This is a genomic window from Planctomycetia bacterium (assembly GCA_034440135.1).
Lineage (GTDB): Bacteria > Planctomycetota > Planctomycetia > Pirellulales > JALHLM01 > JALHLM01.
In genome coordinates, this window is record JAWXBP010000358.1 from 1 (window position 1) to 48,948 (window position 48,948).

The 48,948-nt window shown below is 61.8% G+C and carries 37 protein-coding genes; 14 read left to right on the forward strand and 23 right to left on the reverse strand.

Features of this window, described 5'->3' with window-relative positions:
• The 3 genes from SGJ19_21315 to SGJ19_21325 form a co-directional block, all read left to right on the forward strand.
• A partial coding sequence (locus SGJ19_21315; protein ID MDZ4782795.1) for a hypothetical protein occupies window positions 1-493 on the forward strand: 493 nt, incomplete at its 5' end.
• A 432-nt stretch (window positions 494-925) separates the two neighbouring features.
• Window positions 926-1,891 (forward strand): SgcJ/EcaC family oxidoreductase, encoded by a 966-nt coding sequence (locus tag SGJ19_21320; GenBank protein ID MDZ4782796.1) that lies wholly within the window; start codon window positions 926-928, stop codon window positions 1,889-1,891.
• A 39-nt stretch (window positions 1,892-1,930) separates the two neighbouring features.
• Window positions 1,931-3,631 carry a hypothetical protein gene (locus SGJ19_21325; GenBank protein ID MDZ4782797.1) on the forward strand — a complete coding sequence of 567 codons (1,701 nt, stop codon included), beginning with the start codon at window positions 1,931-1,933 and terminating at the stop codon, window positions 3,629-3,631.
• A 188-nt stretch (window positions 3,632-3,819) separates the two neighbouring features.
• On the opposite strand, the gene SGJ19_21330 is transcribed toward SGJ19_21325, so the two are convergent.
• The 3 genes from SGJ19_21330 to SGJ19_21340 form a co-directional block, all read right to left on the reverse strand.
• Window positions 3,820-4,434 carry a TlpA disulfide reductase family protein gene (locus tag SGJ19_21330; GenBank protein ID MDZ4782798.1) on the reverse strand — a complete coding sequence of 205 codons (615 nt, stop codon included), beginning with the start codon at window positions 4,432-4,434 and terminating at the stop codon, window positions 3,820-3,822.
• Window positions 4,435-4,523: 89 nt separating this feature from the next.
• Window positions 4,524-5,141, reverse strand: coding sequence for a thioredoxin family protein (locus SGJ19_21335; GenBank protein ID MDZ4782799.1), 618 nt, complete (start codon window positions 5,139-5,141; stop codon window positions 4,524-4,526).
• Window positions 5,142-5,606: 465 nt separating this feature from the next.
• A complete protein-coding gene (locus SGJ19_21340; GenBank protein MDZ4782800.1) occupies window positions 5,607-6,023 on the reverse strand; it encodes a helix-hairpin-helix domain-containing protein in 417 nt (138 codons plus the stop codon).
• Between the two features lie 55 nt (window positions 6,024-6,078).
• Here SGJ19_21340 and nadC point away from each other — a divergent pair, with 55 nt between their 5' ends.
• A complete protein-coding gene (nadC, locus tag SGJ19_21345) occupies window positions 6,079-7,047 on the forward strand; it encodes a carboxylating nicotinate-nucleotide diphosphorylase (protein ID MDZ4782801.1) in 969 nt (322 codons plus the stop codon).
• Window positions 7,048-7,057: 10 nt separating this feature from the next.
• Here nadC and SGJ19_21350 read toward each other — a convergent pair whose 3' ends face one another.
• Window positions 7,058-8,431 carry an aspartate aminotransferase family protein gene (locus tag SGJ19_21350; protein ID MDZ4782802.1) on the reverse strand — a complete coding sequence of 458 codons (1,374 nt, stop codon included), beginning with the start codon at window positions 8,429-8,431 and terminating at the stop codon, window positions 7,058-7,060.
• A gap of 166 nt (window positions 8,432-8,597) precedes the next feature.
• Here SGJ19_21350 and SGJ19_21355 point away from each other — a divergent pair, with 166 nt between their 5' ends.
• Window positions 8,598-9,374: a CAAX prenyl protease-related protein gene (locus tag SGJ19_21355; GenBank protein MDZ4782803.1), complete on the forward strand. Its 777-nt coding sequence runs from the start codon at window positions 8,598-8,600 to the stop codon at window positions 9,372-9,374.
• Between the two features lie 80 nt (window positions 9,375-9,454).
• Here SGJ19_21355 and SGJ19_21360 read toward each other — a convergent pair whose 3' ends face one another.
• Together SGJ19_21360 and SGJ19_21365 are read right to left on the reverse strand one after the other, a co-directional pair.
• Window positions 9,455-10,516, reverse strand: a complete 1,062-nt coding sequence (locus SGJ19_21360; protein MDZ4782804.1) for a sugar phosphate isomerase/epimerase family protein — start codon at window positions 10,514-10,516, stop codon at window positions 9,455-9,457.
• Window positions 10,513-11,910, reverse strand: coding sequence for a Gfo/Idh/MocA family oxidoreductase (locus SGJ19_21365; GenBank protein MDZ4782805.1), 1,398 nt, complete (start codon window positions 11,908-11,910; stop codon window positions 10,513-10,515). The genes SGJ19_21360 and SGJ19_21365 overlap by 4 nt, the downstream gene beginning before the upstream one ends.
• A 249-nt stretch (window positions 11,911-12,159) precedes the next feature.
• On the opposite strand from SGJ19_21365, the gene SGJ19_21370 reads away from it, so the two are divergent.
• Window positions 12,160-12,576, forward strand: a complete 417-nt coding sequence (locus tag SGJ19_21370) for a hypothetical protein (protein MDZ4782806.1) — start codon at window positions 12,160-12,162, stop codon at window positions 12,574-12,576.
• A gap of 241 nt (window positions 12,577-12,817) precedes the next feature.
• On the opposite strand, the gene SGJ19_21375 is transcribed toward SGJ19_21370, so the two are convergent.
• From SGJ19_21375 to SGJ19_21385, 3 genes are all read right to left on the reverse strand, one after another.
• Window positions 12,818-13,663 carry a purine-nucleoside phosphorylase gene (locus SGJ19_21375; GenBank protein MDZ4782807.1) on the reverse strand — a complete coding sequence of 282 codons (846 nt, stop codon included), beginning with the start codon at window positions 13,661-13,663 and terminating at the stop codon, window positions 12,818-12,820.
• Window positions 13,664-13,706: 43 nt separating this feature from the next.
• A complete protein-coding gene (locus tag SGJ19_21380; GenBank protein ID MDZ4782808.1) occupies window positions 13,707-14,504 on the reverse strand; it encodes a glucose 1-dehydrogenase in 798 nt (265 codons plus the stop codon).
• Window positions 14,505-14,583: 79 nt separating this feature from the next.
• Entirely contained in the window at window positions 14,584-15,009 is a 426-nt protein-coding gene (locus tag SGJ19_21385) for a biopolymer transporter ExbD (protein ID MDZ4782809.1), read from the reverse strand.
• Between the two features lie 343 nt (window positions 15,010-15,352).
• Between SGJ19_21385 and SGJ19_21390 the strand changes: the two genes are divergently transcribed.
• Window positions 15,353-16,990, forward strand: coding sequence for a serine/threonine-protein kinase (locus tag SGJ19_21390; protein ID MDZ4782810.1), 1,638 nt, complete (start codon window positions 15,353-15,355; stop codon window positions 16,988-16,990).
• Window positions 16,991-17,062: 72 nt separating this feature from the next.
• The gene (locus SGJ19_21395) at window positions 17,063-17,467 is read left to right on the forward strand and encodes a hypothetical protein (protein ID MDZ4782811.1); all 405 of its coding nucleotides are present in this window, start codon (window positions 17,063-17,065) and stop codon (window positions 17,465-17,467) included.
• 66 nt (window positions 17,468-17,533) lie between these two features.
• Here SGJ19_21395 and SGJ19_21400 read toward each other — a convergent pair whose 3' ends face one another.
• The 6 genes from SGJ19_21400 to SGJ19_21425 all read right to left on the reverse strand — a co-directional run bounded on the left by SGJ19_21400 (window position 17,534) and on the right by SGJ19_21425 (window position 23,853).
• Window positions 17,534-18,376 carry an RluA family pseudouridine synthase gene (locus tag SGJ19_21400; protein ID MDZ4782812.1) on the reverse strand — a complete coding sequence of 281 codons (843 nt, stop codon included), beginning with the start codon at window positions 18,374-18,376 and terminating at the stop codon, window positions 17,534-17,536.
• A 65-nt stretch (window positions 18,377-18,441) separates the two neighbouring features.
• Window positions 18,442-18,669, reverse strand: a complete 228-nt coding sequence (locus SGJ19_21405) for a hypothetical protein (protein ID MDZ4782813.1) — start codon at window positions 18,667-18,669, stop codon at window positions 18,442-18,444.
• Window positions 18,670-18,690: 21 nt separating this feature from the next.
• The gene (locus SGJ19_21410) at window positions 18,691-19,350 is read right to left on the reverse strand and encodes a hypothetical protein (protein ID MDZ4782814.1); all 660 of its coding nucleotides are present in this window, start codon (window positions 19,348-19,350) and stop codon (window positions 18,691-18,693) included.
• A 449-nt stretch (window positions 19,351-19,799) separates the two neighbouring features.
• Complete coding sequence (gene hemQ / locus SGJ19_21415; GenBank protein ID MDZ4782815.1) at window positions 19,800-20,627, reverse strand: hydrogen peroxide-dependent heme synthase; 828 nt, start codon at window positions 20,625-20,627, stop codon at window positions 19,800-19,802.
• Between the two features lie 27 nt (window positions 20,628-20,654).
• Window positions 20,655-22,226 carry a bifunctional phosphoribosylaminoimidazolecarboxamide formyltransferase/IMP cyclohydrolase gene (gene purH / locus SGJ19_21420; GenBank protein MDZ4782816.1) on the reverse strand — a complete coding sequence of 524 codons (1,572 nt, stop codon included), beginning with the start codon at window positions 22,224-22,226 and terminating at the stop codon, window positions 20,655-20,657.
• A gap of 163 nt (window positions 22,227-22,389) precedes the next feature.
• Window positions 22,390-23,853: a hypothetical protein gene (locus tag SGJ19_21425; GenBank protein MDZ4782817.1), complete on the reverse strand. Its 1,464-nt coding sequence runs from the start codon at window positions 23,851-23,853 to the stop codon at window positions 22,390-22,392.
• Between the two features lie 236 nt (window positions 23,854-24,089).
• Here SGJ19_21425 and SGJ19_21430 point away from each other — a divergent pair, with 236 nt between their 5' ends.
• Both SGJ19_21430 and SGJ19_21435 read left to right on the forward strand, forming a co-directional pair.
• Window positions 24,090-24,857: a tetratricopeptide repeat protein gene (locus SGJ19_21430; protein MDZ4782818.1), complete on the forward strand. Its 768-nt coding sequence runs from the start codon at window positions 24,090-24,092 to the stop codon at window positions 24,855-24,857.
• A 119-nt stretch (window positions 24,858-24,976) separates the two neighbouring features.
• Window positions 24,977-26,146: a tetratricopeptide repeat protein gene (locus tag SGJ19_21435; GenBank protein ID MDZ4782819.1), complete on the forward strand. Its 1,170-nt coding sequence runs from the start codon at window positions 24,977-24,979 to the stop codon at window positions 26,144-26,146.
• Window positions 26,147-26,167: 21 nt separating this feature from the next.
• Here the strand turns inward: SGJ19_21435 and SGJ19_21440 are convergent, their stop codons facing one another.
• The 4 genes from SGJ19_21440 to SGJ19_21455 all read right to left on the reverse strand — a co-directional run bounded on the left by SGJ19_21440 (window position 26,168) and on the right by SGJ19_21455 (window position 33,086).
• The gene (locus tag SGJ19_21440; GenBank protein ID MDZ4782820.1) at window positions 26,168-29,326 is read right to left on the reverse strand and encodes a choice-of-anchor Q domain-containing protein; all 3,159 of its coding nucleotides are present in this window, start codon (window positions 29,324-29,326) and stop codon (window positions 26,168-26,170) included.
• A gap of 176 nt (window positions 29,327-29,502) precedes the next feature.
• Window positions 29,503-31,251, reverse strand: a complete 1,749-nt coding sequence (locus tag SGJ19_21445) for a hypothetical protein (protein MDZ4782821.1) — start codon at window positions 31,249-31,251, stop codon at window positions 29,503-29,505.
• A 141-nt stretch (window positions 31,252-31,392) separates the two neighbouring features.
• A complete protein-coding gene (locus SGJ19_21450; protein MDZ4782822.1) occupies window positions 31,393-32,163 on the reverse strand; it encodes an ABC transporter ATP-binding protein in 771 nt (256 codons plus the stop codon).
• The gene (locus SGJ19_21455) at window positions 32,160-33,086 is read right to left on the reverse strand and encodes a hypothetical protein (protein MDZ4782823.1); all 927 of its coding nucleotides are present in this window, start codon (window positions 33,084-33,086) and stop codon (window positions 32,160-32,162) included. The genes SGJ19_21450 and SGJ19_21455 overlap by 4 nt, the downstream gene beginning before the upstream one ends.
• 406 nt (window positions 33,087-33,492) lie before the next feature.
• On the opposite strand from SGJ19_21455, the gene SGJ19_21460 reads away from it, so the two are divergent.
• The 3 genes from SGJ19_21460 to SGJ19_21470 all read left to right on the forward strand — a co-directional run bounded on the left by SGJ19_21460 (window position 33,493) and on the right by SGJ19_21470 (window position 42,494).
• A complete protein-coding gene (locus tag SGJ19_21460) occupies window positions 33,493-36,084 on the forward strand; it encodes a sodium-translocating pyrophosphatase (GenBank protein ID MDZ4782824.1) in 2,592 nt (863 codons plus the stop codon).
• 253 nt (window positions 36,085-36,337) lie between these two features.
• Window positions 36,338-40,687, forward strand: a complete 4,350-nt coding sequence (locus SGJ19_21465) for a hypothetical protein (GenBank protein ID MDZ4782825.1) — start codon at window positions 36,338-36,340, stop codon at window positions 40,685-40,687.
• A gap of 160 nt (window positions 40,688-40,847) precedes the next feature.
• Window positions 40,848-42,494, forward strand: a complete 1,647-nt coding sequence (locus SGJ19_21470) for a hypothetical protein (GenBank protein MDZ4782826.1) — start codon at window positions 40,848-40,850, stop codon at window positions 42,492-42,494.
• Between the two features lie 214 nt (window positions 42,495-42,708).
• Here SGJ19_21470 and SGJ19_21475 read toward each other — a convergent pair whose 3' ends face one another.
• The 4 genes from SGJ19_21475 to SGJ19_21490 form a co-directional block, all read right to left on the reverse strand.
• A complete protein-coding gene (locus SGJ19_21475; protein ID MDZ4782827.1) occupies window positions 42,709-43,482 on the reverse strand; it encodes an NIPSNAP family protein in 774 nt (257 codons plus the stop codon).
• A gap of 96 nt (window positions 43,483-43,578) precedes the next feature.
• A complete protein-coding gene (locus SGJ19_21480) occupies window positions 43,579-45,060 on the reverse strand; it encodes a methyltransferase regulatory domain-containing protein (protein MDZ4782828.1) in 1,482 nt (493 codons plus the stop codon).
• A 47-nt stretch (window positions 45,061-45,107) separates the two neighbouring features.
• Entirely contained in the window at window positions 45,108-46,694 is a 1,587-nt protein-coding gene (locus SGJ19_21485) for a hypothetical protein (GenBank protein ID MDZ4782829.1), read from the reverse strand.
• 293 nt (window positions 46,695-46,987) lie between these two features.
• A complete protein-coding gene (locus SGJ19_21490; GenBank protein ID MDZ4782830.1) occupies window positions 46,988-48,322 on the reverse strand; it encodes an MFS transporter in 1,335 nt (444 codons plus the stop codon).
• 125 nt (window positions 48,323-48,447) lie between these two features.
• On the opposite strand from SGJ19_21490, the gene SGJ19_21495 reads away from it, so the two are divergent.
• Window positions 48,448-48,948: acyl-CoA dehydrogenase family protein (locus SGJ19_21495; protein ID MDZ4782831.1), on the forward strand; the 501-nt coding region annotated here is incomplete at its 3' end.

Genomic DNA, 48,948 nt, shown 5'->3' on the forward strand with positions numbered 1-48,948 from the left:
CCAAGGCCTCCGCCCCGGCATCCTCACCGGCCTCCACCTCGAAGGAGACCAACTCCTCGTCGCCACCGCCTACGGCACCGTCCTCCAAGTCGATTCGGAAGAGGCGGCATTGCGGTTCCCCAATGTGTCGACGGAGATTGACAACCTGGCTTCGCCGCGCAAGGACGTCGAAAGTGCGCTCGTTGGGGATCTCATGGATGCAATCTTCGCAGCGCCTGAAGTACCCGATTTCGGGGCTGAGAGAGGTCCATTGCCATCGCATGCCGTTGACGGTGCGCTGGCAAGCGCCCGCGTTGAACAGGCGGAGATCGGAAGCAAGGCGGATGAGCTTTCAATGCGACCGAGCGAGGGGCTTTTCGACCTCGCGCCGGTCGATCTTCGACGAAGCTCATCCGACGCTGTCGACGCCGTCTTCCAGACTTTGACGCAGGAACTCCGGAGCACCCAAGACCTATGGCAACCGGAGCGCCGCGGACGGTTTGTCGCACGATAGATGGGCGATAATCAGGGCGCCCTTGGGCAAGCGCGCGCCAGGCAGGGCTGCGTGTCGCATTGGGTATGAGTCAATTCCCCGTAAGCTGTTATGCAAGCGTATTGAGTTCGCTGCACAGCGACTCACCGTTTCAAGGCTCGTTGACCAAGTCAGTCAGCGAGCCTTTTCTTTTAGCGGGCGCCGCCGACGTCGGAAGAGCCAGAGTATTGATGCGGCCGCTGAAATGTCCCTTGCCAGCGCCTGCGAGGCAGCCATCGCAAGGCCATCGCTGCCGCTGAAAACCGCGGCTTTTACGGCCTGTACGATGACCATACCCCCCAGTCCGGGCCTGCCATATCCGCCGTAACCGTGGAAAGCAAGGTGTTTCGACCGCCCGCAACCTATGCTTAAATGACGTGACCGCGCCGTTCCCCACTCCCGGAGTATTCCACTATGCGCCCCAACACGCTGTTGCCGTTGCTCGCGATCCTGTGCGGCTGGATGACCGCGCCCCCATTAATTCACGCTGCGGAAGGCGACGAGGCCGCCGTTCGCGCGGCGATCGATTCGTATGTCGAAGCCTACAACCGCGGCGATGTCGAGGCCGTGCTCGCACACTGGGCCGATGACGCCGAGTATTTGCTCTCCGGCGGCGAGCGCGTGCAGGGGCGCGACGCGCTGCGGGAGGTGTTCGCCGAATCTTTGGCCGAGGAAAACCGTGCGTCCATCACGGTAGCGAATCCGCACGTGCGCATCCTGTCCGATACGGTCGCCACCGAAGAGGGCGCCGCCACGATGACGCGGACGGGCGAAACGCCGGAAGAAACGTCCTATTTAGCGATCTACGTCAAACAAGGCGACGCGTGGAAACTGACCACGGTACGAGAAACGGAAGTTCAGCCTGTCAGCATTTCGCCCGCCGCGGAGCAATTGGAACAGCTCGCCTGGCTCGTCGGCGAATGGAAAGATGAGAGCGAGGACGCGAAGGTCTCGATTTCGATTCGCTGGTCGGGCAACAACGCATTTCTCGTTTACACGTTCAAAGCTGAAGCGCCGGGAACGGAGCCGCTGGAAGGAACGCAGATCATCGGTTGGGATCCAGTGCAGGAGGTGATTCGTTCCTGGATGTTTGACTCCGACGGCGGCTTTGGTGAAGGCGTCTGGACCAAAGATAACGATCGCTGGGTCGTCACTTTCGAGCAAACGCTGCCCGACGGCGGCCATGCCGCGGCCACCAACATCTACACGCTGGCGGCTGATAATTCCTTCACCTGGCACGCGTTTCAACGCACTTTGAACGGCGAGACGTTGCCAAACCTGCACGATATCTCCATCGTCCGTGTGCAGTCCGAACCGCCTGCCGACACGACTTCCGCCACGCCGCCAGCGCCGGCCGACGATCCGGCTGTCAGCAAGTAATCGCCATACTTGAAACACTTGACCACAAGGACCCACACCATGTTTTCTAGAAACGTTGCCGCCGTGTTGGCGATCGCCGTCTTGTTGTTCACCGCTGATTTGGCCGACGCGCGCGGCGGGCGCGGCGGCGGTGGTGGAGGAGGTGGAGGCCGAGGAGGAGGCGGTGGAGGGGGTGCGTCACGCGGTGGTGGAGGCGCCTCGCGCGGCGGTGGCGGTGGCGGTGGAGGTATGTCACGTTCGCCGTCGATGAGCCGAGCGTCGGCGCCTTCGCGGCCGCAATCCAGTCGCCCGGCGCCTTCCCGTCCGTCGACGGCGAATCGGGCTGGCGGCGGAAACGCTGCGCGCCCGGGAGCAGGCAACTTTTCGCAGTCCGGGGCCGGAAACCGGTCGCGCCCGGGCGGCGCCAATGTGGCGCGGCCTGGCGGTGGACAAGCCGCCGGCGGTCGCAGCGCGTTTCAAAACAACAGCAACTTCAATCGTCCCAGCCAGGGCCAGGTCAACGATTTCCTGAACTTGCCGCAGCAATCAGGCCGCGCCGGGACTTTCTCGGGCGCCCAGCAATCGAATCGAGCTGGGAATGCGACGAGCCGCCAACAATCCGTTGGCGATGGGAGCAACTCCAAATCCTTCACCACGGACCGCGGTACGACCATCACCGTGGGCGGCGGCGCCGGTTCAGGACAAACAGCCGGCGGAGCGACGATTGGCGCAGGCGGCGTCGGGGTCAAAGTCGAAGGCGCCGGCGGCAACACGTTCGTGAAAGGCACAGGCGCGATTGGCGCCACCAACGGGACGAACTCGGCGATCGCCGCGGGTAGCGCGACGGGGGTTCGCGGCGCCAATGGCGCTGGGGCGGCGAATGTCCGCGGAGGCTATGCGGATACGGCCGGAAATCGCGCGATCGGCGGCGCGACCGCCGCGCAAAATCGCGCCGGCTACACAGCCGCGAATGTGCGCGGCGCGCGCTCCAACGGCAACTTCGCACAGGTGGGCAGCGCCTCGGCGATTCGTGGCCCGGCCGGGAATACGATTTCCGGCGGACGCGGCGGTTCGTTCGTGAACGGTCAATTCGTGGGCGGCCAAAACTGGGGTGCAGTGAACGGCAACTTCACGCACTGGAACGCCTTTGGCCCCGGTTGGAACAATGGTTACCCAGGCGCTTGGTGGCCGGGCAAATGGGCGCTTGCCACGACGGCGTGGGCCACCGCGGCCTGGGCCGTGGCCGGCGGCTACTGCGATTGCTACGGCGAGCCTGTGTATTACGACTACGGCGAGTCGGTCTACAGCGACGGCGAGAACATCTACTACGATGATCAGCCGGTCGCCACGAACGACGAGTACTACCAGCAAGCCGAACAAATCGCCGACGCCGGCGCCACGCCGACCGACGAGAACTGGCTGCCGCTGGGCGTGTTCGGCCTGGTCTCCGACGGACAAACGCAGGCGGACAAGCTGCTGCAATTAGCTGTCAACAAAGAAGGCGCGATCCGCGGCAACTACCAGGATCTGGCGACCAACCAGGTCACGCCCGTCAGCGGATCCGTCGACAAGGAAAGCCAGCGCGTGGCGATCAAGCTGGAAGGTAACGACAATTTCCTGTTGGAAACCGGGCTTTACAACCTGACGAACGATGAAGCCCCGGCACTGTTGTACCTCGGCAAAGATGCGCCGCAGACGCGCACGCTGATCCGCTTGCAACAGCCAGCGGATGAAACGGCGGCCGCCGCGCCGCAGTCGTAGGCGACGAGCGAAGTGGCGCCGCCAATTGTTCATCCCAATGGGACGACACAATTCCAGCGTCGTCCCGTTGGGACTCAATGTTCGTCGTGCGCAACTTTTCCAGGCGTTGGCACACCTGGCTATTATCTGCCGCCCCTCCGGGGCTGAGGCAGTCGTCTCTGCGTATTCCTCTCAACGTACCAACTCCTTTACTCCTCTACTCCTCCAGCCACCGCCTCCGCTACCGCGGCGTCGATGTCTTCGCGCGAGATCGGATTCTGCGGATCGCTGAACGTGAATTCCTTCACCAGTTTTCCTGCGCGATCGTAAAGCTGAAAATACGGTAATACCGTACCTTCGCTCATGTTGAAGCCCGCCTGGGCTTCTTCAGTCGTGCCGTCGGCCTCGTACAGCAGGTTTTCGAAGGTCGCGTTCTGCTTGGTGAGGAAATCGAGCGCCGCCGCCTGCGTCGCTTCATCGGTGGGATCGAGCTCCATCGCGACCGAGATCACCGCGAGCCCCGCGTCACGATGCTTGTTCGCCAATTCGACGGTGTGCGGGAATTCTTCCATGCAGTTGCCGCACCAAGTGCCCCAATAGTCGACGAACACGACTTTGCCGCGCTTGCTTTCGAGCAAGTCGCGAAAGTTGTTGTGCGTGGCCTCATGCAGCGCCACGGTTGCGATCGGCGCTTGTGAAACGGCCGCGGCAGCTGCCGGCGCGGGTGCATCCGTCGCCGACGATGTCGTCGTGACCGTGGGTTGCGGACCGCATCCACTCAAGGCGATGGCGGAGGCGAAAATCGAAACCGCGAACTTGTACATGGAACTTGGTCCTGAAATGAACGCCCGAAATAAAAGCGGCCCGGGGCGAACTTCGCCCCGGGCCTGAAATGCTTCACGTACGGCGGCGGTTACTTCTTTTCGTAACGGATACCGCAACCGGCCGGCTTGGTCGACGCGGTCTCCGGCTGGCTGCCGGCGAGCACGGCGTCGATGGCGTCGCGCAGGTAAGTCTTTTTGACTTCGGCGGCGTCTTGGGGATTGTCGTCGATCGCGCCCACGTAGGCGAGCTTGCGCTCGCTGTCGAGTAAGAACACGTGCGGCGTCACTTTCGCGCCGTAGGCCTTGCCGCTCTCCTGGCTGACGTCGAACAGGTACGGGAAATTGAAGCCCTTCTGCTCGGCGCGTTGCTTCATGGCGGGCAAATTGTCGGCTTCGCCGTCTTGGACGTTAATGGCCACGACCTGGACGCCCTTTTCCTCGTAATCCTTCTGCAGCTCGACGAGCCGGTCCTCATACATCACTGCGACCGGGCAGTGATTGCAGGTGAAGACCATCACGACGGCCTTCTTCTCTTCCAAGTCCTTCAGGCTGTGGTCCTTGTCGTCGGTGCCCGGGATGCTGCCCCAGTCCGGCGCCTGGGCGCCAATCTCCAATCCTTTGTTTTCCTTGTCCGCGGCATTGACCGCGGCCAGGGAGAGACCAAAACTGCAGGCCACGGCGACCAGACAAAACAGGCGACGCTTCATGGGAATCCTCGTTCGGGGGTACAGAAATCAGGGGCAAGAATCGGATATTTCGCCGACATCGCGGCGAAAGTGAGTCACAAAAAAACAGCCGTAGGCCAGTTGTTGAACCCCGTCGGCGACCAGAAGTCACGGGGAAAAGTTCCACCATCCTTGGCAAAAGCCTGGGCTGCATCGTTGGATGCGGCTCGAATGCGGAAGTTTCGCTCCGTCGCCCGCGTCCGTCAACAGCGAATCGCGTACCAGCAGGAAAGACGACCCCGGCAAACGCAAACGGCCGTCGAGACGTGGCGTCGTTTTGTACGGAGTGATTCCAGCACGCACGCCACATCCCGCCGGCCGTCCACATTACGGAGGGGGACACATCCGCCAATAGATACGCGGCCCGCAGTCAAAGCGTTCAAAGATTTTCGTCGCCGGCAGCAAGGCGGCGCGTAACTGCTTGACATGGCAGGAATTGCGGCTGGACTACGGTGATGCTCGTTCTTTCTCGGCGGCCGCAAAAGGCTGGAGGGCCGGCAGCATCCGCTCCAGCGTTCGCGGACCGATGCCCGGGACATTTGATAGCTCCGCCGGGCTCCGAAACGGCCCGTGCTGCGTCCGGTATTCCACGATTCGCTGGGCCAGCGTTTCGCCAATCTCGGGAACTTGGGAAAGTTCGGTCCAAGGAGCCGTGTTGACGTCGACCTGGAAGGTGGCCGACCGCGATGGCAGCCGTTCAACGTCGATCATGCGGCCTTGCCAGCCCCCTTGCCGCCACCAGTAAAGCGCCATCAATGCTAGCGCCGCGACGACCAACGCGGCCGTCGTGGCTTGTTCCGCGCGCTTAAGCCAAATTCGCGACGCTATGCCCTCGGAATTTTCCTGGCCATGGTTCTCGCGCACTGATCGCTCCCCGAAGACTGCGACGGCGTTACAATCCCTGCGTAAGACGTCCAGTATGAACGACAACCGGAACGAGGGCGAGCAGCGGCGGCCGATGAAAGATTTTGCTGTGATCACCTGGGACGAGCGGCTCGCGGCGGATTGCCGGGACCTGGTGCGGCTCGCGATTCGAGAAGACCTCGATCGCGCCTACGACTGGACGACCGTGGCGTTGGTGCCCGAAGGCGCGACCGCCACGGCACGGATCGTCGCCCGGCAAAGCGGCGTGATTGCGGGACTGCCCGCGGCGCGCCTCGCGCTGGTGGAATACGATGAAGCCGCCACGTTCGCGCAACATCTGGACGACGGCGCACGCGTCGAGCGCGGCGATTGCGTGGCGACCGTCAGCGGCTCGGCCAGGACGCTGTTGACCGCCGAGCGCGTACTGCTCAACTTCCTGGGACGCTTGTCCGGCGTCGCGTCGCTGACCCGGCGATATTGCGATGCCGCGGCCGGCGCCAAGGCGCGGATTTATGACACACGCAAGACCACGCCAGGCTGGCGCCGGCTGGAAAAATACGCCGTCCACATCGGCGGCGGGCACAATCATCGCGCCGGGCTCTACGACGCGGTACTGATCAAAGACAATCATCTCGCGTTCGGCGCGGACGGTGACGTTGGCGCACGCTATTCACCGGCCGAAGCCGTGCAGCGAGTGCGCGATTTCCTCCGCGAATCGTCGCTGGGCGTGCAATGGGCGTCGTTGATCATCGAGGTGGAAGTCGACTCGCTGGAGCAACTTGCCGCGGTGTTGCCGGTTTGTCCGGACATCATATTGCTGGATAATATGTCGCCCGCCACGCTCGCCACGGCCGTCGCGCAGCGAGATGCAATGGCGCCGAGCGTGGAACTGGAAGCGTCCGGCGGCGTTACGCTTGAAACTGTCGCGGCCATCGCGCAGACCGGCGTGGACCGCATCAGTTCCGGGGCGTTGACGCACTCGGCGGTAAATTTCGACGTGGCGCTCGATTGGGGATTGGCGTAGGGAGATTTCTCTACCGGCCGCGAGCACCGAGCACTATGTCAATCGACTCGCCGAGAATTTCCACCATCCGGCCGATTTGTGCTTCGGTCGTGACGAAACTCGGGGCGAGGTTGTAGACGTCGCCGCGCAAGCGCGTGAAGAGTCCCCTGGATTGCGTCGCATCATGCACGCGTGGCCCGACTTTTTCTGCCGCCGGAAATTCCGCTTTGGTGGCGCGATCGGCGACAAACTCTACCGCCGCCATCAGACCCAGGCCGCGCACGTCGCCGACGTTTGGATGCGTGCCGAGCGTTTTTAGCTGCCGTAGCAGCCGCACGCCCAATTCCGCAGCGCGCTGGAGGAGCCCTTCGCGTTCCAGAATTGCCAAGTTGGCGAGTGCCACGGCGCAGCCCACGGGATGCGCTGAGTAAGTGAAAGCGTGCATCCAGGCGCGTTCGCCAACACCGGCGTCGATGGCCGCTGCGATTCGATCACTGACGCCCACTCCGCCGAACGGAAAATAGCCGCTGGTGATGCCCTTGGCGAAGGTCACCAGGTCCGGCTCGATGCCGTATCGCGAGAGGGCGAACCATTCGCCCGTGCGACCGAACCCCGTAATCACTTCATCCGCGATCAAGAGCACGTTGTGGCGATCGCAGATATTCCGGATCCGTGGCCAGTAATCGTCCGGCGGCACAATCACGCCGCCGGCGCCTTGAATCGGTTCCCCGATGAATGCCGCCACGGTGTCGGCGCCTTCACGGACGATTGCTGCTTCCAATAAGTCGGCGGCCATTTCGCCCGGCGTACGACGATCATCCGGCCCGCGACGGTGTTTTTCCGCATCGAAACGATAAGGATAAGGACTTTCGATATGCAGGAACCCCGGCACGCGTGGCTCGAACATCGGCCAGTAGCTGGAAATGCCGGTCGCGGACATGGCGGCCAGCGTGGTGCCGTGGTAGCCCCACTGTCGTCCGATGACCTTGAATTTGCCCTCGTGGCCCGCGGCGCGCCAGAAATACCGCGCGGTCTTGAAGGCGGTCTCGTTGCTTTCCGCGCCGCCGCTGGTGAAGAAAAACCGGTTGACGTTCGGGTAACAGATTTCGGCCAGTTTCTCGGCGAGTTGAATTGCCGGCCGATTGCTGCCGCCGGCGTACGCGCTGGCATAAGCGAGTCGCTTCATTTGGTCCGCCGCGGCGTCGGCCAGCTCTTCCCGGCCGTGACCGACGACGACGTTCCAGAGCCCGGCCAGGCCGTCGAGGAATTCTCGCCCCGTCTGGTCGATCAGCACCGAGCCCCGCCCCGCGACCCAGATATGCGGATGTTCCTGGGCTTTGGGATTGTGCAACGAATGCAGCAGATGCAAGCGGTCCTGTCCTTCGTCGTCGAACGTGTCGGTCATGTTTCCAGCTGCCTGGGCGCGAGTTCCGTTTCCGCATAATTCTAACAGGCATGAGAGCGAACTCGGAGGGCACGGGTTCGCTGACGCCCTCATTGTTTTCACTGGAGGAGTTCAGCAGAATCGCCGCACAAGGTATGCTGGCAAGCCGAAACCACACTCCAATTCTATGGCGGACATGATGGCGGAATCTTCGAGCGCAACCGGCGGACTGGCGAATTCGCCACGCACCAACCCTTGGTTAGTATTCCTGCTGCCGATGGTCGTGTATTCGGTCGCCAACATGTTCGAGCCGGCGCCGCCGGGGGCGGAGGTCGCCGAGGCGGCCGTCAACATGTATCGCCACTACCCGGCGATCTACGCCGTGAAGATTGCGCTCACCATCATGGCGATTTCATTCGTTTGGCCCGGCTACAAGCAGCTGATGCCGGTTCGCGCCAGTTGGCTCGCCGTCGTGGTTGGCGTTGTCGGTGTGGTGCTCTGGGTCGGCCTTTGGCGTCTGGATTTGGAATCCCACCTCGGCATCCGCAGGCTGATCGGCGGCATGGGCCAGCGCAGCGCTTTTAATCCATTCGACAACCTGGACTCCCCCGCCAAGGCCTGGGCGTTCATGGCCGTTCGACTGTTCGGCTTGACGCTCGTGGTCCCGCTGATCGAAGAAATGTTCCTGCGCGGCTTCGTGACCCGCTTCGCCATCGAACAGAAGTGGATGGACGTACCGTTCGGCAAACTCACGCCGATCGCGGTCGCCGCGGCCATCGCCGTCCCCGTCTTGATGCATCCAGCGGAGCTATTCGCCGCGACCGCCTGGTTCGGGTTGATGGTCGGAATGTACGCCAAGACGAAAAACATCTGGGATTGCGTCGTCGCGCACATCACGACCAACGGCCTGCTGGGGCTGTATGTGCTGACCTCCGCGAACCCGGCCGCTTGGCAGTTGCTCTAAGTGGTGACTTTTGCAGCGACGTCGCGCGCAATAAGCCCAGCCCCGTACTTAAGGATAGTCGGGCTACTACGAAATATGAATCACTTCAAGGATGAGTCCGCGAATTGCAAACTCGCGCGGACATTGCCATCCTCGAAGCGCAGCCGTTCGTCGATACTCTTTCCGGCAATCGTCGGCAGTGCTTCGTTCGACGCATGTTCTCGAACGCGGCGCATCGTCGCGGCTAAGTCGCTGGCCGGAAGTTTGTCGAACGTGGCCCAATATTTCTCCGTCAAGCACGGCACGCGCAGCGGGTCGCGAGTAATCATTTCCAGGTTCAAGCGAATCTCCGGTTGCTTGGCGCGGAGCGATTGCACGATCCGCTTCAAATCGAGGAAACCTTGCCCGAGCGGAACTTCGGACAGCAAAAAGCCGTCGGCATACTCTTGCAACACCATGTCTTTGAAGTGCGATGTAAAAGCGACCGGGGCATAGGCGTCGACAACTTCATGCGGTTCTTCCAATAGGGCGACGCTGTTCCCGGTGTCAACGCAAACGCCGATCAGCGGGCAATCGATGCGGCGCAAGATGTCGAGTAGTTCGTCGGTGCGCCAGTCCTTGTGGTTTTCCACTGCGAGTCGTACGCCGGTTTGCTCTACCGCCGGCTTCGCCCATTCAAGTCTTTGGAAACTCTCCCGTGCAAAGGCCTGGAAACTCGCCAAATCCGCAAAGGTCTCGTAGCGGCGTCCGGAGAGCATAACGGTCCGAACCACTTGCGCGCCGCAAGCAGCGGACGTGCGCAGCACTTCGGTGAATCGCGCGACATCCCCTTCATCCTCGGGCAGCGAGACGATGCCCTCCACATACATCTTCGCTTCTGTCGCCGCGGCGCTCATTTTTTCCGCCGCCAAGGCGTCGAGCTTGCCGAGACTGGTTTGAACACCAGCGGCGCCGAGCTGCCGGCAATATTCGAGGAACACCAGTGGATCGGAAAAGCCCTCCGCACCAGGTTGCCCGGCGCGGATACCGTACGAGTGTATCACGATGCCGAGCCCCAACTCATGCAAGGGCATGTTGACGCTTTCGGCCCAAGCGCGTCCGGCTCCAAGACAGGCGGCCGCTTGCGCCGCAATGACGGAGAATGTGCGTCGTGACAGTTTCATGGCGCAGGTTGCACCCCCAGAGCGGCGAGATCGTTGTCCCACGGCGCGCGATACGGCCGGATCAACATGCCTTGCGCTTGTTCGTCACCGATGATCTGCTCATTGACGCCGTCCCATTGCAACTTGCGACCCAGTCGGAGCGAGATATTCGCCAGGTGACAGGCGGTGGCAACCTGATGGGCGCTGCGAAGGTCGGAGTTTGACGTCGCCCGTGAACGCACGCAGTCCAAAAAGTTGCGGACGTGCAGCTTAAACTGTTCGCGATCATTGCCGGTTCGGTCTTGGAGAGGTGTCGTCCAATACGTATTGCCGCTATCCTCCACGCGGACCGGCCCGCCGACCGGATGCGCGCCGGTGAATTGCGGGATCGCATTGCCAGGCGGCAATTGCTTGTCCGGCGTGATCGTGAAACCGTTGCGCGTGATCGCCATGCTGCCATACGTGCCGAAGAGCTCCACGGTCGGGCGGCGTTCCGCGCCGGCCGAGGCTTCGCGATGCGACCAGGAGATCGTGCATTCCGGAAACTCGAATAGCGCGTCCTGAGTGTCGGGCGTCTCGCCGTTGTCTTCGAGCGCGAACCGCCCGCCGCAACTGGTGACAGCCGTGGGGAATCCAAGTCCCAACATCCAGTGCGCGGCGTCGAGACCATGCGCCGCGAGGTTCGTCATCTGCCCGCCGGAGTAATCCCAAAACCAGCGGAAGTGGTAAATCGCGCGATTTGGGTTGTAGGCGCGCTCGGGCGCGGGACCAAGCCAGGCGTTCCAATCCAGTTCGGCGGGCGGGGGGCAATCGTCCGGGCGGCCGAAGCCGGGCATGATGTTGCGATACGCCCTCATGCGCACTGAATGGACTTTGCCAAGTCGCCCGGACTGCACCAGTTCCTTGGCCCGCAGGTAGTGCGGGCCGGAGCGCTGCTGCGTGCCAACTTGCACGATGCGCTGGTAGCGCTCGGCGACGTCGATCATCCAACGGCCTTCGCGCTGAAACAGCGTCAACGGCTTTTCGGTGTAAACATCCTTGCCGGCGGCGCAGGCCAGCATGGTCGCCAAAGCGTGCCAATGATCAGGCGTCGAGACGACGACGGCGTCGACGCGCGGATCGTCGAGCAACGCGCGAAAGTCCTGGTAGCCTTTCGCATTTTCTCCGGCCAGCGCGCGGCCTTCCTCTCGGCGGCCGGCATGGACGTCGGACACGGCGACCAGCGCCGCATCAGGTTGTTCGGCGAAGTCGAGGACGTGGCGCTTGCCGATCAGCCCGAAGCCGATAAAGCCAACGCCGATGCGCTCATTGGCGCCAGGCACGCGCCGCCAGGCGGCGGCAGTCAGCGCGGCCGCACCGCCGCTGAGCGCGGCGCGGCGACTAACAGCAAACGACTTGGCGTGGGCACGCCGCATGTCCGCCTCCGGAAAGTGGGCGATGAGAAGCCGGAGCAGGCGTCATTCTGGACGATCGCCCCAGGGGATTCAACTAACGCGACGCAGTTTGCCCAGGGAAGCAACGTTCCAGGCAATTCGTCAGGCAGGGGAATTTGCGTAACAGATTCGCCGCCCTCTCGCTTAGTAACTCAGACGCGACAGGGCCAAACCTGGCCCGGCGAACTGAAAAAAAGCCTTGAAAACACACTTTTGTGAAGGAATGGAACCATGAACTGCTTCAAGAAAACGTTGATCGCCGCCACGATGATCCTTGGCACGCTTGCGGTAATCGGCACGACCAGCACAGCCTCGGCCGGCCATAAGGGCGGACACAATGGTGGGCATGGTGGTGGACACGGTGGAAACGGTGGAAACGGTGGGCATCACGGTGGACACGATGGTGGACACAATGGTGGACACAATGGACACCACGGCGGACACGGGGGCGGCTATGGCGGTGGCTACGGCGGCGGTTACGGGGGCGGTTACGGGGGCGGCTATAGCTACAACCGCTGCTACACGCCGAGCTACAACTACTACCCGACCTACAACTACTGCCCGCCGGTGACGCCTTGCTATCCCACGTACAACTACGTGGCGCCCTGCTACCCGACGTATACCTGCCCGCCCGTCTACGGTTGGTAGATTGCGAACGGTGGATCCAATATCTAATAACGCCACACGCCCGGCGAGCAATCGCCGGGCGTGTGGCATTGATGGGGCGAAAGTCTTGCTATCCGCGAAGGCGCGGAGCGAGCATGACGAATTTCGAAATCCGAATGACGAATGACGAATGTCGATTGGTCTATTGCCTGGCTGCCTATCGCTAACAATCTAGAAGTTCATCGACATTTCTAGTTCAGCCGACTCCGTGGTGAAAACCGGGTCACGCTCCGCGCGCCAAGCGCTTCGCTTCCGCAGCCAGGACGCCGGTGATGATTGCCCGCAGTTTCGGTTCCGCGGCGTTGGCCGTGGCGATGATCTCCGCCACGTCGACGGGTTTCAATGCGTCGGGGAAACAGACATCGGTGATGGTCGAGACGCCCAGCACGCGCATTCCCGCATGGACGGCCACGATGACTTCCGGCACAGTCGACATGCCGACGGCGTCGGCGCCGATCGCGCGGAGGAAGCGGTATTCCGCTCGAGTTTCCAGATTCGGTCCCGTCACGGCGACAAAGACTCCCCGATGGGCGGCGAAGTTCTCGTGCCGCGCGATTTCCATGGCCCGCTGGATGAGCGTTGCATCATACGGCTGAGACATGTCCGGAAAGCGCGTACCGAGGCGATCGTCGTTGACGCCGATCAGCGGATTCAGGCCCATCAGGTTAATGTGATCGTCGATGAGCATGATGTCGCCGGTCGCATAGACGGGATTCATGCCGCCGGCGGCGTTCGTGACAATCAATAGCTCCGCGCCGAGGGCCTTCATCACACGGACGGGCAGTGTAATCTGATCGAGCGGATAGCCTTCGTAAGCGTGGAATCGGCCTTCCATCGCCACGACGGGCACGCCGGACAAGCGGCCGCAAATCAACTGGCCGCGGTGGCTCGCGACCGTGGAACACGGAAAGTGCGGGATCTCGTTGTATTCGATCGTGGCCGCGGCCTCGATCTGCCGCGCCAGGGCGCCAAGCCCCGTGCCAAGAATGATGCCGGCGTGAGGGCGCTCCGGCCAACGACGTTGGATTTCCGCGACAGCGGCCTGCACTTGATCGAAGAGATGCAACACTCTCGCACTTTCAAGAAAGGAGATTGAAGTCGACGACGCGTCGCTATTCGCCTCGGCCAAGCATGGCGCGGTTGAGCGGATCGGCGATCGTCATGCCGCCGTCGACGACGAGAGTCTGGCCGGTGATGAGTTGCGAACCTGCGATCAAACTTAGGATCGCCGCCGAGACATCCTCCGGCGTGCAAACGGCGCGGAGCGGGTTGGTGTTTTCGCAACGCTGCTTAATCGCCTCATAGGCCCGGCCCAGCCCTTGCTCCAACCAGCGTCCGGCAATGAAGCCCGGCGCCACGGCGTTGATGCGAATCTTGGGCGCGAGCGCACGCGCGAGCGAAATCGTCATGTTGATGAGCGCCGCTTTGGACGCGGCATATGGTACGGAACTACCGGTTCCAGCGATACCGGCGATGCTGGCCACGTTCACGACGCAGCCGTTCGGCGAGCTTTGCAGCCAAGGCTGCGCCGCGCGAATGCATTGGAACGGGCCCTTGAGATTGACCGAGAGGATGCGATCCCAATCGGCGTCGGTGACGCGTTCGAGATCGGCGTGCGTGACGAACGTCGTCGTGCCGGCGCTGTTGACCAGGATGTCGAGACGTCCGAACGTCTCCGCGGCGACGGCGATCATCGCGCGGCACGCGGCGTCATCGGCCACGTCGGCGGCGAAAGCGATTGCTCGGACGCCATGCGATTGGGCCGCAGCGACGACTTCCTCGGCTGCCTCGCGCGAGCGCTGATAGTTCACCAACACGTCGCAGCCGCGTCGCGCCAGATCCAACGCCGTCGCGGCGCCGACGCCACTGCTGGCGCCGGTGACGACGGCGGCCTGTCCTCTCAAATCCATGCTGTCTCCCTCGTAAGTCCAAGCGAGAGGCCATCGTAGAAGCGGATTTTTTCCCGTACAAGTGCCGTGGACGCGGACGCTACTCCGGCTCGCGCACGACAGCGAACGTCAGTCGCCAAATCCCGAGCGCGGCGCACGACTTGAGGATCGGCTCGACGTGTCGGTACGGCACGCGGCGATCGGCCCGAATCCGGACTTCCAGGTCGCCAGAACTTTTTGCTTGCTCCGCCTTGAGCTCCGTGGTGAGTTGCGCGGCTTCGATTGCCCGTGCGCCGAGCGACAGTTGTCCGTTGGGCAGCACTTGTAGGACCACGCGGCGCGAAGCGGGTGCTGGCGATTGACGCTCGCCGGTGGTCGCGGCCGGCAAATCGAGCTGCAATTGGACTTCCTGGCGGGCGAGGTGGCTCGAAAGCAGGAAGAAAATGATCAGATTGAAGACCACGTCGATCATGGGCGTCATGTCGAATCCCAGGCTCCGGCGGTGCTGGCTTATCGGAATTCGCATGAATAAAATGCTAGAAATGGTATGCGTAATGGCGCGGCAGTTGCGGCCAAGCTAGGCAAGCAAAAAAGCCAGCAAATGGCGCGAACTCCCCCTAACGGGCCACGGGGCGATGCCCTCAAAGGTGTACGGAATGCCTATAAACCGTTGCAGGGACAGAAGTTTTCGCCAGGAAAGAGCGCCAAGATGCTTCAATTTGCCGATGCTGAGCGATATAGTAGTACCTGAGTTGACCCGCTGCCCAGTCCTTTTCCCTTATCACGCGGTCTCGTTTTTGCCGCCCTGTTAGTCCGGCGTGTTGAACGAACGCGGCGAAGCAGGTCCTGGGTCCCGAAGGCATCGTGAGATGGCTCGATTCGAGAGCAAATCGAAGGTCCCCGCTAGCAAGTTCCTGGAACTTGCTGGGAAGAGCAATCTCGCCCCGGCTGAAGCGCTCAAGCAAGCTGTCGAAGAATTCAAGGCCCTCAACTCGGGTCAACTTCCCGAAGACGCCGGCGAAATTGGCGGCTTCCTGATCGACCGCGGGCTGCTGACTCCCTGGCAAGTCGAGAAATTGCTTGAGCTGCGCCATCGCGGATTCTTCCTGGGCAAGCACAAATTGCTGGGACATCTCGGCACCGGCGGCATGAGCACCGTGTACCTGGCAGAGCACACGTTGATGCATCGCCGCGACGCCATCAAGGTATTGCCGGGGCATCGTGTGGAGGATTCCTCGTATCTGGAACGCTTCCATCGCGAGGCGTACGCGCTCACGAAACTCGATCATCCGAATATTGTCCGCGTTTACGACGTGGGCAGCGAAATTGGCACCGGTGGCGCCGCCCGCGAAGTGCACTTCATCGTGATGGAGTACATCGAAGGGCAAGACTTGCAGCGGCTGGTGGATGCTGCCGGGGTGATGCCTTACGTGACGGCGGCGAACTACATCGCACAGGCCGCCGATGGCTTGACCCACGCGCATGAGGCGGGGCTGATCCATCGCGATATCAAACCGGCCAACTTGTTGGTCAATCCCAAGGGGGTCGTCAAGATCCTCGACATGGGTCTCGCCAAGTTCGAGGAAGATGAGAAGAAGGCCTCGCTGACCATCGCGAATGATGAAAACGTGATGGGCACGGCCGATTACCTGGCGCCGGAGCAAGCGCTCGACAGTCATGCTGTCGATTCCCGGGCCGATATCTACAGCCTCGGCTGCACGCTCTACTTTGTATTGACGGGCCATCCGCCGTTCCCCGACGGTACGTTGCCGCAGCGGCTGATGATGCATCAGACGAAGGAACCCGGGGCGATCACCAAGGATCGCCCGGACTGCCCGCCGGAACTGGTCGCCATCTGCAAGAAGATGATGGCGAAGCGGACCAAAGAGCGGTATCAGTCCGCCGCCGAGGCCCGCGACGCATTATCGGCCTGGCTGGCCACGCAAGGCGAGTCGGCCGGCGCAGGCGGGTCGTCGGATCGTTTGGCGCAACTCATCGCACAAGCCGCCAAGCCGCCTGATGCGACCGGCGCGCCGCCCCGCAAGAAGAAGGGTCGCGGTTCCAGCACCGTCGTACCGCGACGCAAGGAGTACACCGTCGACGAGTTGATCGCGCTGACGGACACCGACGCGGATCTGAATCGCCCGACGGTCAAAGAAAGCCGGCCGCTCAATCAAATCATTACCGGCAGCCGCCCGAATCTGGAAGGGGACTCTCAAGGCCCGCGCTCCAGCGTCGGGTCGGGCATCAACCCCGGCAACGAGTCGACGGTCGTTAAGCGCCGCGACTACGAAGACATCCCCGCGGTGGTGATCAAGCAGGACAACTGGACGGCCCTCTTGCAGGCCGAAAAGAACGCCCAGCGGGCCGAGCAGACCGAAGAAAAAACGGAGCTCGAAAAGAAAGAAGACGCCGATCAGGCGACGTATCTCATCATCGCCGCCATCGCCGGCGCAAGCATTCTCATCATCGGCATCGTCGCCATGATCGTGGTACTCAACCGTTAGTTTTTGTCGCGTTCAGGCGATTCATTCTTCGCGTTCCATCTGGGTTCAACGCGACTCACGTGTCCTAGTTGAATGCTCGGTTGGAACGACACGTGTGCTACTTCAAACCGCGAAGTTTCGGTTGTCTTGATAGTTAGCTTTTGGGAAACTTCCGAGGAAGTGTCCTGCAATCAAATTGGTTTGGCCCGCCAAAAGCTTTTCAATGTGGCGTTGGTGAGTACGGAAAACACCCGTTTCGCGGCTGCCGCGGGCTTTTTACCAAGTACGTTTGCCACCGTCGATAGAGTGTCATTTCAGTTTGAAGCTTCAAAAGGTGGCGAATGTGGAATTCTTGCCGAGAGCTTTGAAACGGTGCGATTCTCAGTTGTCGGTCAGGAATCCAATGTACGCCTTCGACAATACTGGCAAGCAGCATCATTCGCGATCGTAGGTTTTCCAGCGATGCCAACTCGCGGGACGGCGAATCTACCGACTTGACGCCGCGATGAGAACTAACCGCGGAAGATGGCGGATTCTCGTGGCTCGTATCGCCGAGCGCGGCGATCAGCGCGGCAACATCATTTTGCGCATCGCGCGCGGCATGGGCGACTTGATCACCAGTTGTTCACCCGACGCGGGATGGACGAGCCGTAGCATCGCGGCGTGCAATGCCATCCTGGTATTCGATCCTTTGCGACCGTAGCGCTTATCGCCTACCACGGGACAACCGATGCCGGTGAGCTGGACGCGGATTTGGTGCTTACGGCCGGTCTCCAGTTTCACTTCCAGGAGCGACCGCGCGCCGACCGATTCCAGTAAGCGATAATGCGTCACCGCGCGCTGGGCGTCGGGGCGACTGGCTTCGCATCGGGAGACTTTGAGAGACTTACTGTCTTCGACCAGGTAATTGTCGATCGTTCCTTGCTCGGACACAGGACGGCCGCGCACAATGGCGAAGTAGGTTTTTTCGATGCCGCCCCATTGCGCTTGCAGGGCGTCCTTGATCTTTTCGCTCTTGGCGAAGAGGACCAGGCCGGACGTATCCTTGTCCAGGCGATGCACGACAAAGAGCCTTCCGGCAACCTGCTCGCGACGACTGCGCAGATAGTCGTTCAATTGCACGAACAAGGTTTCGAGCTGCTCTCGATCCGTGGCTACCGTCAGCAGGCCTTCCGGCTTGTCGACGGCGATGAGCGCTTCGTCCTCGTAGACGATGCGAACCTTCGCTTCCTTGAACCGAGCCTCGGCCGCCATCGTGCGCAAGTCGTTGATGGCGACTTCGTCGCCTGGGCGGAGCTCATGATCGAAGCGCCGCGTGGTGGCGCCGCCCACCTGCACAGCGCCGAATTTGAGGAGCTTTTTGGCGGCGGCGCGCTTCAGCCCGAGCGCGCTTAACAAGAAAGCCAACAGCGGCCCGCTTTGCGCTACGTGGATTCGTCGTGGATTCGTCAATCGCCGCTCAACTCGGTGAATCAGCTCTTGCCGGACGACTGCTTGCTGTCCGGCTTCTTGGCGCCGCCCTGCTTAGGCTTCTTGTTCTTCTTGTCGTTCTTCTGGCTGTTGTTGCCTTTGCCCATGTGATTGACTCGCTGAATTCCAGGCTGTTTCGGATCGCCGCGGATCAATCGCCCTGGTGGCGACTGAAGGACAGCCGCGCGATCCGTCGTCGACTCAGTATAGCAAACCTTCGCGGCAGCCATAGCTGTTTGGCTGCGTTTGCTTTACATCCGGAGCATTTCCCAGAACCCCTGCGTCAGCGCCTGCGGATCGCGCACTAAGTTGGCGCTCACCAGGAGCAGCAACAGGACGGCGGCAACAGCCATCGCGCCGCCGAGCGGATTCGGCCGGCATCGGACCGCGGTCAGTTCAGCCGCCAGTGTTTGTTCCAACGCGCGCCAGCCCCCCAGGTCCTGGGCGTCGGTCGTGGCCGCCAGCGTCACGTTTCGCATGCCAGGAAAGGGCTCCACGTGCAGATGTACCTTCAAACGCGGCAAGGCCAGGCTGCCGCCGGCCCACCGGGCGTCGGCGTCGAGCAACTCGGCGGCCTCGGCTAGCACGGGGCGCAGTTCGTCGGCGCTGATGTTGTAAATCACCAACCGCGGCCGCTGCGAAAGCACGATCAACGTCAGCACCAGGGTGCAGAGCACGCCCAGCAATAACCAGAAGACCCACATAAACTCGCTCCAATGCGCCGACGGCCAGTGCGGCATAAACAACTCCAACGGGCCGATCAGAATGAACCCAGACAGGGCCACGCCGAGCGCCGCCGTGTCCCGCCCGCCGGTCGTCAGGTAGGGCCGCGGCAGCAGATTGACCAGCCCCAGCAGCAATAAGTAGATCGCCAGCGGCCCCAGGGCCACCAGCATGCGAAAGGAATCCATCACTCAGTTCCGGTTGAGGACGCGCTGCACCTGACCGTTAATGTAGCTGTCCCGGCGGTGAGACAACAGCAGATTCACCACAGAGACACGGAGAGGGGGAGTACATTTGAACCGCGGAGGCGCTGAGACGCCGAGGGGCGGAGAACGCATGTCGAATCAACGTCAAATGTCTGAATTGCGAATGAGTCGTAGGGCGGGCCGCGCGCGCGAGTGACGCATCATGTTCGACGGCCACGGATGGTAATTCGCACGAGTTGCCTCCAAAACTAAGGCCCGCCGGATTCAAAGTATGGCGGGCCTCGCATTACTCGGTCAACAATGACCGGCTTTCGCGTCGCTTTGCTCACTTCAATGCATCAATCGCGCGCACGGCCCGCCCTACGCGCCCGCTCCAGCCACTGTCACTCCCTCTCCTCCGCGTCTCAGTGCCTCCGACGTGAAAGGCCGGATCAAACTCCAACCTGGCAATGCTCCAGGATCTTCTCCGCGGTCGTGACGAAGCTCGTATAGAACGGGCCGAATTCGGCGTAGCGAGCGCTGGCCTCGTCGAAGCGCATGGTGTAGACGATTTCCTTGAGAAACTCCGGCTTGCGCGCCCAGAGCGTGACGCCCCATTCCCAGTCGTCGAGGCCGACGGACACCGTGATGAGTTGCGTGACGCGGCCGCCGAATTTCATTCCGGAGCGGCCATGTTCGGCCATCAGCTTGTTCCGTTCGGCGAAAGAAAGCGTGAACCAGTTCTCGCCGACCTTGCGCTTCTTGTTCATCGGATAGAAGCAGGTGTTCGGCCAAGGCGGCAGGTCGGGCGTGAGCCGCTGGCGGCGCATCATTTCTTCCCGCGACGCATAGGCTTTCATCTTGGCCTGATACGCGGCGCCGTTCGGGTCTTCGCCTTCCTCGACCAGCCGCGCGCCGTACTGTTCGACCGTTGGGACATACTCCGAGACTTCCGTCAACGAGACATATGAGTACGTCGTTTCGAGCGCGGGCCCCAGCGGCGAAGCGAGGAGTCGCTGATGCAGCCCGTCGAGTTTGAGCGGATCGGGGTCGAGCAGCATCAAGGAGAAATCGGCCTTATGTCCGGCGACGATCGACGGCTGCAATCGCGCAGGCGCATGCGGACCATCCGGCGCAAGCACCGCGAGAAACTGCTCCCGACCGGCGACCAATTCACCCGGCGCGAGATCGCGCAGTGCGCGGCGATTGAACCGGTAGTACAAGTGCCGGCAATGCCAGCCCTCAGCAGGAAACAACGAAACGTCGTCGGCGGAACTCATGGAAGCATTTCTGGTAGGGGGCGTGCGCTAGTGGCGAAAGTGTCGGCGTCCGGTGAGGATCATCGTCAGGCCGTGTTGGTTGCACGCCGCGATCGAGGCGTCGTCGTTTTTCGAACCGCCCGGTTGAATGAACGCCCGGACGCCAGCCTTGGCGGCGTGTTCGATTGAATCGGGAAACGGGAAAAAGGCGTCGGAGGCGAGTACCGATCCTGCTACGCGATCGCCGGATTTCTTCAAAGCGATTTCCACGGAATCCACGCGGCTCATTTGTCCTGCGCCGACGCCGAGGACCAGGCCGTCCTTGGCGATGACAATGGCGTTCGACTTGACGAACCGCACAATCGCCCAGGCGAATTTGAGCTCGCTAAGCAACTCGTCATCCGGCGACTTTTCAGTCGCGACGCGCCATTCGGACTCTGGATCGGCTGCGACGTCGGTATCTTGCACCAGATAGCCGCCGTCGATGCGCCGGAATTCCAACGAAGGCGCCGCCGCCACGGCTTTGCCCAGTTCCAGCAGCCGCACGTTGGCCTTCCACTTCGGTTTCGTCGTGAGGATCCTGAGCGCGTCCCGGTCGAACGACGGCGCGAGGATCGCTTCAACGAATAACCCTGGCTCTGCGAGGACGGTCGCGGTGGCCGCGTCGACGGTGCGATTGAGCGCCAGAATGGAACCGAAGGCACTGACCGGATCGCCGTCCAGCGCGCGCCGCGTGGCGACGGACAGTTCCGCCGCCGTGGCTGCGCCGCAGGGATTGTTGTGCTTAATCACCGTGACTGCCGGTCCGGGAAGCGAGCGAACGATGCTCCAGGCGCTGTCCAGATCGAGCCAATTGTTGTACGACAGCTCTTTGCCGTGCAGTTGCCGGGCATGGACGAGTTGCTGCGGAGCTGCGCCTTGATTGGCATAAAGCGCCGCGCGCTGGTGCGGGTTCTCCCCGTAACGCAGTTCCGACTGGCGTTCTAACTGCAGCGTGACCTGAGCGGGAAAGGTTTCGACTTCCGCCTCTGGCTTGGCGAAGTAGTCGGCGATGGCGCGATCGTATTGCGACGTGTGCTCGAACGCCGCGCCGGCGAGTTCCTTCCGCAGGTCGAACGTCGTGCCGGATTCCTGTTGAAGTTCCGCCAACACTTCCGCGTATTGTCCGGGGCTGGTCACCACGCCGACAAAGGCGTGATTCTTCGCCGCGGCGCGGACCAGCGACGGCCCGCCGATGTCGATCTGCTCGACGGCTTCTTCCCAAGCGACGTCCGCGCGGGCGACAGTGGCCTCGAAGGGATAGAGGTTCACGACGACCAACTCGAAACTGCGAATGCCATGCGCTTCGAGGGCCTGCATGTCTTCCGGATGATCGCGACGGCAGAGGATGCCGCCGTGGATCTTGGGGTGCAGCGTCTTAACCCGGCCGTCCATCATCTCGGGAAAGCCAGTGTAGTCGGCGACGTCGATCGTCGTGACGCCCGCGTCCGCGAGGTGCTTGCGCGTCCCGCCCGTGCTGTAAAGTTCCACGCCCGCGGCGATCAATCCCTGGGCGAACTCGACGAGGCCTTGCTTGTCACTGACACTGATAATAGCGCGATGCACGCGGCAAACGGACATGGGGCGGCAATCTCAACGGGAGCTAGCTGGCGGGAACGAGCGACGCTCACCATCTTAAGCCCGAGAGGCGCAAAAGTAAGGCGCTCGTGATCGCACGAGCGCCTTGCGCAGGTTACTGTTCCGCCGCGATTCCGGCCGCTTGGGAGGTGTTCCGTCGGTCGTCTCAGAACTGAAGCTTGTACTTTTGAGACATCTTGGCCCGCATCGCCGCCGCTTCGTTTTCCAGCTTGACGGCGATCTCGCGGGCCGACCGAGCGCCGGCGGCCTTTTCCTCGGCGCGGACCTGGCGGCGCTGAGCGCCGGTATCGGAATCAGAATAGTACCAGCCGTCCCAGCCGGAATAGTACGTGTCGCCCCCGTAGATCGCGGCGTTGCGTTCGGCAGAGTTGATGCCGATGCCTTGGAGCGACGCCGCCATTTCGCGCAGTTCTGTGCTCACACTCGCGCCGTAGGCCACCATCTCGGGGTCAACGTCCAAGGTGGGCAAACGGTCAATGCGGCGGGCGGCGTTGGTTACCCATTGCGCGACCTGCCCGAAGGTTTTTGCATCCTTGTGCTTGAGTTGCAGCGAGGTGAACTGCTTATCGACGGTCTTAAAGTACGTGCGCGAGGCCTCGGCCATCGCGGAGACCGGCGTAGTTTTGGGCTTGGGCGCCGCGGCGGCCGATTCGCTGGCGACGGCCGCCAGGCTGTCGGTGGGCACCGAGACGAGTCCCATCAATTGCCGCATGCTCTCCGGGCCCAAGTCTCCTTCGATGGCCAGCGTGCTCTTGCCAACCGACGGCTGCCAGTCGGCGAATTCCTCAAGCATGATGCCCGCCCCGCCAATGGCGTTCAGCAACATCGGCTTGGCCAGTTCGCCCAGGCTCGAGGGATCCTCGGCGAAATCGACGATCAACTTGCCGTGGCACTTGTCGCCGATCTTGATGCCGAGCCGCACGCCTTGAATGCTGGTCAACAACGCCGCGGTGGCGGGAATATCCTTGATTTGATCCTTCAATTCTCCATCGCGCAGTCGCTCTTCCAGGAATTTTTGCGGCAGCACATCGGTAAGATCGATCGATAGGATGATGTCCGTGCCGGCGGTGTCGCTGTAGGAGCTGGCCTTCGTCAAGTACGCGGAGACAGCGCCCTCGCCGGACTTTACGCGCTTAATCCAGCGCGCGGCGAGCTGCCGGTTCGTCGGCAGCATCGCGCCGACTTGTGAATCACCCAAGTCGACGAGCATGGCTCGGCGGGTGCCGATCGCCTGGGCGCCGGCGATGTTCTCGACCGTGCTATTCAGCTTTGAAGCAGCGCTTACAAATGCCGGCGGACTGGAAAGTTCCATGATCGCGGCCTCCCAGATCGGCCGATGCCGTTCCAGGTCGAGTTGTGAAACCATCACGAACTGCGTGGCGTTCGGCGGGATCATGATCTCCCGTTCCTGAAACGCCTCGGCCAGCTTTTCGGCCGTTCCCTGGCTCTTGGCGTACTCGCTCTGCATAATCTGCGCGACGTTCACCACGATCGCCACGTTGGCGCCTTCCGGCGACTTCTTCAACAGTTCCTCGAACGTGGCGGCACTTGCCACGGAAAACGTCCCAGAAATCGCCGCCAATGCCGCCCAAGTAGCCAAGAATCGCATCGAAGCGCCGCCCAAAAGATGGTGAGATGAGTTCGCAACTCGCGCAGCTATCGTAACTTGCGGCGGAGGGGGTTCGCAAGCTTCCAGTTCGAGCAATTTGCCGCAGAAATGCCACTTACGTCGAGAATGGCCTTGCTGGTCCGGGCCAGGCTAGCTATCGTCCCCGCCGCTTGGCGGGCGAGGCAGGTCGCCGCACTTGCGCCACCGCATGTTTTGTTGGCCGGAGGTACGCAGCCGTGACTCGATCCACCGTAAATTCGCGGCTGATTTCCGCGCTGGGGACATTCTGTTTAGCGGCGGCCTCCCTTGGGACGGCTGGGTGTACGCAGATGGTAGCCTCGGGGCAGAACGCTAGTGGCGTAAAGCTCCACCAGCAGGGGCTTTATCAAGGGGCTGTCGAGCGTTTCCAACAGGCGATTTTGTCCGATCCGAACAACGGCGACGGCTACTACAACCTGGCGGCGACGTACCATCAGCTTGGGAAGACGCAGAAAAACGACGCCTTCCTGCAGCAGGCCGAGACCTACTATAACCAGTGCCTGGACCGCAACGCGAATCACCGTGATTGCCACCGCGGGTTGGCGGTACTACTGGTGGAGGAAAATCGGTCCGAAGAGGCGGTGCGGCTGATGGAAGGTTGGGCGCAACACAGCCCGGCGGTGGCCGACCCGAAAATTGAGTTGGCCCGGCTATCGGAGGAATTCGGCGACAAGGACGCGTCGCTCAAGCATCTGCAAGACGCCCTGGCCCTGGAACCGTCCAATTCCCGTGCGTTGATCGCGCTGGGGCATGTCCAGGAAGAGTTGGGGGACCAGGCCCAGGCGCTCGCCAATTATCAGCGAGCGCTCTCGCTGGACCGCTGGAACACCGAGTTGCAATCCCGTGCAACCGCGATGCGCACGGCGCTCAGCACCGCACCGCTGACGGCCAGCGCAGCCCCGGCGGCAGCGCCCGGTCCCGGCACGGTGCGCGTCAGTGCGCAACCGGGAACGATCAAGCAATAGCCGTTGCTGGGCGTTGCAGGCCGGGTTCCTGGGCGGCGCAATTCAGTGCGTTGACACTTCGGCTGCCAGCCTAGACATTGGGCGCAACGAGTTTTCATCGCGTCCCCCCGTTTCGGCCCATGTCATCGGCACCCTCGCTGGAAGGTATGCGCGTCGCGCTTGTCGGGCGGTTTGCCGGCGCACGTCATTCCGATGCTCGCGAGTTGATCCGAGCGCATGGCGGCAGCAACGTCGAGCTGGGTGATCCGGCCGTCGGCCTGATTGTCGTGGGTGAACACAGCCTGCCGCTGGACGAGCACGGCGTGCTCGACCGGGCGTTGGCCGCCTTGGAAGCCGCGACGCCTGGGGCAGTGAGTCCCGTCGTCATCTCGGAAACGCAGCTCTGGCACCGGTTAGGGCTGGTCGATGCCGAACAACACGTGCATCGATTGCACACGCCGCGCATGCTGGCGGAATTGGTCGGCGTGCCGTTGAGCGTTGTGCGACGCTGGCAGCGTCTGGGGCTGATCCGCCCGGTACGAGAGGTGATGCGACTGCCGTATTTCGACTTTCAGGAAGTCGCGACCGCCCGCCGCTTGGTCGAATTGCTGACGGCCGGCATCCCGCCGCGCGAGATCAAGCGGCAACTCGCGGCGCTGGGGCGATTCCTCCCCAGCGTGGAACGGCCGCTGGCGCAGTTGTCGGTGATGCTGGCTGGCAAAGAACTGCTGCTCCGCCAAGGGCAAGGCCTAGTTGAACCTGGCGGGCAACTGCGCTTCGACTTCGAGCAACTAGACGACGATTTCGACACCGTCGAAGCCACGCCGGCCGTCGCACGGCAAATCTCGGCTGTTTCGCCGGAGCCGGAGGAGCTGATTGAGGCCGCGAAGGCCCACGAGGACGCTGGCGAGTTGCCGGAGGCGATCGACCTCTATCGCGCGGCGCTCGCCGTCGGCGGGCCGCGCGCCGAATGGGTTTTTGAGTTAGCCGAGTTACTCTACGCGTCGAACGAGCTGCCCGCAGCGCTCGAACGCTACTACATGGCGGTCGAACTGGACGACAACTTCGTGGAAGCCCGCTCGAACCTGGGCTGCTTGCTGGCTGAACTGGGCCAAACCACGCTAGCGGTCGCGGCCTTTCGCGGGGCTTTGGCGCTGCACCCGGACTTCCCCGACGCGCACTATCACCTGGCGCTCGCACTGGAACAACAGGGCGATGGCGACCAGGCCCGCACGCATTGGCGCCGTTTCCTCGAAATGTCACCGGACAGCCCCTGGGCGGAAACGGCGCGCCAACATATCGCGGATTAGCAGGTCCTAGTTCACGGAAGTTCAACGACGCCGGGCCGAATTGCGTCGGGCGATGACGGACGTTTCGTCGGGATCTGCGGCGGACCAGCCGAGCAGGTCCGCGTTGCTTTGCCACCGCTCGACGACCTCGTCGACGGCGGCAACACTGTCAGCAATTATCGAGGCCGCTGGTTCGGTCACCGGCGCCACGTTACAGAGGAGCTTCAAGCTGCCCGGGATCTGCGGTACCGGTAAAGCTAACCCCGGCGGCGTGTTTGTCACGACGTTGTCGGACCACATGAAGCGGGAGCATTGTACGTCGTCGAGAAGAAACTCGACGTCAAGCCCATTTACGAGGCTGGCGCTTTTTCCGTGCAGTTCGCTATCCATCAGCTTGAACGCCGCAGGCGCCATCCATTGAATTCCCGCGACCGAAAAGTGATTCAGAGAAAGGCTCTTTCCCGTGAAGCCGTCCCAGACGGATAGTTGTTCAATGGCATATTCTCGGTCGCTTGGTTTCGCATCGCGAAACCCTTCGCCGATGGTGACATTTTCCAACTCGATGGATTTGTAAATGGGCTCGTCGGTTCGGCCTTCGAAGAACAAATTGCGCGCCAGCCAGGAATTGGTGATCGTGATCTCGCCGATTTGCTGCTTGGCGCCGGTCGGCAACGTTTCGATGGTGCCCTCAGCGACCCGAATCGAATGCAGCCGCGGCGACGTGTGAACAAAGCGACTATTGTCGATGATCATGTTTTCCACGGCGGCGAATTTCAGCACATTCCCTTGTCCGGAGACGGGGTCAATACCGTTGGGCCCCCCTACATCGAGGTTTCTCAACTCCACCTTGGTGATGCGCTTTTCGCTGTCCGGATCGTCAACAGGCACCGGATCGATCAAGATCGAGGCGGGGGCGTCGCCTCGGCTGCAGTTCACCCCGGTAGTCTCCGTCGAGAAATCCAGCTCGTGGTCGTCGTCATTCCCGATGATATAGATCGGACCGCCCTCGATCACTTTGCCCCCGACCTCGTCCTCACTCGGCAGTTGCGCGCGAAAGCCGCGACAGCGATATCGCAAGGCCGCGATGTCATAGTAGTAGTTGTCTCCGCCGACGTTGCGGAACGCCGTATGGCCGGCGTCCAGCGAATCCACCGTCGAGAAGACGTTGTGGTCTCCCCGCACCAGGATGTTGATCCCAGCCGGCACGTTGGGGTCGGTCGTCGAATCCGGATGGTTCGCGGTGTTCTGCACGGTGAGGTTGCTGATCAGCAGTTGCTCCCCTTCGACGACCAATCCGATGGCCTTATTGGTGTGCGGAGCCGCGACGTTGCCATCGATCGTGATCCCGTCCACCCAGTTGATCGGCGTGAAGTCGTCGCGCATGGTCACGGTCTTGGTGATCGCCAGCTCGGGCACTTTCCCGCGAGGATTCACGGTGCTGTCGACCGTCAGCGTGGCGTACGATTTGGACCCCGGCGCGAGTTTGAGCGTGCCTTCGCCGGTCAGCCCCAGCGCGTAGCCGTGAAACAACAGATTGGCGACGAGGAATTCCCCCTTCGGGACACGGACGTGCGCCTCGCCGCGCGTACGTGCGTAGTTCATCGCGGCCTGAATCGCCAACGTGTCGTCACCGTCGTCGTTCGGAATAGCGCAATACTTGCGATCGTCTTTGCACACTTGCCAATTCGTGACGTCGATCACTTCGGCCGGCGGCGCGCCGGGAGTGACGACGCAAATGGATCCGAAATTATTGCGGACATTGTTCAGATCCGTGATGTCGACATCCCCGTCGCCGTCGGTGTCGCCCAGGATCCCCAGACCGTTGGAGCCGAAATTGTTGCGGACATTGTTGAGATCGGTGATATCGACATCGCAATCGTTGTCCGTGTCGCCCAAGACGGTGTCGGGCGGTTCTTGCTCGCGGATGAATTCCACGGCGCCGATATCAATCGAGTCGCCGCGCGGCGCTCCGGTTTGGTCGTGCGTCGGGGGGCCAGTCTCCTTCGTTCCCGCGCCGATCGCGGGGCTGCCTGCCAAGAGTGCGTGGGTCGGCGTCAGGCCGCCATTGTTCTTCAAATCTCCCAGCAGCGGATTGCGGAACGTGTAGTCGAAGACGTCCTCTGTACTGCGAACTTGTGGATTCACCGCCCCGGTGACGTCGCCGAACAGATTCCCGCCGTCGCTTTGCACGTTGCCACGCAAGTTCATGCCCTCGATCAGCTGCACGTTCTCGTATTCTTCGTGCCAGGCAACGTTTCCGGCCACGATGGAATTCTCGATTCTCACTGATCCGTCGTTGGTCGACTCCCCCTGGGCGTCGATGCCGCCGCCGGCCGTGTCGCCGCGAGCGGTATTCGCGTAAATGGTGCTACTACTGACAATCGCCGAGGCGCCGGCGACCACGTAGATCCCGCCGCCCGATTCGCGCGACGTGTTCGTCGAGATCGTGCTGTTGATAATAGTCGCCGATCCCTCCGTCACCGCCAGTCCGCCCCCTCGCTTACCGGCCGAATTCTTGTAGAGCGTCGAACCCTCGATCGTCAGTTTGCCGCCGGACTGGGAAACGGCGCCGCCAAGTTCCAGGTCGACGCTATTGTCTTCGAATAGGCTGTCCTTGATCGTGACTTTGTCGGACGCGTTGTCCAATTCAATGGCAATCGCGCCCCCGCGCTTTGCGGCGCGATTCGAGCGAAAGATGGAATTCGTCACGGACAAGGTGCTGCGGGCATGTATCGCGCCCCCTTTGTCGCTGGTCGAGCCATTTTCCAACGTGATCCCCACGATGGCGAGGCTCGCGTCAAGACCCACAGTAATCAAATTGTGTTGCTGGCCGGTCCAGTCGCCGCGAATGACTGTCGATTCGGGGTCGTCTATCGCGCCCTGCGATCGAATAGTGACGAGCTTGGTCGATCGCTCGGGCCGTTTGACGACGTTCAAATTGCCGCCGCGCAAATCCGCCGGATCCTGGCTCGTCAATCCATAGGTGCCAGGTGGCAAAAGAATGAGATTGCAGTCGGCGTCGAGGTTCGATTCGAGAATGGCTTCCCGTAGGCTCATGAGGCCGTCGTTGGAGACGACCGAATCTTCGAAAGTATTGACTAGGTAGGTCGTGGGATTGTTCTGGCAATCCATCAGGCGGCGAACTTCCAGGGACTCGATGCGCAGACCGCGACGACGTCGAACCAGGCGACGACGAAACATGAGGGACCCCCGAGTGAGTAGTGCGTGTCGGCGTGCTGGTGCTCTACACGCCGGGTACACTTTCCTAAGCGACGAACCGGGTTGCAAGTGGATTAAAAAAATTCAGAAAAAAATCGCGACCGGAATCTCATCCGACGCGAATCGCTTCCTCATGATCCGGACGCGTGAACGTGAAACTAGGGCTCAAGCTCGCGGAAGGCGCGCAAACCGGCGCGCAGCGGAACTGCGGTGGCAATGGCGCCCAACGCCAGACTGGCGACAATGCCCAGGCCCAACCACCACTGCACGCTTGCGACGCGTGTGGCCCAATCGCTGGTTTCGCGCTGGCTGACTTCGAGGTAGTAGTGGCAAGGAACCGCCACGAGGAGCACGACGGCCACGATATATGCGGCCGAAATGACGAGGTTGAGCGTGCCGCCAAAGCCCGCGGCGATCTTCGATGGAGATTCTTCCCGAAGGTTCGGCATCCGGGCCCCGAGCCCCACGGCGATCCCGGACAGGCCCGTGCACAGGATCAGGCAAATCAGGAGGTGAATGCCGATCACAAAAAGCCTGACGTCTAGCATCAGGTCGCTGAGCAGCACCAGTACGGTGCAAGGAATCATGGACCCGCAGGCGGCGAACAGGAACTTACTCCATAGCACGGTACCGCGATCGACCGGCATCAGGCCCAGGATCCAGAACCGGCGGCCTTCCAGGCTGACCATCGGGAAGATGAATCGGGTCGTGAACGTCGACAAGATCAACCCCACCACGGCCAGGTTCAGGAAACTGATCATATTGACCCAGGTGACCTTGGTTTCGTCGTAGGTCAGTCGCCGGGTGTTGAGAAAGTACATCGCCAACAGGGCGAAGAAGATGAGGAACTGCGACCACTGCAGGGGATCGCGCCGGAACAGTCGCACGTCCTTGACGATCAGCAACCGCATTTCCCGGGAGAGAAACGCCGCGCTGTAGCCCGCCAGCTGATCGACCCAGCCCCACCGCGCGCGCCGCCGCCCGGATCGCTCGGCGTGTAACAGACTGTAGCCGGCGCGGTAGTAACGCGACGCCACGGCCGAGGCGATCAAATGCCAGAACAGGGCGTTCGAGACCGTCAGCGACAGGAACAGCACGCTTTCGCGCCATTGCCCGCGCGAAGCTTGCAACAGGCCAACGCTCAGCCACCAGCTGGGCAACAGCTTGTGCTCGCTGAACTGCAACCGGGAGACCACCTCCTGGAACCAGTTCGGGGTCAGCAGGTCGCTTTGCGGACTGTTGGCGATGGACCAGATGACCCAGCCGCTGATCGCCAGCACGGCGATGACCGTTCCAGCGACAACATATTGGCGTCGATTGGTCAGCCTGTGAATGACCAGCACGCAGGCGATCGCACCAAAGCTGCCCGGAATGTAGACGAACGCCCCCATGAAGAACGGCAAGAGCGCGAAGTAGTACCAGGGAGCGTCACCGACCACGCCATAGGCGATCAGCATCGGGCTGCCGAGCAGCAAGAAACCCCAACTGGCGAAGAACATCGCCTCCTGAAACTTGTGCTGAAAGATGCGTTCGCCACGCGCCGGCAACGTCAGGAGATACTGCGCTTCGCTGGCGCGGTACATGCTGCCATAGAGAATCACCGCCGACGAAAAGAGCAGCATCAATGTCAGCGACGCAAAGAATACGCGGAACACCACCCCGACGGTCTGGTCATGCGTCTCGGGATGCTGAATTGTCGTGGCCAGAAAATGAAACCCGTCGGCGAACATGACGAACAGCCCAAACCAGAGCAACATGCTCAACACGAGCGCGAGCGCAACGCGCAAACGCGACTGACGCACGGCCTGGCGAATCTGGTTCACGGTCAGCCGACGGCGCAATCGCCAAAAGACCGAAGCCTCAGCTTCGGGACGCAGTAGGCGGTTCGGTTCAGCGCTGGATGCCATTTGGCGGCGTTGATTGAAGTCAAGAACAGGGCGATTTGCAGCCGTCGCTTACATTAGCCCGTAGCGCCAGCGAGGGAGAGAGGGCGCTGTTGAGAGTTTCTGGTCCTAACCCTCGGCGACGTCAACTCTCCCTCGCTGACGCTACGGGCTAGTGTCAGGTGAAGTCTGATACGTGTTGCCATTTCCATTCGGCCCGGACGTCAGTTGCAGGAACAAACTCTCCAGGCTGGAATCGCTGCCGGAGATCGAACCTCGCAGTTCTTTCAGCGTTCCCACCGAGCGCAAGCAGCCCTGGTCGAGGATGCCGATGCGGTCGGCGATTTCTTCGACCATCGACAGCGAATGCGTGGAGACGAAGACCGTGGCTCCCGCTTCAGCCTGGGCGCGAATTAGGTTCTTGACGATGCGGGCGGTGCGCGGATCGAGTCCCACCATTGGCTCGTCGATGACCAGCACGCGCGGCTTGTGCAGCAGCGCGGCGGCGAACACCAGGCGCTGTTTCATGCCGTGCGAATAGGTTTCCGTGAGGTCGTCGACAAAGTCGCTCAGGTCCAGTTCAGCGATTGTGCGTTCGATCCCGTCTCGTTCCTCGGCCCTGGTCATGCCGTACATGCCAGCGACGAATTGCAGGAACTCGCGCCCGGTCAGCTTTTCGTAGAGGTACGGTTCGTCCGGCACATAGCCGATCGATTGAGCTGCCTCGCGATGCTGTGCGGTGAGGTCGTGACCGCAAACGCGAATCGATCCGGAAGTCGGTCTCAGCAGCCCGACTAGCATTTTGATCGACGTCGTCTTGCCGGCGCCGTTCGGGCCGAGAAAACAGAACAGCTCGCCGGGTTGAACCGTCAGCGTCAACCGCGCAACCGCCACGCGGTCGCCGTAGGTCCGCGTGACGTTCTGAAACTCGATCATGGCGCGTCGACCTCCAGGTCAACGGGCGCGTCGTTGGATGCTTCGTGTTCCAGCCTCGGTCGGTCGGGGACGCTCTCACGCAGGCGTTCTTCGTCGTTAGGCACGCGCGCGAACGTGAGCTTGGTGCTCCAGAGAAACGCCTCTTGCCGCAGGACGCGCCCGAGTCGGTCCACCCACGCGCGGCCGCGGATAGCGCCGTTCGCGTCGCCGATTCCCGCCCCTGGATCACTGCGAAACACCACGATCTTGGTCGACACGATTTCGCGGTTCCAAATAATCGGCCCTTCCCCTTCGACTGTCGCTTGCAGTATTTCCATCGGGGCGTTCGGGGCGTAAAAGGGGCTGTAAACGGGCACGGTCCAAGTCTGCCCATCCTCCAACTGTCCCAACCGCGTGCGTGGCGAGAAGGATTCGCCGATCGCGCCGCCCCGAGGCAGAAACATTTCGTTGTTGTAGACGAAGTCGCCGGTGCGGGCCGTGATGCTGAGCCGGTCGCCGGATGCCACGCCTTGCATGAGCATCACGTCGCGCATTGAGGCGAGGTCTACTGCCGTGCGGACCCCGATCAGGCGATCCAGCGGATCGAGCTCGACGGTGCTACGGACTCGCATCTGGGCGATCGAATCCGGTGCGTCGACCATGCGGAGCAACCAGGCCGGGCCGAGCTTGCCGAGCGGAAGTTCCTCCAGAAAGACTTCGCTCGCCAACGTCTTCACGCCTTCCTTGTCGATCTCCACGGTCGATTCGGCCCAGCCAATCGGTTTGTCATCGAGCAGCAATTGCCACTTCGTATGTGGATCATCGGTGCTGTAGCCGGGCGGACGGCCGACGTCGAGCGCCGGCCAGATCTTCTGCGTGACCAACCAGGACATGGTGGTCAACCAAATGCCGACGATCGCCACGTTGAACCAGCGAGACGACATGCGGCCAGACGCTCCGTGCGTTGTGCGTTTCCGAGTTGGCGTTGCGCGGGTCAAGGTCCGCGATGCGCCGCCTACATTCTAACAACGTGCGCGGGCGGCGTGTTCCAGGGCAGCCGCCAAAAATTGGCAGGTTCAACTTGGCTCCCTGGCGACTTGTCCTGGCAATCCGTCGCAACTCCTTGATCGGTATGGTGTTTCCAATTTTGGTTGGTACACTCTGGGGGCCGTGAGCGGCGGCAGCCACGCGGCGCGCTTGGCGGTGGGGCCGGGCGCATCAACCTCACTGGATTACGAGGGGGTCGACGCGATGATGAGGCGGACACGGACGGTTTTTGTTGGGCTCGCGACTCTGGTGCTGGCTTCGGTCATTGTGCCAGCCAATCTCACTTCCGCAGAGCCGGCGCCCATGTTTTCGGCCGGGGCGGCCAATCTCGCCTTGTTGGCGCAAGAAGTGACGCCGGTCGTGACGGCGAGCAATGAGCAGACATTTGTGATCGTCTGGGCGTTCTGCTTCATCGCGTCCATCGTGGCGTTGATTCAGGCGTTTCGCTTCTACAAGGAGATGATGGCGTCGGACGAGGGAACGCCGCTGATGATCGAGATCGCGGGATATGTCCGCGAGGGTGCAAATGCCTATTTGACCCAACAATATAAGGTAGTGGCCGTCTTTTTCGCCGTGATTTGCGCGCTGCTCGCGTATGCCGCCTTTGGCTTGGGCGTGCAAAGCAAGTTCGTGCCGTTCGCCTTTCTGACGGGCGGATTCTTTTCGGGCCTTGCCGGCTGGTTCGGCATGAAGACCGCCACTTGGGCGAGCAGTCGCACTGCCGCCGGTGCGCGAAAGTCGCTGAACCAAGGCCTCCAGGTCGCGTTTCGCTCGGGCGCCGTGATGGGTTTGACCGTTGTCGGCTTAGGTCTGCTCGATATCTGCCTGTGGTTCGCGATCCTCTATTGGATCTGGCCGCAAATTACGGGAGAGACCATTTCTCTCGCCGAAATTACCGTCACGATGCTGTGCTTCGGCATGGGCGCCAGCAGCCAGGCCTTGTTCGCAAGAGTCGGCGGCGGCATCTTCACCAAGGCCGCGGATGTCGGCGCCGATCTCGTGGGTAAGGTTGAGCAGGGCATCCCCGAAGATGATCCACGCAATCCGGCCACGATTGCGGACAACGTCGGCGATAACGTCGGCGACGTGGCCGGCATGGGCGCCGACTTGTACGAATCGTATTGCGGCTCCATTTTGGCTACAGCGGCTCTCGGCGTAGCAGCCTTTGCCAGCGGCGAATTGCTGACCGGCGATGGCAGCATGAGCGTCGTGGAAGCCCAATTGCGCACACTGTTTCTGCCGATGTCGATCGCGGCCGTCGGCATCTTTCTGTCGATCGCCGGTGTTTACACTGTGCGTACGGAGGAGTCCGCCACTCAAAAAGTGCTGCTCCAAGCGCTGGCTAGGGGCATTAATCTGTCGACGTTTTTGGTGATGATCGCGGCTATTGGCCTTGCCTGGTGGCTCATGCCGCCGATCCCGGCCGCCATGGTCTATGGCGTGCCCGGCGTAGCCTTCAGCGTGATCGTTGGCTTGTTGGCCGGGTGGTTGATTGGCAAGTGGACCGAGTACTGCACGAGCGACGAGTACAAGCCAACTCAAGAGCTTGCCGCGCAGGCCCTGACCGGCCCGGCGACCGTGATCATCGGCGGCATCGCCGAAGGCATGATGAGTACCTGGTTCCCGGTGATGGTCGTCTCCGCCGCGACGATTCTTTCGTTCGGCTTTACGAACGGCTGGAATTTCACCGACATGAACTATTTTGCCCTCGGCCTGTACGGCGTGGGCATCTCCGCGGTCGGGATGTTGAGCACGCTCGGCATCACGCTCGCGACGGACGCGTACGGACCGATTGCCGACAACGCCGGCGGCAATGCCCAGATGGCCGGACTCGAAGAGCAAGTCCGCGAGCGGACCGATGCGCTGGACAGCCTCGGTAATACCACGGCCGCCACGGGCAAGGGCTTCGCGATTGGTTCCGCGGCGCTCACCGCGCTCGCACTACTGGCCGCTTACGTCGAGGAAGTGCGGATCGGCTTCGAGCGTTGGGGCGAAAGCGTGTTGACCGTAGACGCAGAACCGGGCTTCTACAAGGTTTCCAATCAGTTCATCCTGCGCGCCAAGGAAGGCGAGTTCAAGACTCCCGCGGAGAAGTTCGAAAAGTACCTCGCGATTCCCACGCACGTGCGGCATCGCGCCGTCAGAGAAGCTTGGGAAAAGGTTTCGTTCTCCGGCGCTCCGGGACGTGTGCCGGACGGAATTCTCGAACAATTCGAAGAAGATGGCGTCACGAAATCGCGATTTGTCGCCAGCGGCGATGAATTGATCGAAGTGCATCGCGCGACGTTGCCGGAGTTCGCGACCTACTACGACGCCTCGCTGATGAACCCCAAAGTGCTGGTGGGGATGTTCGTGGGCTCGATGTCCGTGTTTGTCTTCTGTGCGATGACGATGAAGGCCGTGGGTCGCGCCGCCAAAGGCATGGTCGAAGAGGTGCGCCGGCAATTCAAGGAAAACCCGGGCATCATGCTTGGCACCTCCAAACCGGATTATTCTTCGCCGGTGGCGATCAGCACCAAAGCGGCTCAAAGGGAGATGATTCTGCCTTCGTTGCTGGGCCTGGTTACGCCCGTTGTCGGTGGCCTGCTGCTCGGCGTCGCTGGCGTGATGGGCATGTTGGTGGCTGGACTGACGACGGGCTTCTGCGTGGCCATCTTCATGGCCAATTCCGGCGGCTCCTGGGATAACGCCAAGAAGTACATCGAGGCTGGACACCACGGCGGCAAAGGCAGTCCCGCACACGCCGCCGGCGTGATCGGCGATACCGTCGGCGATCCGTTCAAGGACACGAGCGGTCCGAGCTTGAATATCCTGATCAAGCTGATGAGCATGGTGAGTGTTGTGGCCGCAGGGCTCATTGTTCGCTACAGTTTGTTCGCGATGGGTATTTTCTAAAGCGAGCGACGTACTTGATCTCGATTCGCATGCCCTCGTGCGCAGCGTCCTTCGCAGCGCACGAGGGATTTTTCTTTGGTGCGGCGGCGGCGCGGCAATCAGTCCGCCACCGCCGGGCGCCGAAATTCGCGCTTTTGGTGCGATTCCTGTAACAGAGTCCCCCGGCACGGCGCTGTTTGTTAGAATCGGGCCTGTGCGTCGGCAGGCATGTCGTCGCCTAAACCGGCTGAATCATCCGCGGAACATCGATCCTATGTCCGATGCACGGCGATCGCGGCCTGCCCGACAACCGAATTGGCGTCCGGGAAGTCAACAGGAAGTCCATCCTTGGAAGCGCTGGCTTAACCGCCTGGGCTGGACGGCCGTCGCGGGCTGCCTGGCGGGGCTATTCGTGTGGCTGCTGTGGCCTCGGCCGGTCACCCCGACGGTGTTCGCTTCGATCGTAGTCAGCGACGTCGACGCGGGGCAACTCACAACGCCCGCCTTCGCCAACGCGGATGCGGAGCGCATGGCGCAATTGCCTTGGACCAAAAAGCTTATCTCGCAAGACGGAACATTCAACGCCAACGACAAACGCGAGGTTGGTCCCGCCGAGGGCGTGCTGGTCTGCTACATCGCGGGGCACATTGCGACGCGGCTCGTTGATGGATCGCCTCAACTGGCGTTACTTTCGACGGACTACAGCCAAGCAAGGCTCGCGGACTTCGTGGACAACGCGCCCCATGGACCGGCCACGCCGTTGCGCGAGTTGCTGCAATCGATCGCGACGCAGTCGTACGCCACCAAGATCGTCCTGCTCGATAGTCCGCGCGCGAGCGCGGAGCCCTGGTTGGCGGTGGCACAGGCCGATTGGGCTGTCGCGCTCAAATCCGATGTGGAATCCGTCGAATCGGATAGTCTTTGGGTGATCTGCGCCGGGCCCAGCAATACGCAGTCGCGCATCAATCATCGACTTCGCGGTTCGGTGTTCATGGAGCAGGTTGGCGAAGTCCTACGAGAGAAGCACGCCGCGAATAAAAATGGTCGGGTTGATCTTCAGGATCTCATGACGCGACTCACGCAGACGCTCGGAGCGTCGCCGGTCGTCGTCACACGAAGCCAGGTTGATCCCGCCGAGATTTCGCTGCCGGTGGAGTTTACGCAAGCTGCCGCAAAGGTCGTGGAGCCAGTGCCGGAGAAGAAGAAAGAGGAGGAAGGCGCGGCCGAGAAGCCAGCGGAACCCGTTAAGCCGGTGGAGCCCAAGGGGGACGCGGTTTGGCTCGCGCACGACTACCTGTTGGATGTGGGCCAGCAACTAAAGGCGTCGCCGCTGGATTATGCGCCGGCGTCGTGGCGCGAATTGCAAGAAGTGTTGGTCTGGAGCGACTGGCGTCGTCACACCGGCGGCGAGGTGGGCGACGGGCCGCTGGAATCGTCGTTTCTCGCCGTCAAGGACGCCATCGGCCAGGCAGCCATCGGAGAGTCCAACGACAAGGATTTCACGGAAGATGCGCTGCGGGCCTTCCCCGCTGCGATTCGGAACTTCCAGCGTACGCGAAAAGAGTTGTGGAGCGATGCGCCGAAGACCTATTTGACCGCGGTGCGGCGCCGCAATTTGCTGTTGTCGAGGCTGCCGGACTATTGGCGGTGGCAAGCCGCTTGCGGCAGATTTGAAGCGCAGCAGTGCGACAAGGATATAATCGCATTGAAGACACTTTGCGACGCGATTCAAGACTTCGAAGGGCAGGACGACCGCTCCCGTGCGGAAGACATTCCTGGGCAAGCGAACGTGGCCGAAGTCGACGCCTTGTTAGCCAAGGTGACGACCGACATCCAGCAGGAAGTCTCCAGCCTCTATACGACGCACGGTAGTGCTGCCGCCGCTCCGCTGACGGCGGCTACGCAGCATCGCATGGAACAACTTCTGTTGACGCCGCTGCCGAGCGCGGCGGATCGCGAGCTGCTATGGAAAGTGCTTAAGGAAGCAGAAATCGCGCCGAGCGTTGGTGAAGAAAACGTAGCAATCGCGATGCCAACGTCCGTAGCCGGAGATCAGGCGGAGATGGAGGCCCGCTGGGCGAGATTTACAGTGAGCTTGATTCAGGACGGCAACGCCGACGACAAATTGCCCGCGCTGGCGTCGCAATTGACCGATTCGGCCGCTATGGCGACGAGCCTCGATGAGTGCGCGAAGTTCGTGCGTCTGCTTTCGGAATATCGCACACTGCTGAAATCGCGGATTCAGTCTGCCCCGCGCAGCGGTAGCGAGGAACTCTTGGCGCGTGCCGGAGACGCACAGCTGGAACGCGACGACAGCGAAGGCGGCATGGCGCCGCTTAAAAAATGGAATCGGCAGATCACCTTGAAACTGAAGCCGGAATCGCTGGACTTCAGCAACGACACCGTGCTGCAATTCACGCTGGACATCGTCGGGGCCAGCCACTCGAACACAAATTCGTTGCGATTCGTCGAGATTCCGCCGCAGCTAAAGTTGAGGCACGGCGATTCCGATGTGAGGCCCGAAGATGTCGTATTGTCCAAAGATCAACGCGTCACGTTGACGGCCACGTATTTGGGCGAGCCGCCAAAGTCCGGGCTGATTCGATTGGTCGTGATTGCCCAGTCCAAGAGTGCTGAGAATCCTGACCGAGCGGTGGAACTGAGCGCGGAAACTCCGATACCGGTAAAGCTTCCGGCCAAGAGCGCGTTCGCCTTGGTGCGATTGAGTGAGAATTCGCTGGTTCGCGAGGCGCGCGAACCGTCCTCCGCCTCGGGCGATCGCTGGCTGACCGGAGTGCGGTTGCTGGCGCATCCCAACGACGATTCCGTGTACGACATCGGCCTCAGCCGAACAGCCGGTCCGCGCGCCGACGTGAAAGTCGAACTCTATGCATTGAAGGACAAATGGAGTCGGCGGTCGGATGTTCCTTTGACGGTGGACGCTCTCCAGCGCGACGCGGTAAAGCTAGGAGTCAGCGCCGTCGTGGAACCATCGGGGGAATCAGGCGCACTTAAGTTTAGCCTCGCCGGCGCCGCGCCTGACGCACTGATGGACGCCGCCGCTACGACTCCCGTCCCGCCTCCCGCTGCGCCCAAGGAAGTGGACTTGCCGTCGCTACAATTAGTGGCCGTGATCACCGAAACGAAGGCCGGAGGCGGCGTGGAACATCATCTCGAATGGCTCGGCATCGAACCCTTGCATCCTGATCAGTTCGTTGACGCGGAGGCCGAACAGCCTCGCGAAGACGACGGTATCCAGCTACTGCCGTTCAAGCTCAGCTTTGCCGAAAACACACAATCGCCGACCGACTTGCCGCGCGGCGCCGTGTTTGTGAAGTTGGGTGAGACCAACGATCTCAGCCCTGCCGTTAAAGGGTACGATTTCAGCAGTACTGAGTTACCGAAGGATGGGCTGAAACCAGCTTTGCGCTTCGATCCGACCTTGGCCAAGGATGGCGAAGGGCTCGTATTTCTTGACGTCGCGAACTACCCTCGGTCCTTCATTTGGCAGTTGCCCGACAATCGGGATTTAAGCCGCAGGATGCCAAGAGTGCTTGTTGAGGAGCGAATTCACGTTCGCCAGCCACGCGCTTCGACTTCCGCAGAGTCGCTGCCCGGACAACTCGAGTTCGTGGGTAGGCCGACGGAGCCGATCGTAGTGCAGATCGAAGTCGACAACGTGGCCAGCGAAAAGACAGTGGAAATCGGCCTGCGAAAGACCAACGGCACGGTGATCGATGCGCATCAGGTGCGCGGCTCGCGAAGTTATCGTCCGCTGCTTAAAGTCGAGGAAGAAACAGGACGGCTCATCATTCACTGTGATGTTGCCGACTTTACGTTCGCGCTCCAGCCCGGCGGTACTGACGGGGAAGCGGAAATCTACGCGACTGTGCTGGGGGAAGACCATTCCGACGGGCCCGCGCTAAGCGATATTGTGCGCGGTGTCTTGGACGGGACGGCGCCAAGGCTCCCCAATGTGGATCCGGACGTGCCGATCCGCAGAACATCATTGCCCGATGAGCCTGTCATCGTCGAGGTCAGCGCCGAGGACACGTTGAGCGGCCCGAAATTGCTGGAATACTGGATGCCCGGCTCCCCCAAGCCCGTGATTACGGAGGGCGCGGCCGAACCCAAGGGGCAAGAAATCTTTGCCCAATTGAATAGCTCTAGCGGGGACGGGTATCGGTTTTACGATTTTCAACTGCAGTTCAACGAATTGAAGGCTGGCGATGCGAAGGTTTACCTGCGCGTGCAGGACTTCGCCGGCAATTGGTCGCCTCTGACTTCATTGACGATCAGACACAAGTCGGCGATGGCGGCCGCTGCCGAAAAGACTCCCCAGCCCCGCGACGTGCGGCTCAAGGTCACCTACAAACGCGGCAGCGAGAAAGTGCCCGTGCGGAATCCGACGGCCACGATCATGGGACCGGGCGATCTACCTGGCGCCTCGGCAAAGGGAGATACACAGGGCGTCGTAGTGCTCAAGCAACTTCCGCCCGGCCCGCACAAGATCATCGTCGCCGGTCGGCCGCGCAATGCCGGCGAAGTCAAGAAGGAGGAAACGGTCGAAGTGCCCGACGACGGCCAGAAAACCCCGATCGAACACGAGGTTTCACTGGATTAGCAATGCAACGGGGCAAGCTGGCGAACTTGTGTCGATCAGTACGGAAACTTCGGAATCTGCGAGTCTGACTGCCGAGAATATTGGACAAGGGAAGCGGCGTCGGAACCGTCAGCCGTTCAAGCCCCGTATAATTCTTGTGACAAGTCCTCCGAGGTGCGAAATGGAATTCGCCAAGCGTATCGCGGTTCAGGTAGTGTGCCTGGTCGTGGTCACTTCGCTCACGCAGTCCGCCGTGGCCCAACCGGCGATTCCCGCACCGGCGCCACCGACTTTGTGGAATTTCCTGGGCATCCCCAAGGGGTTCTTGGGGCAGACGCGCGCTCAGATGGTCAACCGGCGCGGCAACCGCCCCGGACTGGAGAAGAAGCCCCCGCTCCGTAATCTCGCGGATCCCGCGAATTTGGAGCCTGAAATGCCCAAGGCAATTCAGGAGGCTGCCAAAATCAAGCAGGCGGAGGACGCCGCGCCGCAGAAAATCAAGGCCATCAAGTATCTCGGCCAGATCGGCTGCGGTTGCTATCCAGGCGTGAAGGAAGGCCTGCTCGAAGCGCTCAGCGACTGCACGGAAGAAGTACGGTACGAAGCCGTGATGGCGTTCATGGCGGCCGCGGGCAACGTCTGCCAGGCCTGCAGCGAAACGTGCTGCGATGAGGAAGTCGTCGCCAAGCTTCGCGACATGGCCTTCGGCATGGACGAGCAAGGCTGCCCGAAGGAACCGTCGGCTCGGGTCCGCGGCGTCGCCGCCCAGGCCGCCCAGCGCTGCGAAGCGATGCTGCCGCCGCCGATGGAAGAAATCCGCCCGCGGTTGCAGGAATCCGAGAGCGGACCGGGCACGCTGCAACAGCCTGAAACGCATTATCGCCGCACGCCGGCGCCGGGTATGAACGCCACGCGGCAAACGGCAATGCAGGCGATTCAGCATCCGCAACGGGCGCTGCGATCGATCATGGACGCCGGCGCCGAATCGGCGCCAGTCCCGAACTCGCGTATCGCACCGCCGCCGATGCCGCGTGCCGCGGCGCTGCCGCAACCTTTGAGCGCGAACGCCCCGGCGCAAGGCGCGCAACATCACCTCGCGTCCCTGCAAGGACAGCAACCGGTGGTCGTCGCGTTGCCCAAGGTGACGCCCGACCGTCCCGCGGGCAAGATGCTTAAGGGCAACGTGTCCTGGGTCGCTCCTGGCGGCGGGAACTTCCGCCTCAGCTTTCCGGCGAATGACACGCCGGTTGTCGGCGAAGAACTTCGCGTTTATCACGACTACCTGACCGGCCGCAGGATGCTGGGCCGCGTGCAGGTCATCGGCATCGGGTCGGACGGCGCCTGGGCTCGCCCGCTCGATAACTTCGCCCACGAAGTGGCGAGCGGCGACATGGTCAGCACCGCGCCGACGGCCGCGCCGATCGAAGAAGAAATCGTGGAGACGAAGCCCGCTCCGGTGACACGCCCGAAGCCGGTCACGCGCCCCGCGACGTCCGTCGCGATGCCCCAGCGCCCTGCGACGTCGGAGGTGCGAGTCACGGACGCTCGCCCGGCGCCGCTGCAACAGCCGATCAGGACGGCCTCAGGTCCGCGCCCGGTGGTGGAAAAGCACCTGCCGCCGCGTCCGACCGTCACGCGTCAAAGTTCGACCACGCGTACGGCGCCTCCGGTACGAATCTTTGACGCCCCGGGGACGTTGCCCGTCAAGAACCGCCCGATGCCGATCAATATGTCCGGCCGGTTGCCTAACACCCAACCGGTGACGCCTGTCGCGGCGGCCGCACCGGTCTGGGTCGGCGACGCCGGGAAGCAAACCAAGACGAAATAGTTCGACCTTGGCTTTTCTATAAACAACAAGCCGTGGCGCTGGGCGGCGCCGCGGCTTGTTTGTTTTCCGGCCTGTGCAAGTCCAGTAACGGTGGGTGGCTGGGGTCGATTGTACTCATTCGCCCCCAGGTCAAGTGCGCTGGGGGCGAGCGAGTACACTCGACCCCAGCCACCCGCGCTTTCAAGCAACCCGACAATCTGGGTTTGACGTAGCACTAACGCGACTGCGAGTAATCGGTCGGGATCATCATCACCGACTTCACGCCGTCCGACGTGGTGAGCGAACCGCCCGCGGCCGTTTCCGAAGCCGTTTTTGCGGCGACCCAATCGGGGTCCTGGCGGAACGCGTCGAAAGACTTGTCGCGGGCTTCCGCCGACGCATGTGACAACAAGTAGACCAACGTTTTGTCCGCATCGGGCTGGCCTTCGTCGAGCGTCCAGTACGCCAAATTCGTCATGCCGTGCTTCTCGAACAACCTAAGAGTGTGATCGCGGAATCGCGCGTTGAGCCGGTCCAGGTTGCCGTCCGTGGTCGTGTATGTCCGCAACTCGAAGACGCGCGGCTCGTCGCCGATCTCGGCCTCGATCGCGGGCGAGTAGTCCGTGACGTGCAGAAACGTCGACTCCATTTTGGCGACCAACTTCCCGTCCTTCTCCGAGGCGGCAAAGGCCTCCTTCCAGGCTGAATCTGCGCCAAAGGCTTTGAACGAAGCATCACGGGCCTCGCGGCTGGGGGCCGAAATTACGTAGTACAGCTTCCGCTCCGGATTGTCGGTCGGCGTCCAGTAGCCCAGGTTCGCCAGGCCGTGCTTCTCGAACAGCTTGCAGGTATGGTCGCGAAACCGCGCGTTCAGGGCTTCGAGCTTGCCCTCGGCGGCGTAGTACACGCGAAGTTCATAGCAGCGCGTGTCAGGTTCGGCGGCAACAGCGGGACCGACAGTGCTGGCGATCAATGCGGCGCACATGGCGATTTGGCCTGGAAGTTTCATGGAGAGCGCTTTCATGGTGATAGAACACGACGGCTTCACAGGCCGGATTCTAGCCCACAGTTGCGACGGATAGAAGCCGCGACCGCGGGCGAACGGCTAGCGCATCAACAGCGCGCCACGAGCGATTTCCCGAATTGCGCTCTCATAGTTGGCCGTCCCCCGCGCGAACTCCGCCGAATCGCCATGCTCGGCGAGCCGGGGCAACAACTCTCGCGCCGCCGCGCTGAGCCGCACCAGATCGTGCCGGAGATTCGTCACCAAGGGCGAAGTTAGCGCCTGCCGGCGCGCCAAGGGACTGGCCGTCGGTCTCTTACTTGGAACCACACTGAACGGCGGCGCTGCGACGTGCAATTCAACCGCCCGCTCGGCGAAGCATCCCAACAAGAACGTGGCTAATTCGGTGCGACGTGTTGCGAGCTTCTCTTCTGATAGCGATTGTCCTTGATTGCTCAATGCGCTCCGACCCGCCTCTACCAGCGTGTCGAAATTGACCCAAGCCGGCCACACTTCCGCCAAGTAATTCAGCGCGGCCGCAAGCAATGGCTCGTTTACGGCGATCGCAAAGCCGTTTGCTGCTCGAAACGTCGTTGTGCCTTGTTCCGTGCTGGCGGCCTTCAGAGGGCTGCCGACGTACATCCGTTCGACAACGCGCGGATCGATCGATCGCGGTACTTTGCGATCGGCGCGAATGACCAACGACTGGCGGAACTCCCGGTTGGTGAGTACATCGAACAGCTGCTCTCGCTCCGCAGCGCCGGACGAGCGCACTTGCACGGCTTGCGCGATGGGGCTCGGCAGACCTTGTCCGACCATCGTTGGAAAATCCGCCTCGGCAAGAAATTGCAGGCCGTGCTGGTTCAAGTGTTCATTGAATTGGCGAAAGGTCACCGGCTGGTTGTGATCCTCCAGCAAGTCGTGCCGGAGATAGCCGTCGCTCCATTCCAGCAAGCGAGCGAGTTCCGTGCGCAACGCGTTACTGCGCTGTGTTGTGTCACTTTGGAGCAGCTCGCTTAACTGGTGCATCAATCGGCGGGCTTCCGCGACGCGCTCGGTTCCGGAGCGCGTCGCACCGACGGCCGTTAAGAGCCATTCGCGAACTGCCAGCCGATTGCTCCAGCCTGGCAGTGCGTTGTAGCTGATGAAGCCGATGCCGGTTGGCGATAGTCGCTTTTGAATCAGCGCCAACAGCGCGTCCCGCACGTCGGGCGGCGTCCAGGAGTAAACCCCATGGGCGATGATATAGTCGAACGCTCCGTCGTCGTCGTTCAAATCGCGCAAATCGCGAACCGCTAGACGGACTTGGTGGAGTTGGAGCGCCCGCACAGTCGCGAGGCCGGCTTCAATCTGCCGTGGCGCGAGATCGATGCCGTGCAACTCCGCGCCGGGCATCGTGAAGGCGAGCGGCAATAGGTTCGCGCCGTCGCCACAACCAATCTCCAGCACCCGCGCACCGGCAAGCGGCGGGAACTCCAGTCCCATCAAGCAGGCCAGCGTCGCCAGATGTTCCGGCTGCGATTGCGGATAAGGCGAACATGGATAGGGCAGCTCGTCGTAGCCAAGCGGATCGACGACTGCCATATCTGCCCCACTACCTTGGAACACTCAACATCACTGTCCGCCTGCCATCAGGCGGGAAGCAGCCGCGCGGCGCGGCTCAACGCGCGGGCGCCGGTTGGGCCCGGCTCGTCATCGAGCGAATCGATCACCAAGTCCACCAGATCATAACCTGCGATGCGGTGGCGAATGGTATCGTTTCCCGCGCCGAGATTGACGTGAACGTGGGCTTCGGAGTGAACGTCCTCGCGCACCGCCGGGAGCAGCAGGCCGATCAACACGTGATCGTCGCCCGCGCCGGCGTCGACATCGAGATTCACCAGCGGGTAACCGACCCCGTTGAGGGCCAGCCGGTCGTTCCCTTCGCCCAGGTCGACGCGCATCCGGGCGGCGGCTTCGCGCACTTTTTGCACGGCCGGTAACAGCAACCCGATGCCCACGTTGTCATCTCCACCGCCGGCATCGAACACGGCGTCGACATGGTCAATGCCGTGCAGATTCGCACGCAGGGCGTCGTTGCCTGCGCCCAAGTCGACGTGCATCCGGGCCGCGGCGTCGCGCACCTTTTGCACTGCCGGCAGGAGCAGGCCGATCAAGACGTTGTCGTCCCCTTCGCCGGCGGTCAAGTCCAACCCGACGCGGTCGTAGCCCGAAGTGTTCACTCGGGCGGTGTCGTCGCCAGCCGCGAGATCGACGTGAATTCGTGCTGCGGCTTCACGCACCTTTTGCACGGCCGGCAGCAACATGCCGATCAGGATTCTGTCTTCACCTTGGCCAGCCGTGAGATCGAGCTCAGGAAGGTCGAACCCGGTCGTGCTCGAACGCAGGTAGTCGTCTCCGTCGCCCAACTCGACCTTCATACGTGCAGCCGCTTCGCGCACTTTCTGGACAGCCGGCAGCAGCAATCCCGTCACAACTTCGTCGTCGCCTCCGCCCGCGGACACGTCAAGATCGACGTCGTCGATGCCGGACGTATTCACGCGCAGCCGGTCGTTTCCTTCCCCCAGCCCGAGATTCAGGCGTGCCGCGGCTTCGCGCACTTTTTGAACGGCCGGCAGCAATAGACCGATTCCGACTCCGTCATCGCCACCGCCGGCACGCAAATCGAGTTTCACGTCCGGCAGATTCGCCGATTGCAGGCCGAAGCGATCGTTGTCGTCTCCCAAATCCACGGACAATGACGCGCCCGGTTTGCCCGGCCGCACGTTGGGGATCGATCGAGCGCCCAAGTCGATGTCGACGTGGTCCTGCCCCTGTTGCCCGATGATCGATAGATCGATGTGCTGTTCCAGCGGCGCCGCGTCAAGCAGCACGCCCCGAACCAGCAAAAAATCGTCGCCAGCGCCCAGGTCGATGCCGACCGGAATCACCGGTGCCCGTCCGGCTTCGCGGCGGTACAGAAACTTGTCGTCGCCCGCCAAGAGGTCCACTTTGATCTGCCTGACGCCGCGGAATTCCCAGTGCGTCTCGCCCTCCCCACGGGTGTTGACGATCACTTTGCCCTGGCCGTCGTCGATGACGTTGGCACTATCCGCTTCGCGGGTGCCGACGATCGACAGCAGTCCGTCGGTCAGCACGGGCTGAACCGACATGCAGATGCGGTCCTCAAGCCGTTCCGTGGCAGTCCAACGAGAGCGAAGACGATGACGGCGTGACATGGGCAGACTCCAAAGGGTCGTTCAGCGGACGCGCGACGTTAGCCAAGACAGCGTTAAGGGGAAGATGGCGATCCTTCCAACCAATCGAGGAACCATACACGGGTCGATCGGAAGACACGGAAAAATCACCGGGCGGTGTTCCCCCTACACTGAATACCGAAGGGAAGCCGGGACGTTACAGAAAAATGGACGGATTTTTTATGAAGGTCTGCAATCAGGCCGCCATGCGTGACGGAAGTCGTTACTGTATTTAAGGATGCGGCAGATTCGAAATATCCGCCGCTGCGGCATATTCAGCGATCTGAAATTTGCCAATCGCGAAGATATTCCAGGCTTCGGCGGTAATGTTTCTGGCCCAACCCAAGGAGTACAGCAGCCGGAAAGTGCGTGATGGCCCCCACGACGACCAGGGAATAGTGCAGTGCCTGCTGGTCCTGGAAGACGTGCTCCGTGAACAACGCCACCACAGTTGCACCGGAACCCAGCCCGATCAGATTGATCACGAACAAATAGATCGCAGTGGCCTGGGCCCGCATCGTGTTCGGCATCATCCGCTGAATTGCGGCCGGGGCGACGCCAAAGGGCATACTGAGGAAGAAAATCGCCGGGGTCAACAAGATCGCCGCCCAGGTTGCGTTCGGCGCCAACGGGAACGCTAGCCCGAAGGGCAGCCAACCGACGGCGCCCAACAAGGCCGCGCGGAGATTGCCGTCCGAGTGGCCGCGCTGGTGGAGCCAGTCGGCCAATTTGCCGCCAAACACCACGCCGCACGTACCGGCGATACCCACGATCAATCCAAAAAGCATGCCGACTTCGCCCGCCTTCCATCCATAGCGGCGCACGAACATCGTCGGAATCCAGGCGGTGCCGCCATAGGCGTTGAGCGTGACCAGGGCGATACCAAGATTCAAACAACTGAACGTCGCCGCGTTGTCGCGCACATAGGCCCAGACTTCGCCAAGGGAAGCGGTCGTGGCCACGCCGCGCCGGGCAGGCTCGCGGACCGTCAGCCAGGTCAGCAAAGCGACCGGCAAACCAGGCAGGCCGACTAGCAGAAACACCAATTGCCAGGAGCGAATCGATCCCAGCCAAGGCAATTCGATCGACTCCTGCTGCGCCGCGAACTTGACGACGATTCCTCCTAAGACAAACGCCAGGCCCGACCCGATGTAGATGCCCATCGAGTAGACGCTCATCGCGGTGGAGCGCCGCTCGGGGCGAAAATAGTCGGCGATCATCGAATACGCTGACGGGGACAACGTGGCCTCGCCAATGCCAACGCCCATGCGCATCAGCGCCAACGTCCAATATTGCCGTGCCAGCCCGCAACCCGCGGTCATCACGCTCCAAAAAGCAATGCCGACGGCGATCACATTGCGACGATTCTTCGTATCCGCCAATCGCCCGAGCGGAATGCCGAACAGCGTATAGAAGACGGCAAAACTCACGCCCATCAGCAGACTCATCCAGGTATCGTTGATGGCCAGGTCCCGCTGGATCGGTCCGACGAGCAAGCTCAGAATCTGGCGATCGATAAACGAGAACACGTAGGCCAGCGTGAGCACGCCCACGACATACCAGGCCTCGCCGGGCGAAGGATAGGGGGCGTCGGTTTGCTCGTCGCTCATGGGCGGCCGTTGGTGGCAAGAAAAAGTGCGCGAATGAAATCCAGGGTGCATGAGCGTAGCATGCCCGCCGCGCCGTGGTAAGCTTACGCACGGAAATGATCGCCGCGCCGGGAGCTTGAGCCACGATGGAGTCCGCGCAGGAGTTGTTCGCTTTATCGCCGCGCGCGGAGGATCTCCGCGGCCGGCTGCTGCAGTTCTTCGAGCAGCACATCTATCCCCACGAGGCGACCTATCGCGCGCAAGGCGTGAGCGCCGAGCGCTGGCAACCGCGGCCGATCATCGAGGAATTGAAAGCGCTCGCCAGGCAGGCGGGGCTATGGAATCTCTTCCTCCCCGAAAGCAAATGGGGTGCCGGGCTGACGAACCTGGAGTACGCCCCGCTTTGCGAAATCATGGGGCGAGTCCTCTGGTCGGCGGAGGTCTTCAATTGCTCCGCGCCCGATACGGGCAACATGGAGGTCCTCGCCCGCTACGGCACGTCGGAGCAACAAGAGCGCTGGCTCAAGCCGCTGCTGGGGGGCGAAATCCGCTCGTGCTTCGCGATGACGGAACCGGACGTGGCCTCGTCGGACGCCACGAATATTCGCGCGCGAATCGAGCGGCAAGGCGACGACTACATCCTGAAC

Bases quoted from the DNA above. Each gene is read 5' to 3' on its own strand.
- SGJ19_21320 (MDZ4782796.1), top strand. From the start codon at position 926: ATGCGCCCCAACACGCTGTTGCCGTTGCTCGCGATCCTGTGCGGCTGG.
- SGJ19_21325 (MDZ4782797.1), top strand. From the start codon at position 1,931: ATGTTTTCTAGAAACGTTGCCGCCGTGTTGGCGATCGCCGTCTTGTTG.
- SGJ19_21330 (MDZ4782798.1), bottom strand. From the start codon at position 4,434: ATGTACAAGTTCGCGGTTTCGATTTTCGCCTCCGCCATCGCCTTGAGT.
- SGJ19_21335 (MDZ4782799.1), bottom strand. From the start codon at position 5,141: ATGAAGCGTCGCCTGTTTTGTCTGGTCGCCGTGGCCTGCAGTTTTGGT.
- nadC (MDZ4782801.1), top strand. From the start codon at position 6,079: ATGAACGACAACCGGAACGAGGGCGAGCAGCGGCGGCCGATGAAAGAT.
- SGJ19_21350 (MDZ4782802.1), bottom strand. From the start codon at position 8,431: ATGACCGACACGTTCGACGACGAAGGACAGGACCGCTTGCATCTGCTG.
- SGJ19_21355 (MDZ4782803.1), top strand. From the start codon at position 8,598: ATGGCGGACATGATGGCGGAATCTTCGAGCGCAACCGGCGGACTGGCG.
- SGJ19_21360 (MDZ4782804.1), bottom strand. From the start codon at position 10,516: ATGAAACTGTCACGACGCACATTCTCCGTCATTGCGGCGCAAGCGGCC.
- SGJ19_21365 (MDZ4782805.1), bottom strand. From the start codon at position 11,910: ATGCGGCGTGCCCACGCCAAGTCGTTTGCTGTTAGTCGCCGCGCCGCG.
- SGJ19_21370 (MDZ4782806.1), top strand. From the start codon at position 12,160: ATGAACTGCTTCAAGAAAACGTTGATCGCCGCCACGATGATCCTTGGC.
- SGJ19_21380 (MDZ4782808.1), bottom strand. From the start codon at position 14,504: ATGGATTTGAGAGGACAGGCCGCCGTCGTCACCGGCGCCAGCAGTGGC.
- SGJ19_21385 (MDZ4782809.1), bottom strand. From the start codon at position 15,009: ATGCGAATTCCGATAAGCCAGCACCGCCGGAGCCTGGGATTCGACATG.
- SGJ19_21390 (MDZ4782810.1), top strand. From the start codon at position 15,353: ATGGCTCGATTCGAGAGCAAATCGAAGGTCCCCGCTAGCAAGTTCCTG.
- SGJ19_21395 (MDZ4782811.1), top strand. From the start codon at position 17,063: ATGCTCGGTTGGAACGACACGTGTGCTACTTCAAACCGCGAAGTTTCG.
- SGJ19_21405 (MDZ4782813.1), bottom strand. From the start codon at position 18,669: ATGGCTGCCGCGAAGGTTTGCTATACTGAGTCGACGACGGATCGCGCG.
- SGJ19_21410 (MDZ4782814.1), bottom strand. From the start codon at position 19,350: ATGGATTCCTTTCGCATGCTGGTGGCCCTGGGGCCGCTGGCGATCTAC.
- hemQ (MDZ4782815.1), bottom strand. From the start codon at position 20,627: ATGAGTTCCGCCGACGACGTTTCGTTGTTTCCTGCTGAGGGCTGGCAT.
- purH (MDZ4782816.1), bottom strand. From the start codon at position 22,226: ATGTCCGTTTGCCGCGTGCATCGCGCTATTATCAGTGTCAGTGACAAG.
- SGJ19_21425 (MDZ4782817.1), bottom strand. From the start codon at position 23,853: ATGCGATTCTTGGCTACTTGGGCGGCATTGGCGGCGATTTCTGGGACG.
- SGJ19_21435 (MDZ4782819.1), top strand. From the start codon at position 24,977: ATGTCATCGGCACCCTCGCTGGAAGGTATGCGCGTCGCGCTTGTCGGG.
- SGJ19_21440 (MDZ4782820.1), bottom strand. From the start codon at position 29,326: ATGTTTCGTCGTCGCCTGGTTCGACGTCGTCGCGGTCTGCGCATCGAG.
- SGJ19_21445 (MDZ4782821.1), bottom strand. From the start codon at position 31,251: ATGGCATCCAGCGCTGAACCGAACCGCCTACTGCGTCCCGAAGCTGAG.
- SGJ19_21450 (MDZ4782822.1), bottom strand. From the start codon at position 32,163: ATGATCGAGTTTCAGAACGTCACGCGGACCTACGGCGACCGCGTGGCG.
- SGJ19_21455 (MDZ4782823.1), bottom strand. From the start codon at position 33,086: ATGTCGTCTCGCTGGTTCAACGTGGCGATCGTCGGCATTTGGTTGACC.
- SGJ19_21460 (MDZ4782824.1), top strand. From the start codon at position 33,493: ATGTTTTCGGCCGGGGCGGCCAATCTCGCCTTGTTGGCGCAAGAAGTG.
- SGJ19_21465 (MDZ4782825.1), top strand. From the start codon at position 36,338: ATGTCCGATGCACGGCGATCGCGGCCTGCCCGACAACCGAATTGGCGT.
- SGJ19_21470 (MDZ4782826.1), top strand. From the start codon at position 40,848: ATGGAATTCGCCAAGCGTATCGCGGTTCAGGTAGTGTGCCTGGTCGTG.
- SGJ19_21475 (MDZ4782827.1), bottom strand. From the start codon at position 43,482: ATGAAACTTCCAGGCCAAATCGCCATGTGCGCCGCATTGATCGCCAGC.
- SGJ19_21480 (MDZ4782828.1), bottom strand. From the start codon at position 45,060: ATGGCAGTCGTCGATCCGCTTGGCTACGACGAGCTGCCCTATCCATGT.
- SGJ19_21485 (MDZ4782829.1), bottom strand. From the start codon at position 46,694: ATGTCACGCCGTCATCGTCTTCGCTCTCGTTGGACTGCCACGGAACGG.
- SGJ19_21490 (MDZ4782830.1), bottom strand. From the start codon at position 48,322: ATGAGCGACGAGCAAACCGACGCCCCCTATCCTTCGCCCGGCGAGGCC.